The 55,092-nt window shown below is 39.2% G+C and carries 68 protein-coding genes (1 of these 68 only partly in view); 29 read left to right on the top strand and 39 right to left on the bottom strand.

Annotated elements, in window-relative coordinates; genetic code table 11:
* The 9 genes in view from CVT18_RS08040 to CVT18_RS08000 are tightly spaced (at most 2 nt apart) and all read right to left on the bottom strand, a layout consistent with a single transcriptional unit that may run on beyond the window.
* Positions 1 to 411, bottom strand: the 5' portion of a protein-coding gene (locus CVT18_RS08040; protein WP_107824424.1) for a phage tail protein. The gene continues 144 nt to the left of window position 1, outside the view; 411 of the gene's 555 nt are visible here — the first part of the coding sequence; its start codon is at positions 409 to 411; its stop codon lies beyond the left edge, outside the window.
* Positions 408 to 1,490 (bottom strand): baseplate J/gp47 family protein, encoded by a 1,083-nt coding sequence (locus CVT18_RS08035; RefSeq protein ID WP_107824423.1) that lies wholly within the window; start codon positions 1,488 to 1,490, stop codon positions 408 to 410. Before CVT18_RS08035 ends, CVT18_RS08040 begins: the two co-directional genes overlap by 4 nt.
* Positions 1,487 to 1,771, bottom strand: a complete 285-nt coding sequence (locus tag CVT18_RS08030; RefSeq protein WP_087586299.1) for a GPW/gp25 family protein — start codon at positions 1,769 to 1,771, stop codon at positions 1,487 to 1,489. Before CVT18_RS08030 ends, CVT18_RS08035 begins: the two co-directional genes overlap by 4 nt.
* Positions 1,772 to 1,773: 2 nt before the next feature.
* On the bottom strand, positions 1,774 to 2,400 hold the full coding sequence (locus tag CVT18_RS08025; RefSeq protein ID WP_107824448.1) for a phage baseplate assembly protein V: 627 nt from the start codon (positions 2,398 to 2,400) through the stop codon (positions 1,774 to 1,776).
* Positions 2,393 to 2,776: a hypothetical protein gene (locus CVT18_RS08020; RefSeq protein WP_107824422.1), complete on the bottom strand. Its 384-nt coding sequence runs from the start codon at positions 2,774 to 2,776 to the stop codon at positions 2,393 to 2,395. The genes CVT18_RS08025 and CVT18_RS08020 overlap by 8 nt, the downstream gene beginning before the upstream one ends.
* A gap of 1 nt (position 2,777) precedes the next feature.
* Complete coding sequence (locus CVT18_RS08015; protein WP_107824421.1) at positions 2,778 to 3,014, bottom strand: hypothetical protein; 237 nt, start codon at positions 3,012 to 3,014, stop codon at positions 2,778 to 2,780.
* Positions 3,007 to 3,369 carry a hypothetical protein gene (locus CVT18_RS08010; RefSeq protein WP_021083911.1) on the bottom strand — a complete coding sequence of 121 codons (363 nt, stop codon included), beginning with the start codon at positions 3,367 to 3,369 and terminating at the stop codon, positions 3,007 to 3,009. The genes CVT18_RS08015 and CVT18_RS08010 overlap by 8 nt, the downstream gene beginning before the upstream one ends.
* A complete protein-coding gene (locus CVT18_RS08005; RefSeq protein WP_107824420.1) occupies positions 3,369 to 3,785 on the bottom strand; it encodes a DUF5675 family protein in 417 nt (138 codons plus the stop codon). The genes CVT18_RS08010 and CVT18_RS08005 overlap by 1 nt, the downstream gene beginning before the upstream one ends.
* Positions 3,782 to 4,216: a glycoside hydrolase family protein gene (locus CVT18_RS08000; protein WP_107824419.1), complete on the bottom strand. Its 435-nt coding sequence runs from the start codon at positions 4,214 to 4,216 to the stop codon at positions 3,782 to 3,784. Before CVT18_RS08000 ends, CVT18_RS08005 begins: the two co-directional genes overlap by 4 nt.
* A 150-nt stretch (positions 4,217 to 4,366) precedes the next feature.
* Between CVT18_RS08000 and CVT18_RS07995 the strand changes: the two genes are divergently transcribed.
* The 11 genes from CVT18_RS07995 (at position 4,367) to CVT18_RS07950 (ending at position 12,884) form a co-directional block, all read left to right on the top strand.
* Positions 4,367 to 4,819 carry a hypothetical protein gene (locus CVT18_RS07995; RefSeq protein ID WP_107824418.1) on the top strand — a complete coding sequence of 151 codons (453 nt, stop codon included), beginning with the start codon at positions 4,367 to 4,369 and terminating at the stop codon, positions 4,817 to 4,819.
* A complete protein-coding gene (locus CVT18_RS07990) occupies positions 4,810 to 5,658 on the top strand; it encodes a phage protease (RefSeq protein ID WP_107824417.1) in 849 nt (282 codons plus the stop codon). Before CVT18_RS07995 ends, CVT18_RS07990 begins: the two co-directional genes overlap by 10 nt.
* Before the next feature lies 1 nt (position 5,659).
* Positions 5,660 to 5,986: a hypothetical protein gene (locus CVT18_RS07985; protein ID WP_107824416.1), complete on the top strand. Its 327-nt coding sequence runs from the start codon at positions 5,660 to 5,662 to the stop codon at positions 5,984 to 5,986.
* Positions 5,987 to 5,996: 10 nt separating this feature from the next.
* Positions 5,997 to 6,965, top strand: coding sequence for a major capsid protein (locus tag CVT18_RS07980; protein WP_107824415.1), 969 nt, complete (start codon positions 5,997 to 5,999; stop codon positions 6,963 to 6,965).
* 152 nt (positions 6,966 to 7,117) lie between these two features.
* Positions 7,118 to 7,516 carry a phage protein Gp36 family protein gene (locus CVT18_RS07975; protein ID WP_107824414.1) on the top strand — a complete coding sequence of 133 codons (399 nt, stop codon included), beginning with the start codon at positions 7,118 to 7,120 and terminating at the stop codon, positions 7,514 to 7,516.
* Positions 7,509 to 7,994: a DUF1804 family protein gene (locus CVT18_RS07970; RefSeq protein WP_021088424.1), complete on the top strand. Its 486-nt coding sequence runs from the start codon at positions 7,509 to 7,511 to the stop codon at positions 7,992 to 7,994. Before CVT18_RS07975 ends, CVT18_RS07970 begins: the two co-directional genes overlap by 8 nt.
* A gap of 9 nt (positions 7,995 to 8,003) precedes the next feature.
* Entirely contained in the window at positions 8,004 to 9,647 is a 1,644-nt protein-coding gene (terL, locus tag CVT18_RS07965; RefSeq protein ID WP_107824413.1) for a phage terminase large subunit, read from the top strand.
* Positions 9,644 to 10,492, top strand: a complete 849-nt coding sequence (locus CVT18_RS10540; protein ID WP_234410314.1) for a DUF935 family protein — start codon at positions 9,644 to 9,646, stop codon at positions 10,490 to 10,492. Before terL ends, CVT18_RS10540 begins: the two co-directional genes overlap by 4 nt.
* Positions 10,404 to 11,039, top strand: a complete 636-nt coding sequence (locus tag CVT18_RS10535; RefSeq protein WP_320205070.1) for a DUF935 family protein — start codon at positions 10,404 to 10,406, stop codon at positions 11,037 to 11,039. The genes CVT18_RS10540 and CVT18_RS10535 overlap by 89 nt, the downstream gene beginning before the upstream one ends.
* Positions 11,029 to 12,276 (top strand): phage minor head protein, encoded by a 1,248-nt coding sequence (locus CVT18_RS07955; RefSeq protein ID WP_107824412.1) that lies wholly within the window; start codon positions 11,029 to 11,031, stop codon positions 12,274 to 12,276. Before CVT18_RS10535 ends, CVT18_RS07955 begins: the two co-directional genes overlap by 11 nt.
* Before the next feature lie 122 nt (positions 12,277 to 12,398).
* Entirely contained in the window at positions 12,399 to 12,884 is a 486-nt protein-coding gene (locus CVT18_RS07950; protein WP_107824411.1) for a phage virion morphogenesis protein, read from the top strand.
* A gap of 17 nt (positions 12,885 to 12,901) precedes the next feature.
* Here CVT18_RS07950 and CVT18_RS07945 read toward each other — a convergent pair whose 3' ends face one another.
* The 12 genes from CVT18_RS07945 to CVT18_RS07895 form a co-directional block, all read right to left on the bottom strand.
* On the bottom strand, positions 12,902 to 13,813 hold the full coding sequence (locus tag CVT18_RS07945; protein WP_103559470.1) for a hypothetical protein: 912 nt from the start codon (positions 13,811 to 13,813) through the stop codon (positions 12,902 to 12,904).
* A gap of 93 nt (positions 13,814 to 13,906) precedes the next feature.
* The gene (locus tag CVT18_RS07940; protein WP_103559471.1) at positions 13,907 to 14,185 is read right to left on the bottom strand and encodes a hypothetical protein; all 279 of its coding nucleotides are present in this window, start codon (positions 14,183 to 14,185) and stop codon (positions 13,907 to 13,909) included.
* Positions 14,182 to 14,682 (bottom strand): phage protein GemA/Gp16 family protein, encoded by a 501-nt coding sequence (locus CVT18_RS07935; protein ID WP_107824410.1) that lies wholly within the window; start codon positions 14,680 to 14,682, stop codon positions 14,182 to 14,184. Before CVT18_RS07935 ends, CVT18_RS07940 begins: the two co-directional genes overlap by 4 nt.
* Before the next feature lies 1 nt (position 14,683).
* The gene (locus CVT18_RS07930) at positions 14,684 to 15,646 is read right to left on the bottom strand and encodes an AAA family ATPase (RefSeq protein ID WP_103624400.1); all 963 of its coding nucleotides are present in this window, start codon (positions 15,644 to 15,646) and stop codon (positions 14,684 to 14,686) included.
* On the bottom strand, positions 15,646 to 15,795 hold the full coding sequence (locus tag CVT18_RS07925) for a hypothetical protein (protein ID WP_021084047.1): 150 nt from the start codon (positions 15,793 to 15,795) through the stop codon (positions 15,646 to 15,648). Before CVT18_RS07925 ends, CVT18_RS07930 begins: the two co-directional genes overlap by 1 nt.
* Positions 15,796 to 15,916: 121 nt before the next feature.
* Positions 15,917 to 16,045: a hypothetical protein gene (locus tag CVT18_RS10670; RefSeq protein WP_265094536.1), complete on the bottom strand. Its 129-nt coding sequence runs from the start codon at positions 16,043 to 16,045 to the stop codon at positions 15,917 to 15,919.
* Positions 16,042 to 16,530 carry a host-nuclease inhibitor Gam family protein gene (locus tag CVT18_RS07920; RefSeq protein ID WP_107824409.1) on the bottom strand — a complete coding sequence of 163 codons (489 nt, stop codon included), beginning with the start codon at positions 16,528 to 16,530 and terminating at the stop codon, positions 16,042 to 16,044. Before CVT18_RS07920 ends, CVT18_RS10670 begins: the two co-directional genes overlap by 4 nt.
* A 35-nt stretch (positions 16,531 to 16,565) precedes the next feature.
* Entirely contained in the window at positions 16,566 to 16,907 is a 342-nt protein-coding gene (locus CVT18_RS07915) for a hypothetical protein (protein WP_107824408.1), read from the bottom strand.
* A 63-nt stretch (positions 16,908 to 16,970) separates the two neighbouring features.
* On the bottom strand, positions 16,971 to 17,228 hold the full coding sequence (locus CVT18_RS07910) for a hypothetical protein (protein ID WP_107824407.1): 258 nt from the start codon (positions 17,226 to 17,228) through the stop codon (positions 16,971 to 16,973).
* 34 nt (positions 17,229 to 17,262) lie between these two features.
* Positions 17,263 to 18,192: an AAA family ATPase gene (locus CVT18_RS07905; RefSeq protein WP_103624404.1), complete on the bottom strand. Its 930-nt coding sequence runs from the start codon at positions 18,190 to 18,192 to the stop codon at positions 17,263 to 17,265.
* Positions 18,193 to 18,266: 74 nt separating this feature from the next.
* Positions 18,267 to 20,303, bottom strand: coding sequence for a DDE-type integrase/transposase/recombinase (locus tag CVT18_RS07900; protein ID WP_107824406.1), 2,037 nt, complete (start codon positions 20,301 to 20,303; stop codon positions 18,267 to 18,269).
* Positions 20,303 to 20,521 (bottom strand): hypothetical protein, encoded by a 219-nt coding sequence (locus CVT18_RS07895; protein WP_103624406.1) that lies wholly within the window; start codon positions 20,519 to 20,521, stop codon positions 20,303 to 20,305. The genes CVT18_RS07900 and CVT18_RS07895 overlap by 1 nt, the downstream gene beginning before the upstream one ends.
* 111 nt (positions 20,522 to 20,632) lie before the next feature.
* Between CVT18_RS07895 and CVT18_RS07890 the strand changes: the two genes are divergently transcribed.
* On the top strand, positions 20,633 to 21,202 hold the full coding sequence (locus CVT18_RS07890) for a hypothetical protein (RefSeq protein ID WP_107824405.1): 570 nt from the start codon (positions 20,633 to 20,635) through the stop codon (positions 21,200 to 21,202).
* On the opposite strand, the gene CVT18_RS07885 is transcribed toward CVT18_RS07890, so the two are convergent.
* On the bottom strand, positions 21,191 to 21,565 hold the full coding sequence (locus tag CVT18_RS07885; protein WP_103624408.1) for a hypothetical protein: 375 nt from the start codon (positions 21,563 to 21,565) through the stop codon (positions 21,191 to 21,193). The two genes, CVT18_RS07890 and CVT18_RS07885, sit on opposite strands and share 12 nt — an antisense overlap.
* Before the next feature lie 176 nt (positions 21,566 to 21,741).
* On the opposite strand from CVT18_RS07885, the gene CVT18_RS07880 reads away from it, so the two are divergent.
* Complete coding sequence (locus tag CVT18_RS07880) at positions 21,742 to 22,383, top strand: S24 family peptidase (RefSeq protein ID WP_103624409.1); 642 nt, start codon at positions 21,742 to 21,744, stop codon at positions 22,381 to 22,383.
* 708 nt (positions 22,384 to 23,091) lie between these two features.
* Here CVT18_RS07880 and CVT18_RS07875 read toward each other — a convergent pair.
* Genes CVT18_RS07875 through alaS form a run of 5 tightly spaced genes read right to left on the bottom strand, consistent with a single transcriptional unit; the run spans position 23,092 to position 28,908 of the window.
* On the bottom strand, positions 23,092 to 23,379 hold the full coding sequence (locus CVT18_RS07875; RefSeq protein WP_103628685.1) for a ComEA family DNA-binding protein: 288 nt from the start codon (positions 23,377 to 23,379) through the stop codon (positions 23,092 to 23,094).
* Positions 23,380 to 23,388: 9 nt separating this feature from the next.
* Positions 23,389 to 25,317: a transglycosylase domain-containing protein gene (locus CVT18_RS07870; protein ID WP_103628684.1), complete on the bottom strand. Its 1,929-nt coding sequence runs from the start codon at positions 25,315 to 25,317 to the stop codon at positions 23,389 to 23,391.
* A complete protein-coding gene (gene maf / locus CVT18_RS07865; RefSeq protein ID WP_103628683.1) occupies positions 25,314 to 25,856 on the bottom strand; it encodes a septum formation inhibitor Maf in 543 nt (180 codons plus the stop codon). The genes CVT18_RS07870 and maf overlap by 4 nt, the downstream gene beginning before the upstream one ends.
* Positions 25,853 to 26,353: a 3-isopropylmalate dehydratase gene (locus CVT18_RS07860; protein ID WP_103628682.1), complete on the bottom strand. Its 501-nt coding sequence runs from the start codon at positions 26,351 to 26,353 to the stop codon at positions 25,853 to 25,855. Before CVT18_RS07860 ends, maf begins: the two co-directional genes overlap by 4 nt.
* Positions 26,350 to 28,908 carry an alanine--tRNA ligase gene (gene alaS / locus CVT18_RS07855; RefSeq protein WP_103628681.1) on the bottom strand — a complete coding sequence of 853 codons (2,559 nt, stop codon included), beginning with the start codon at positions 28,906 to 28,908 and terminating at the stop codon, positions 26,350 to 26,352. The genes CVT18_RS07860 and alaS overlap by 4 nt, the downstream gene beginning before the upstream one ends.
* Before the next feature lie 167 nt (positions 28,909 to 29,075).
* Between alaS and CVT18_RS07850 the strand changes: the two genes are divergently transcribed.
* The 3 genes from CVT18_RS07850 to CVT18_RS07840 are packed head-to-tail and all read left to right on the top strand — an operon-like array spanning position 29,076 to position 31,410.
* Positions 29,076 to 29,945: a Gfo/Idh/MocA family protein gene (locus tag CVT18_RS07850; protein WP_103628680.1), complete on the top strand. Its 870-nt coding sequence runs from the start codon at positions 29,076 to 29,078 to the stop codon at positions 29,943 to 29,945.
* Positions 29,945 to 30,898, top strand: coding sequence for a ferrochelatase (hemH, locus tag CVT18_RS07845; protein WP_103628679.1), 954 nt, complete (start codon positions 29,945 to 29,947; stop codon positions 30,896 to 30,898). Before CVT18_RS07850 ends, hemH begins: the two co-directional genes overlap by 1 nt.
* A gap of 50 nt (positions 30,899 to 30,948) precedes the next feature.
* Positions 30,949 to 31,410, top strand: a complete 462-nt coding sequence (locus CVT18_RS07840) for a response regulator (protein WP_103628678.1) — start codon at positions 30,949 to 30,951, stop codon at positions 31,408 to 31,410.
* A 53-nt stretch (positions 31,411 to 31,463) separates the two neighbouring features.
* Here the strand turns inward: CVT18_RS07840 and CVT18_RS07835 are convergent, their stop codons facing one another.
* From CVT18_RS07835 to CVT18_RS07820, 4 genes are read right to left on the bottom strand one after another with little or no spacing between them, the layout of a single operon-like run.
* Positions 31,464 to 31,931 carry a phosphatidylglycerophosphatase A gene (locus CVT18_RS07835; protein ID WP_103628677.1) on the bottom strand — a complete coding sequence of 156 codons (468 nt, stop codon included), beginning with the start codon at positions 31,929 to 31,931 and terminating at the stop codon, positions 31,464 to 31,466.
* Positions 31,932 to 31,939: 8 nt separating this feature from the next.
* Entirely contained in the window at positions 31,940 to 33,121 is a 1,182-nt protein-coding gene (locus CVT18_RS07830) for a sulfate adenylyltransferase (RefSeq protein ID WP_103628676.1), read from the bottom strand.
* Positions 33,099 to 33,989, bottom strand: coding sequence for a response regulator (locus CVT18_RS07825; RefSeq protein WP_103628675.1), 891 nt, complete (start codon positions 33,987 to 33,989; stop codon positions 33,099 to 33,101). The genes CVT18_RS07830 and CVT18_RS07825 overlap by 23 nt, the downstream gene beginning before the upstream one ends.
* On the bottom strand, positions 33,986 to 35,104 hold the full coding sequence (locus tag CVT18_RS07820; RefSeq protein ID WP_103628674.1) for a bifunctional 2-C-methyl-D-erythritol 4-phosphate cytidylyltransferase/2-C-methyl-D-erythritol 2,4-cyclodiphosphate synthase: 1,119 nt from the start codon (positions 35,102 to 35,104) through the stop codon (positions 33,986 to 33,988). The genes CVT18_RS07825 and CVT18_RS07820 overlap by 4 nt, the downstream gene beginning before the upstream one ends.
* A 151-nt stretch (positions 35,105 to 35,255) precedes the next feature.
* Between CVT18_RS07820 and thiC the strand changes: the two genes are divergently transcribed.
* The 6 genes from thiC to CVT18_RS07790 all read left to right on the top strand — a co-directional run bounded on the left by thiC (position 35,256) and on the right by CVT18_RS07790 (position 40,807).
* Complete coding sequence (gene thiC, locus CVT18_RS07815) at positions 35,256 to 36,554, top strand: phosphomethylpyrimidine synthase ThiC (RefSeq protein ID WP_103628673.1); 1,299 nt, start codon at positions 35,256 to 35,258, stop codon at positions 36,552 to 36,554.
* Entirely contained in the window at positions 36,548 to 37,648 is a 1,101-nt protein-coding gene (locus tag CVT18_RS07810; protein ID WP_087577746.1) for an Mrp/NBP35 family ATP-binding protein, read from the top strand. Before thiC ends, CVT18_RS07810 begins: the two co-directional genes overlap by 7 nt.
* A gap of 127 nt (positions 37,649 to 37,775) precedes the next feature.
* Entirely contained in the window at positions 37,776 to 38,042 is a 267-nt protein-coding gene (locus tag CVT18_RS07805) for an ACT domain-containing protein (protein WP_103628672.1), read from the top strand.
* A 9-nt stretch (positions 38,043 to 38,051) separates the two neighbouring features.
* Entirely contained in the window at positions 38,052 to 39,389 is a 1,338-nt protein-coding gene (locus tag CVT18_RS07800) for a PFL family protein (protein WP_103628671.1), read from the top strand.
* Positions 39,390 to 39,493: 104 nt separating this feature from the next.
* Entirely contained in the window at positions 39,494 to 40,183 is a 690-nt protein-coding gene (locus tag CVT18_RS07795; protein WP_103628670.1) for a cytochrome-c oxidase, read from the top strand.
* 171 nt (positions 40,184 to 40,354) lie between these two features.
* Complete coding sequence (locus CVT18_RS07790; RefSeq protein WP_103628669.1) at positions 40,355 to 40,807, top strand: hypothetical protein; 453 nt, start codon at positions 40,355 to 40,357, stop codon at positions 40,805 to 40,807.
* An 84-nt stretch (positions 40,808 to 40,891) separates the two neighbouring features.
* On the opposite strand, the gene CVT18_RS07785 is transcribed toward CVT18_RS07790, so the two are convergent.
* Positions 40,892 to 41,494: a YagU family protein gene (locus CVT18_RS07785; protein WP_103628668.1), complete on the bottom strand. Its 603-nt coding sequence runs from the start codon at positions 41,492 to 41,494 to the stop codon at positions 40,892 to 40,894.
* Positions 41,495 to 41,657: 163 nt separating this feature from the next.
* Between CVT18_RS07785 and CVT18_RS07780 the strand changes: the two genes are divergently transcribed.
* On the top strand, positions 41,658 to 42,857 hold the full coding sequence (locus CVT18_RS07780) for a 2,3,4,5-tetrahydropyridine-2,6-carboxylate N-succinyltransferase (RefSeq protein ID WP_054196847.1): 1,200 nt from the start codon (positions 41,658 to 41,660) through the stop codon (positions 42,855 to 42,857).
* Positions 42,858 to 42,868: 11 nt separating this feature from the next.
* Entirely contained in the window at positions 42,869 to 43,363 is a 495-nt protein-coding gene (locus CVT18_RS07775) for a hypothetical protein (RefSeq protein WP_021091536.1), read from the top strand.
* 179 nt (positions 43,364 to 43,542) lie between these two features.
* Here the strand turns inward: CVT18_RS07775 and CVT18_RS10825 are convergent, their stop codons facing one another.
* From CVT18_RS10825 to CVT18_RS07745, 7 genes are all read right to left on the bottom strand, one after another.
* Positions 43,543 to 43,647 (bottom strand): Fic family protein, encoded by a 105-nt coding sequence (locus tag CVT18_RS10825; protein WP_103559757.1) that lies wholly within the window; start codon positions 43,645 to 43,647, stop codon positions 43,543 to 43,545.
* Between the two features lie 88 nt (positions 43,648 to 43,735).
* Positions 43,736 to 43,933: a hypothetical protein gene (locus CVT18_RS10200; protein ID WP_141081831.1), complete on the bottom strand. Its 198-nt coding sequence runs from the start codon at positions 43,931 to 43,933 to the stop codon at positions 43,736 to 43,738.
* Between the two features lie 81 nt (positions 43,934 to 44,014).
* Entirely contained in the window at positions 44,015 to 44,236 is a 222-nt protein-coding gene (locus CVT18_RS10820) for a DUF4172 domain-containing protein (RefSeq protein ID WP_223154482.1), read from the bottom strand.
* A gap of 142 nt (positions 44,237 to 44,378) precedes the next feature.
* The gene (locus CVT18_RS07760) at positions 44,379 to 44,801 is read right to left on the bottom strand and encodes a gamma-glutamyl phosphate reductase (RefSeq protein ID WP_084041528.1); all 423 of its coding nucleotides are present in this window, start codon (positions 44,799 to 44,801) and stop codon (positions 44,379 to 44,381) included.
* 1 nt (position 44,802) lies between these two features.
* Complete coding sequence (locus CVT18_RS10530; RefSeq protein ID WP_234410313.1) at positions 44,803 to 45,294, bottom strand: hypothetical protein; 492 nt, start codon at positions 45,292 to 45,294, stop codon at positions 44,803 to 44,805.
* A 443-nt stretch (positions 45,295 to 45,737) separates the two neighbouring features.
* Positions 45,738 to 47,549: a glutamine--fructose-6-phosphate transaminase (isomerizing) gene (gene glmS / locus CVT18_RS07750; RefSeq protein ID WP_103628666.1), complete on the bottom strand. Its 1,812-nt coding sequence runs from the start codon at positions 47,547 to 47,549 to the stop codon at positions 45,738 to 45,740.
* A gap of 3 nt (positions 47,550 to 47,552) precedes the next feature.
* A complete protein-coding gene (locus CVT18_RS07745; protein WP_103628665.1) occupies positions 47,553 to 50,048 on the bottom strand; it encodes an HD domain-containing protein in 2,496 nt (831 codons plus the stop codon).
* Between the two features lie 110 nt (positions 50,049 to 50,158).
* Between CVT18_RS07745 and mqnE the strand changes: the two genes are divergently transcribed.
* From mqnE to CVT18_RS07720, 5 genes are read left to right on the top strand one after another with little or no spacing between them, the layout of a single operon-like run.
* Positions 50,159 to 51,223, top strand: a complete 1,065-nt coding sequence (gene mqnE, locus CVT18_RS07740) for an aminofutalosine synthase MqnE (RefSeq protein ID WP_103628664.1) — start codon at positions 50,159 to 50,161, stop codon at positions 51,221 to 51,223.
* 12 nt (positions 51,224 to 51,235) lie between these two features.
* A complete protein-coding gene (locus tag CVT18_RS07735; protein WP_087578927.1) occupies positions 51,236 to 52,528 on the top strand; it encodes an NCS2 family permease in 1,293 nt (430 codons plus the stop codon).
* 12 nt (positions 52,529 to 52,540) lie between these two features.
* Positions 52,541 to 52,981, top strand: coding sequence for a phosphoribosyltransferase (locus tag CVT18_RS07730; protein WP_103600568.1), 441 nt, complete (start codon positions 52,541 to 52,543; stop codon positions 52,979 to 52,981).
* 9 nt (positions 52,982 to 52,990) lie between these two features.
* Positions 52,991 to 54,208, top strand: coding sequence for a glycosyltransferase family 39 protein (locus CVT18_RS07725; RefSeq protein ID WP_103628662.1), 1,218 nt, complete (start codon positions 52,991 to 52,993; stop codon positions 54,206 to 54,208).
* Complete coding sequence (locus tag CVT18_RS07720) at positions 54,209 to 54,910, top strand: Tfp pilus assembly protein FimT/FimU (protein ID WP_103628661.1); 702 nt, start codon at positions 54,209 to 54,211, stop codon at positions 54,908 to 54,910.
* Positions 54,911 to 55,092: the final 182 nt, after the last annotated feature.

Here is a 55,092-nt window from a genome sequence, read left to right as displayed (position 1 = left end):
TTTTTGCTTTGAAAGGGGGATGCTAGCTATGATGCTATACTCCGCCCAGTGCGTGTTGCTACCATAAAGCCTGCTTTTATCATGCCTTATGGATCCGTCATATTTTTGACTTAGATTGCCCTCGATGATGATTGCACCACTATCTACGCTTTGCACCGCTTTTTTCACAGCATAAAACGAACCGCTGTAAAAGTGAATTTTAAAGGCGTTTTTTATGAGCCATCTAGCATTCGTTTCATTGAGCCCGTCTATATCTACATCAAAGCTGGCTGCTAAAATCGGCAGCAAAGAGGCAGGACAAGAATCGGCAAGTGTATTGATTACTCCAATGTCAAGACCACCCAATCTAAGCCCGAATAGCTCATCAAGTAGCTTATCAAATTTGCTTTTGTGATTTGGTAGCAGGCTCATAGCTCGGCCTTTTTGTAGCTTAGATTAAAATTTAGCCTTATAAAGCTATCATTATTTACTTTTGTGTCGGTAGCGGGAACTTTTAAATTTACCCTATAAACGCCATCTTGATGAAGTAGCTTGTAGATATAGCTTAAATTTAGATCCTCGCCTAAGCTTAGGCTGCTCCTACTTGTCTTTATCGTTTTATCGATCTCATCTTGTAAAAACATATCCGTTAGTTCAAGCTGCGCACTAATTGTTATATCTTTGATAGTCGCGTTTTTGACGTTCACTGTATCGGTGAGCGGTCTAACCTTTTCGCCGCCTAGATGATCCTCTACGCTTTGACGCGTAGCCTCGCTCATATCAGAGGTTTTTAGATAGACATTCACGATACCGGGCCCGCCGTTTAGCACGCTTACTTCCTCAACCTTTGCATTTGCAGATAATGCTTGATAAATATATGCTTTTGCACTTCCAGCGGTTGAAAATCTCTCTAGCGAAAGCACAGCTCGCTCGCGCAACCTCTCATCACTTTCTTTGTCCGCTCCACCGGTGAAATTTGATGTTTGTTTGGCTTTGAGCACAAAAGGTAGCGGAGTTTGAATGAGTTCGCATTTGACCGTGCTTTCCTTAATAAACTCATCAAGAACTATTTTACCGGTGGCTTTTAGCTCGCCGCGTTTGATGACTACGCTATCTTTGAGGATGGCGATACCCCCTTTTTCGCTTCTAAATACGCTCTTTGCAGGCACGATGGTATCGCTATCTTTTACGATAGATAAAGTTAGTTCGATGTCGGCCATTGGCTTTTCGCCCTGAAGCCTTTCGATACCATAGATCGCTACCACGTTGTCAAGATCGCTGCCTGAGGCATAAGGTAAAAGCATACTTTTTACGCTCTCATTTATCCTAGCCCTTAGCAAAAGCTCACGATATGCAAGCGTTTCAAGAAGCGCGGAGAAACGATCGCTTTCAAGCAAAGAAATTTCGTCATCGTTTAGATAGCCTTTAAAGAGCTCTTTAATGCCCTTTAAAAGCTTGTTAAAATTTAGCTCTTCGATAACGGTTGGATATGGTAAATTTTCTAGCTTCATATTTCAATTCCTATCTCATTACCACTCGTTAAAACGATCTTAAAATTTAGCTTATGATCTTTTAGACCTACAAGACGAACTTCATCGATCTTTACTCTCTTTTCCCATTTCTCAACCGCCTCTATCACAAAACACGCCAGATCAGCACGAAATTCATCATCTACCTTGCGATCTATTAGCTCATAAATTCTGCTGCCATACTCAGGTAGCATCACCCTTGAGCCAAGCGGAGTTAGAAGTATGTCTTTGATAGAGTTTTCTATATCAATGAGATATTTCATCATTAATCCCTCGCAAGTCCGTTATTTGTATGATCTGTTAGGTTGCCACGCGCATCACTTACGCTACCACCAAAGTTTGCATTGCCACCTGCTGTGATTGAGCCAGTGATCCTTACATCTCCGTTTATTTCAAAGCTACCACTACCACCACCACTTCCTGCTGTATTTATCGCCCCTTGTATCAAAGTGTTGCCAAGTAGCTTTATGCTCGGGCTTTTTACGACGGTGTCGTTTGCCGTTACGGTTACGTTTCTGGCGTTCAAATTTGCGTTTTCGCAGGTTATATTTATCGATTTTGGACTTTTGATTTCAAGAGTCGATGCGGCCGTATCGTAGCTCATGCTTACGCCGTCTTCAAAGCTTACGTGTACCTTTTTATCTGTCGGCTCCTCTTTGTGCGCGCTTTGGTAGAGTCCGCGAAGTATAACGCCGCTATTTAGATCGCCTCTAACAGGCAAGACTAAAACCTGTTCGCCCGCTCTAATGGGCGAAAAGCTTACGGCAAAGGAGTTTGAGAAGCTTTGAAATACCGGCAAAAAATCGGTAACCATCGAGCCTACGGCTACTCTTGCCTTGTCGCCGCGAACCTCGCTAATCGTTGCGACTTCTATAAAATATTCCCTACTCATCGCCAATATGCTCACTAAATTTATTATTTTTAATAGGTCGCCTTCGTCTCACGTTTTGTTTTATCTCTTTTACGTCTTCGTGAATTTCGTTTAGTTTTTGGCGGTTCGCGCCGTTTTCGGTGCGTAGCGTTTCCACTAGCTCTCTGGTAGCGGTCGTGTTGTTATTTATAGCTTCGTTACTTCTTACGGAAATATCCACCAAAATTTCGGCGTTTTTGTTCGCGGTTTTATTTAGCAGCCAAAAGATCACTACAAATACTATAAAGCCGAAAATTACCATAAAGACTAAAAATTCATTCGCTCCCCAAGCTCCGGCGGAGTTTATAAGTCCCGTAGCCTCTTTGATCTCGTCGCTAAAATTTAGGCTATTTTCCATTTTATTCCTTTATTCCCAGGCATTGTTTCAGCTTTTTTTCGCAATTGCGGTAATAGATCATCTTTGCCTTATGCGTCTCAAATTTGCCGTCGTCTTTTGGTTTATCGGGCATCTTTGCATTGCATTTTACGGGCACGTATTTTTCTTGATAAACTATGTGCGGCTCGCTCGTTTGAGGTTTGGCTGCGCAGCCCGTAAATATCAAAGCAAACAGACAAAAAATCCAAATCCTAATCACGAAATAGCTCCTTATATGCAGCTAGTTCAGCCTCGCAGCTTTTATCTTTGACGTAGATTTTCTTTATTCTCTCGGCCTCTTTTGACGGAGTGTCGTCGATCTCTACCGCGGCGGCCTTTATAGCTTCGTTTTGCAAAGAAAGAGACACGTTGCAGGCGTTTAGGTTATTTTTGGCCGTAGCGTAGTCCTTAGTCAGTCGCTCGTTTTTCTCTTTTGCGCTTTCAAGGTCTTTAAGCAAGACGGAATTTTCGCCCTCTAGCCTTGATTTTTCGAGAAACAAATTTACGCAAGCAAAACCCAAAAGCGCAGCCAAGGCAAAACCTACAATAGAAAGTTTAGTTGTTGAAAAGCCCATCAAACACCCTTGTTTATGATTTCTACGGTTAGCGGCTTATTTTTGGCTCGCTCCATAAAGGCTTCAAGCGTCTTTTTGCTATCGTAAACCCCTCTTTCGTCCGCTTTCGCGCCTAGCAAAACGCAGCCTAGCGTATCTTTGGGGTAGTTTCCCGCGTGAATGAGTATACGGCGGTTTTTGCTTACCTTTTCGTTAAAAAGCGTCGCTAGAACCCGTCCAAAGCGCGGGCTATACTCCCACGCCGCCTCGTATACTCCTTGCGGCACGCGCAGATCTCGCCCTGGTGTTACACAGTCTTCGCCTGCGGGTTCAAGGGTGTAGCCTGAAAGTAGTGGCTTTTCGTCCGCTTCGCACAGTTCAAACTTTCCTATCGTACCGTCACTTATATTTTTAAAGCGCGTTATCGTTAGCTTCACAATAAGCCTCCTAGTACCTTTTTTGCTCTGTTTGGAGTTTGTTTCGCCCAAAGAGAATTCATGCCACTTTGATAGGCGGCTTCGTATTCGCCTGTTCTTATATGGTGCATCGTGGTTACGAATTTTTTCACCTTTGAAATGCCTAACTGATAGGCCATTTCTATCACTACTTCTTGGACGTTTTGCGGTTTTTCCTTTAACCAATCAAACGTCGCGAATACTGCGGCGGTTAGTTTTTCAAGCTTGAGCTCTAAAATTTTATCGGCCGTCTCTTTGCTCATGGGTTCGTATTTGCCGCCGTTTAGCGCTAGCTCGTCGGCCGTAAGCGCGGCAAGCAAAAAGCCGTAGCCCACGGTTGCTCTTCCCAGGCTATCCTCGTATCTATGATCTTTAAGACCTTCATTTTCTTTGATTTTTTCTATTAAGGTCATGGCATCCTCCAAACTTTTGCCGCAATATTACGCCATACCCGCCCCAAAATCTATCACAAATTTTTGTCAAAAAACTTTGTCAAAGTTCTGTAATAGATTCTCGGCGCGAAACATTTCATAATTGCGCCAAAAATACACCAAAGGCGGTAAATGCTGGAAGAATTTGAAAAAGAACTTATAAACACGATTAAAGAAGTGACCGAACCAAAAAGCTCGGTAATTAGAGCATATTTGGGCGAGTTTAATAACAAAGAAGAGATGGAGTTATTGATAAAAGGCGGCGAGAGCTTCGTATTCGTGGAGTTCGTGGATGAAAAATACGAAAACGTAGTAGAACGAAGCGTGACGTATAATATCCATATACTAGCCTGCACTTCAAACAAAAATCAAAACTACCGACAAGCCAATAAATTTAAAGCCTACTCTCTATGCGAGGCAATAGACAAAAAGCTAAGAAACTCGAATTTATGTAACGAGTTTAGGATAGAGCCCCAAAGCGCTAAGGCGTCGCTAAACGATATTACCGACTATGGCTACGTCTACGTGCTCACCAGGCAGATACGAACACAACTTTTAGAAAAGGACGAATTCTTATGCTCATAACGAAAGACTTAATCGCGCTAAAGGACGATAAAGAAGGAGTTTTAAGCGAAATTTGCCTGGCTGTAACTGGCATTTGGCAAGGACACGCTGGAGGAACATTTAGTATAGACGCCGCCGATATCGAAAAGATGAAACTAAATTTCGACAAACGCAGCCTAGACATAGTGATCGACTACGAGCACCAAACTTTAAGCGGGGAGATAGCGCCTGCCGCGGGCTGGATAAAAGAGCTTTTTATAAAAGACGGCGCGCTTTACGGGCGCGTAAGTTGGACGGCCAAAGCAAAAGAATTTATCAAAAACGGCGAATATAAATATCTTAGCCCGGTTTACGACTTTATGGGTGTAGACGAAAAAACCGGAGCTTGGCAGGGGTGCACGTTGCACTCGGCGGCACTAACTAATAAGCCGTTTCTTGACGAGCTGGGCGAAGTGAGAGCAAATAAAAATTTTACTAAGGAGACAAACATGGATGATACTAAAAATCCAAAAGGCGAGCCGCAGGCTCAGGTTGCTACGCAAAACGGCGCAAACTACGAGACCCAGATAGTCGAGCTTAAAAATCAGCTTGACGCCTCTAAACAAGAGGTTGCTACACTAAAAGAACAACTAGCTCAAAGCGCGGTAGACACAGCTATTATCGCAAATAAGCTGCAAGAAAGCCAAAAGCAGTGGGCACTCAGTTACGCAAAAGCCGATTTAAACGGCTTTAAAGAGTTTTTAAAAGGCGTTATACCGACGCAACAAAAAACGAGCGCGCCCGGTAACGATATGTTTGCCAACAAAAACCAATCGGACGTGGAAATAGACGTCGTTAAATTTGCATTAGGAGGAGAATAAAATGCCTAACGAACAAAAAAAGCCAAAGACTATCGGGGATGTGGTCGTAAGCAAGGTGCTCGGAGTTAACGCCAAGGTAGAGACTACAAAGGCTCTAAAATGCGGAGCCGTGCTATTTAGCATTAACGGCGGCGAGAGTTTTGCGGCCGTAACTAGCGACAACCAAACTACAACCATTGCAAACGCCCAAGCAGTATTCGGGGTGCTATGCGACAACGTAGAAACCACCAAAGAAGCAGACGTACTGGTTCTTGGCGAGGTAATACTGGAAAACGCTGCTGCGGAGCTAAAAACCGCACTATTCAAACAAAAAATTATAGTGAGATAAGGAGATAAAAATGGATGAACTTTTAAAAAAATTTACGGTCGAGGCGATGACTGAGATCATAAATCAGACTAAGGCCGATCAAAGTTTTATAACGGATACGTTTTTTAAAAAATGGACTCCGACGCTTTCCAATACCCATAACATTATCATCGAAAAAGGTGCAGGCATAATCCTTGAAAGCGTTAGCGAAAACGGAGAGCACTTGGTGACAAAAAACCCTGACCAAACTATCATCTCTGTACCGCTTCCTCGCTTCCCGCAGTACGATACTCTCCCGGCTAGCGAGATGAATTTACTAAGAACGCTCAATACCCAAAGCGAGCAGCTTAAATCATTGTCTGCTGCTATCGGCAAAAAACTAGCTAGCCAAAAGAGTAAGATCACCAACACCGTAGAATATATGGCCATAGGCGCTATTTTCGGTAAGGTAATGGACGGCAAAGGAAAGGTGCTGTTTGAGCTTAGTGCAAATAGAAAAGAGATAACTATCACGAATGCGACTAAGTTATTGGAATTATTGAGCGATATCGAAGCAGCTCAAAAAGAGGTATTAGGCGTTGCAAAGCCGTATATCGCGCTAGTAACTAGAGAGCTTTTTGGCGAGCTGCTTAAACTAGCCGAAGCCCAGGAGATTCTAAAGCTAAAATCCTGCGAAGTCATTGACAGTAACGGCGTTTTAACTCTTAAACTTTTTGGCAAGACCTTTATGCCTTACGATGCCTCGTATAAAAACACGAAGGGCAAAGATACGAGCTACATGAGCGGAAAAAAAGGCGTAGTAGTGCCTTTGATGGATGACATCTTTGAGGTAGTTTATACGAGAGCAAACCATACGTCTGCCATCGGAAAGGCTCCGACAAAATTTTTCGCTGCGGCTCCAGAGGTGCTTGACAAAGGTATGGGCTGGGGAATTGTTAGCGAAAGCAGACCGCTTCCGATCTGCAATAGGCTTGACGCAATCATCGAGCTAAAAATGTAGCAAATCGATTTAAAAGGGCTTCACGTCCTTTTAAATCAAAAACGACTAAAACTACGAGAAAAATATTTTAAACGTTTTAACGCGCTTTTAACGCTCGCTAAAGGCTAATAACGAATACGGTCAAAAGGTTTAAAATATTTGGAGACAAAATAATGGTTTTAACAAACGAGGATCTACTAAAAGAAGTTTCTACTAGAGAGCTACAAGAGCTCAGCGACTTTGAAGGAAGCGGCGCCGTTAATCAAGGCGTCATAGACGATAGCGTAAACGATGCCTTGGCTTATATCTCCTCTTTCATCAAACTTCCACAAAACCCTACGCCGCTGTTAAAAGACATCGGCGTAAATTTGACTATTATCGAGCTCAAAAAGCGCAACAACTTTCCCAAAGAGGCGCTGAATGAGCAGATAGAAAAGATGGATGCCCTACTTTTGAAGATGGCTAATAAGAAGCTTCCGAGCCAAATAGAAGACGATAGTGCACCCAGGCTCGGTATAAGAGCATTTAGGCACAGCGAGAAAAAAATGGACTTAAAGGATTTAAATGGCTGAGAAACCGAATATCAAAGAGCTAGCAAAAGAGCTATATTTAAAAGGCTTCAGCCTTGAGCGCATAGCTGAAATTTTAAACAAGACCGTAAAAACCATAAAAAATTACAAATCTCAAAACGGCGACTGGGACGAACTAAAAGCCGCAAGCTATCTAAACAAAAGTGGCGAAGATAAGCAAAACATCTATCAAAACTTTATCGAAGAGATGCGCCTGGCGGTCAAAGATATAAGAGAAAGTGAACTGCCCGCGGGTAAAAAGGCCGAGGCGCTTTCAAAGATAGGCGACAGCTTCGTTAAGATGACCAAAGTTGCAAGCTACGAAAATCCGGCGGCATACCGTCTAAGCATCGCCAAAAAGGTCATTATGCTGGTAGTCGATAAATTTAAAGACGACGAGAACAAAGAGTGTATCAAAAAACTCGTAGAACTCATCGAGAGCGAAAAATTCGTCAAAGCTATCGAAGAGCTTGACGTTTAGGGAGAATACATGCTTTTTTCAAGAGATGAGCTAGACAGCTTCCTGGAAGACAGCAGAGAAACGCACAAGCAAGCCGGCGCCGTAGAACCCGAGCTTAGCAAGCTCACGCGCAAAGACTTTTATGGCTGGCTGGAGGAGCTTAGCGGTGAGCTAAAAGAGCAGATACACCTAAATAGCCCTCTATCCCCCAAAGATAGGGCCGCAAGAGTAAAACGCGCCGAGCACGATTTTATGTTTTTTGCAAGGACTTATTTCCCACACTATTTTAGTATTAGCAGCTCTTGCGCGCTTCACGAAGATCTAGCGCAGATTTTTGAAGCTATGACGCAAAACGCAAGCGGAGACAAATACGCCCGTGCCGCGCCGCGCGGACATGCAAAGACCACGTACTGCTCGCAGCTTCTTCCGCTTTGGTGCATTTGTTTTGGCAAGAAGCGATTCATAGTCGAAATTTCAGATGCGGTGGAGCTCGTTGAGGGGTGTCTTGAAGCCATCAAAGCCGAACTTGAGGACAACGCAAATTTAAAAATGGACTTCCCGCACGTTTGCGGCGCAAGCAAAAATTGGAAGATAGGCGAGTTCGTATCCAAAAACGGAGTCAAGCTTAAGGCGTTTGGCTCTGGCAAAAGACTGCGCGGCGTAAAATTCGGCGTTTATCGCCCAGATCTTGTAATTCTAGATGACCTGGAAAACGATACCAATGTACGCAGCAAAGAGCAACGCGACAAGCTTGAGGAGTGGCTAGACGAAGCGGTTTTAAATTTAGGCAGCGTAGACGGAAGTCTGGATGTGCTTTATATTGGCACCGTACTTCACGCAGATAGCGTTTTAGCTAGGAAGCTCAAGCTTAAATTTTGGAATGCCAAAAAGTACCAAAGTATAGTAAATTTCCCAAAGCGTATGGATTTATGGGAGAGATGGAGCGAACTTTACAAAAATGTTTCAAAAGAGGCTAGCGAAACGTTTTATCTAAAAAACAAAACTCTTATGGACGAGGAGGCGCGGGTACTTTGGGAGGATGCACTACCGATTTTAAAACTCATGCAAAAGCGCGCCGAAAACTTGAAATCTTTTAACAAAGAGCAGCAAAACGATCCGCGTATCGAAACTCAAATTTTTACCAAAGAGAGTATGCATTTTTACCGCGAGCTTCCGAGGTGCGATTACTTCGTTATGTATATCGACCCCGCAGGCGAAAAGAAAAAGAGCGACTACACGGCTATAACAGTGTTAGGAGTAAGCAAGGTAGAAGCCAAGATATATGTAGCAGAAAGCATAGTAGAGGTCATGAAGACCAAAAAGACCATTAAAGAGATCATTAGGCTTAATCAGCTCTATAAATGCCGCGTTTGCGCGATAGAGAGCAACGGCGGGCAGGAGTTTTTTAGAGGCTGGATCAGAGAAAAGGCCTTCGAGATAGGCGTTAAACTACCTTTAAAAGGCGTGAATAATACCGCAAGCAAAGGGCAAAGAATAGAGGAGCTTGAAGTGCCTATAGAGGACGGCGAAATACTCTTCCATCAAAGCCAAAGCCTGCTTATCGAGCAGCTTACCGAGTATCCCGAAGCCAAGCACGACGACGCGCCCGACAGCTTGGCGGGCGCATACGACTTAACGAAACTAAAAAAGAAAGTAAAAAGGCGCAATAGATGAGTAAGAAAAAATCAAATTTCAAACGATTAAAATTAAACAACAAAAACGAAAGCCAATCTCAGACGATACCCATAAAGCGCAAAACGGCAGCTCCCATCCCCCAAAACGGTACTCTGATAGATTTGCTGATAAATACAGGAGTTTCTAGCGTAGGCAACGACGATATGGATATGATACTAGCCGATCTTACCGTTACGCAGTGCGACGTGAGTCGCAAGTCCGTGACCGAGAAAAAAGAGATCCAAATCGTTTGCGACGATGAAAAAATTAAGGACGAATTTAAAAAGATTTTTAATCCCGACGTCGTCAGCCAAATTTTAGAGACCTATCTTTACGGGCTAAACGTATTTGAAGTCAACTACAAAGAAAAAGAAGGGCTTGTATACCCAAGACTCGTGCAGCGTGATTTTAGGCAATTTAAATTTAACGACGCAGGCGAGTTCGTGTTTAATGCCGGCGGAAGCGAGCAGAGTATTCCGCCTTTAAAAGTTATATACGCATTAAACAGAGCGAATTTTAGAAAGGTATACGGAGACGGGCTGCTTAAAAAGCTGTATTTCCCCGTCAAGATGAAAAACGCCAGCTTAAAGTTTTGGTTTAGGTTTTTAGAAAAATTCGGATCGCCTTGGGCGATAGCAAAAACTAGCTACGAGCCCGACGAAATGGTTGCGGAAGTGCAAGCTATGCTTAGTGGCGATAGCGCGGTCATAGATACAGACGAGGAAATCACATTGGTGCAGCCTACATCAAACGTAGATTTTACGAGACTTCCCGCATACCTCGACAATCAAATCAGCAAGGCTATCTTGGGGGGCAAATTTAACCAGCGACGTAAAAGAAGGTAGCTATGCCGCGGCAAAGACGCATAATGAAATCAGAGAGGATTTGGCCGCAAACGATGCTAAAATTTTAATCTTCGTGATGAACAAGGCCATAAGCTTTTTTAAGGAGATCAACGGCTATAACGGCGAGCTTTACGCCAAACTATTCGATGAAGACGCTCCTAATACCGAGCGCGCTACAAGAGACAAGACACTATACGATATGGGCTTTGCTCCGACCAAAAAATATATAACCTCGACTTACAATATCGAGATCGACGAAAATGTCGGGGCGCAAGAGAAAAATTTAAAAGCTAACAAAGCGAATTTAGCAGCCTTAAAAGGCTCTTTAAAGGCTTTAGATAGATTTGATAAAGCCACGGACGAGATGGATGTAGAAGACGGCGAGATAGAAGCGGCTTTAAACAAACTAATCGCAAGCAGCGAGACTTACGAAGAGGCCTTCGATAAGCTTTATGAGCTTTATGATTTGCCATTTGAGAGGCTTGAATCACTAATGTTTAGAGCTGTAGCAAATGCCCAGATGCTAGGATATCTAGATGAATTTTAGTTTTTTCGAGGAGCCTACGGCGGTTTATGAATATTTAAAGAGCAAAAAGCCAGAAGCACACTTTGATTACGACGAGATCATGCACGACGCCCATAAAAAGGCTTTTACTGTCGCAAAGATGATGAATTTAGATCTTTTAAAGGATACGCAGGCTTCGCTCGCCAAAGCCTTTAAAGAGGGCGTTGGGTTTGACGAGTGGAAAAAGAGCGTAAAGCCTATGCTTGCAAAGAAAGGCTGGCTAGGAAATATCAAGGTAAAAGACCCAAAGACCGGCGAAGAAAAAGAAATTTACGTAGGCAATAGGCGGCTAAGGACTATATTTAATACCAACATGAGAACGGCCTACGCCAAGGCTAGGTATGAAAGCCAGATGCAAAGCCTAGGCGAATACTTCCGCTATACCGCCGTGCTAGACGGCAGGACCAGAGAAGCCCACAGGAAGCTTCACGGCAAGACCCTGCCCAAGACGGATAAATTTTGGGATACCAATTATCCGCCAAACGGTTGGGGGTGCCGCTGCAAGGTGCAGGTGCTTACAGAGGCCGAATGCGTAGCTAGGGGCATCGTGCCGCTTGCAGATGGCTCTTTTTTGCCACAAGCTGCAGAAAAAGATTTTAGATACAACCCAGGTAAAATCGATAAGACAGACGAAATTTTAAAAGATAAGCAAAATAAGACCTTGGGCGCCATTACTTCAACTCTTGCAAAGAAAAATTTAAAGCAGACATTAGAAAACTTCGAGCACGAAAGAGATATTTATGTTTGGCAAAAAAGCTTAGATGATATGGTAAATGCCGTAATTGGCGGTAAAATTATCAAAGATAAAATTTATCAGGTGGCTCAAGTAGGGGAGTTAAAGCAAAGTATCAAGAAAAATCTAAAAATCATCGACGTAGAGCCCAAAGCATCCAGTATAGCCGTTTATCAAAACACTATCTCGCACATCACGAGAGATAGCAAGCCGAAGGGAAAAGAGCCCAATATCGATGAAATAAAAGCCGTAGTAGGCGTATTTGACGAAGCTAAACGCGTATTTTACGATAAAAAGGACAATGTTTTACTATATTTTTATAATAGCCTACAAAACGATAACATGGTAAATTACGCCGTCATCCGCCTAGACTATACGCTTAAAAAATTTAAAACCGATAATTTTATAGCGACTATTACGAGGATACCCGTAGAAAATTATAAAGCTATTTTGAAAGATAAAAAAAGATATATAAAGATAAAGTAGATAAGGCCGGGCATCGAACCCAAGTCATATACAGCTTGCTTTTGCAACTGGAACCCTGCCAAATCTGGGCCATCTCTTATCTACTTTGTGTAATTATACCACATTTCAAGGGGACAAACGCAATGATAGAAGTTAAAGGCCTAGAAGAGCTGCAAACGAAGCTAAAATCTCTGCAAAATATCGACAAAAAAACCAAGCCGCTAATGCAAACGTTAGGCAATATCTTACAAAACGAAATAGAAGCTAGTTTTGAGAACGAGAGCAGTCCGTTCGGACAAAAATGGCAGGCCTTGAAACCTAGTACGATTAGGCAAAAACAAAAACTAGGAAAGTCATCTAATATTTTAAGATCGGACGGAAATTTGGCGGATAAATGGATAGTTAAAGCAGACAATAAAAAAGCCACGGTATCTAATAATACGAATAAAAACGGCTTTGCTTACGGGTTAGTTCATCAATTCGGCACCAATAAGGCGGGACAAAGTAAAAACGTAAGAATCGCGGCTCGCCCGTTCTTGCCGGTAGATAAAAGTGGACATTTGCCAAATAGGACGAAGCAGGCTATCGAAGATGCAACGATAGAATTTATGGTAGAGAAGTTGAAATAAAAAAACTAAGCTGTAGCTTAGTTTTTTGTCGATGAAGTTGCTGGTGTTTGTATAACATCAAGGATAGTTACTTCTGTTATTTTGTTATATTCCTTTACAGTTCTTATCCTTAATTTTATGCTATCCCCACGCTCAATAGCCATAGCTAGCCTTATGCGATCATCAGCACTTATTAGATTTGCACTTACTTGTCGTATAGTGCCATGCACGCTCATTTTGAATTTTCTATCACCTCCGAGAGTTTTTTCGTAACCTAGTATTACAAATTCATCAATAGTATCTTGAGTCGTCGTAGTGTCTATGATTTCTCTGAAATTATAATCCTGCTTGTTTGAATTTGTGATCACCTGTTCTTGGGCATTAAATTTGGCACTCTCATCGTCTTTTAAGATGCTAGCGGTAGTTATTTTTGGCGCATTAACAGCTTTTTGCATATCTTGATTTGACGCCAATCTTGCTATTATTTGGCGATTTTCTCTCTCAGCTTCTGTATTATTTATATCTCTAAGGTATGAAATATATGTTGCAAATGAAGCACCCAACAATATAGCAATTATTATTGCAACAAGAACTTGTTTTTTATCTTTGCTTTCCATGTTTTTCATTGCCTCTAACATATTTTTAACAAAATCACCAATCAAATCCAAGCTACCTCTTTCGAGTTTAAATTTGATTAATTGATTTTTGTCTATGTCTTTAATGTCAAAATCTTTCTCTAAAATAGAGACGATTTTATAAAAACTATCTTGATATGATAATACAATTTTTGCTATATCAGCATTGATATAGTTTATATCATAATCGCTAAATCTACCACCACTTAATTTTATAGTATGTGTTATATTACCAACATTTCTAATTTCTACATTTTCACCATTAAACAACATTTGTTCTAATTGCATTATATCATCGATAGTATTTATATCCACCAATATTCCTTTGATAGCCAAGGCTGAAGTCAATTTGTTATTTTACCAAAAATCACATTAAATCATCAACTTATGCTACTTCTTATGGCTATATTAAAACAAACTAGGCTCTCTTAACTCTTTGGTTATGGCACAAACGCTGTTATAGCTTAGGTTATGTTTTGCGGCGATCTCGCGAATGACGGCCGGGCTTGGTTTGCCTAGCTTAATACCTTCTTCGTATTCTTTGAGTATATCGTAATTCCTAAACGTACCTTTGTAGCTGGGTACGTAGATATTGGCTCCGCCGTATTCTTTGATGATGTCGGCCATGTTTTCGCTCTCTTTGACGCGGTTGTAAAACTCGGCGAATAGATCAAAGCTATTTATCATTTGTATTTGTCTTTCATTTGAATAAGGGCTTGCACGACGTCGGCAGCATCAGTCCTTGACAAAAATTTAAGATGCAAAGGCCTGATTTTAACTATCCTAAAAATGAACTCTCTTAGAGCCATACCCGTTTTTACGTTGGCTATCTCTTCCCAGATACCGGCAATAGTTTCAAGTTGTTTTTTAGTGGCGTATAGGCTTCCTTTAGCGGGCATTAGATCTTCGCCGGCTACAAAAGAATGATTAGACGTTTTGTGTGCTTTGGTTTTGCGGGTTGCTTTGGTTTTTCGCGCAGGTCTTTTAAAATTTGCGCCTTTATAGGGTTTATAACCCACGACTTCTAGCACGCTTCTAAGCTCTTCAACGCTTAGTTGCGTCAAGCTATCTTTGCCGAATTGCGCTTGTAAATACACCTTCCTGCACTCGTCGTCCACGAAATAGTTGTGCTTTAACGTTTGTATTATCTTGATATAGTACTTTTTAAGCTCGCTCGTATTCATTCTAAACCGCCAAATTTAAGGTATTTTCTCTCATAGTTGTAATAGTTGTATCGGTTGTAGTCTCTGATTTACAACTATATATCACGCTCTTGCCCATTTTACGGCTAAACCATAGCTTGCCGTCGAATTTATCGAGGCAATCCCTAGCCGTTCTATCGTCTTTTTCGTAATTCATAGCGTTTAGCAGCTCGGTCTTGTTTGCCTCGCCGCCGGCTAGTATCTTTTGCGCTAGAGTGGTAAAATTTAGCTCGTATTCACTCATTCTAGCTACTTCCACGTCAAGCTCGTTTAGTTCTAAATTTAGCGTTTTTACACAAAAACCGCTATCTTTTACTCCGGCTCTTTCTTTGGCTACTTCAAGTAAGAAATTTAACTCGTTTTCCTTGCTAGGGCGTTTTAATAGATGATACATAATGTCGAGAGAATTTCTTATATGGTTGCTGCCTTGATAGTTTTTACCGTCTTTGTTAGAGTGGTGCAGGATGATCACGGTAGCTCCCGCTTCGCGTAAATTCTTAAGCGCACCAAATAGTCTATTTATACGGTTATCATTGTTGATGTCTACGAAATCACGCAAACTATCTAGTATAAAAACGCAATCTTTATAAGCTTTACCTACGGCGTTTTCTTCTAGCTTTAGAACAAGTTCAAATCCGCAAAGCTCCAAAGTAGAGCGCTGGATATAATTCATATTCTCGTAGCTTTCTATAAGTAGCCTATCTACGCCGCGCTGTTTTAGTACGCCTACGGGGTTGTCGTAGTCTATAAAAAACACCCTTTGACCCTCTTTGCAAAGTTTTTTAGCTAGAGCAAAGGCCATATAGCTTTTGCCCGTGCCGCCGTCCGCGTAGATCAGTGTGATTAGCTGCTTTACTAAAAAGCCCTCTATCAAAAACTCGACCTTTTCGTTGAAACTATCCTTGGTTAGGCTAGAACTTTTTAAAAACTCGAAAATTTCGCTCATTATAATCCTTTTTTCCACAGCTCTTTTTCTAAAAATCCACGGCTTAAACCACTACACCTAGCTAGTTTTGACACGTTTAGCTTTCCGTTTTTAAAGCGGTAAAAACTAAGATCGTAGCTTAGGACATTATTAAGTCTAGCTTGATACAATGATCTCTTTTTTGCGTGTAGATTATTGAGGTGAATTTTTTGCTTAGTTGTCAAACCATCTTTCCTTAAAATTAAACCTTTTAAAGAGCGTTAAAGTGGTTTAGAACGCTCTTTAAAGGGCTTAAAGCCCTTTAACGCGAATTCTTAGCTTCGCTCGTCTTACGAATCTAGGCAAAAGCCTATTTTTGTCGTCTTTTAACCTTTTAAAGTCGCACCAATAAATTTGAAAATCGCTCTTTATCTCGTTCATTTTCCTACCTCCAAGCTCTCTATTTTAGGCACTATCCTAAAATTATCTTTTACCACCCTTTTAAGACCGAGCTTTACCAAATCCTCGTCTTTTAGCTCTGCAAGCGCTTCTTTGTTAGGCTTTTCCTCGTATATAATGCACTCTTTACCTAGCCCAAACGCCTTTATGGAGTTTAGCAAACTCTCAAGCTTGGCTTTTACGCTAGGTACTCTTACGCTTTTGCTTATGCGGTAGCCGATCTCGCCAAAAGTAAATTCTTTTGAGCGTTTTTCGGCAAACTGGGCCTTATTATCCTCGCAAAAAAGCGTTATTTGCTGCTCTATGTAGCTTTTTTCGCTTTCTAGCCTTTCGACTTCGCTTTTTCTAGCTTCTTTTATGCGGTTGCACTCAAGCGTTACTTCTCCGTTTATCTTCTCTATCCCTACGCTTACCTCACAAAGCCTTTTTAAGGCAACATCAACATCGCTAAAACTATTTATTTGCATCTTTTACTCCTCATTAAAAATTTTTATTAGCCCTATTACTCAAACAAACTAAATTTAAGCTCGCTTAGGCCGTATTCTTTGGCCCACGCCGTCTCTTGTGCCACACCATCGCTTTTATCGTTCCACTTGCATGGATAGCGATAGTAGTAGCTACACACTCTAAGCAGTTCTTCACAGTTTTTCATTACTCTTTCACGCTCAAGCTCGCTATATACATCCATCCACGCAAGCACGGGTGAGATAGGCTCGTAGCCGTTTTGCCTAACGATAGCGCAAGCCTGCTGCGCTATTTGCTTTGCATAATAGTTTCTGTCTTTATCTTTGCACTCGATGCTAGCATAAGGCGTAGAAACAAAGACGAGTCTTGCTGTTTTCATCTGTTCTCCTTTCTTAAAATTTAACTTTATAGGAAGCTCCGTAGAGCTCCCGAAAAACCAAATTTAAGCTGCCGTATCGATTACTTTACCGTCGGCGGTTCTTATGATATATTTACCTACTAACTTAAACATGCTCTTTGAGTAGTCTGCTTTTTGACCCTTTATCATGTTTCCGCGCCTTATGCCCCATAGTTCACCTTTAGCACTTACTCTCATTTCAAATCCTTTTTCTTCAAATTCTCTTACCAGTCTAACTAGCCCAGCCGCCTGAGTTCGTTCCGCCGCGCGATTTTCAAGATAATCCATCGTTACGTTCATCATTTTTTACTCCTTACAACTATTACAACCGTTACAACTATAAAAGCAGCATCTTCGTAGCCTCTTTGACTACGTCTTCATTTATAGGGGTCTTTGCGTATTCGCTTAGCATCTTCGCCCTTCTTAGCAGCTTTTCGGTCTTTCTAAAATTTCCTTTAGCTAGCGTTTCTATTAGATCGATGCATGGTTTTTGCGTTACGCCGAAGTTTTTACAAACAGCTTCTAGATCGTCTCTTATCTTTTTCTTGTCTTCGTCTACGTAGGAAAGTCCGCCTAGTATCCATTTATTTCCGACTCTCGAGCTTAGCTGTTCTAGCTCGTTTCCGCTCTTTGAAGCGGTTAAATTTATTAGTAGCTTGTTCGTACCCACAAGCACCAGAGTAGCGCGGCTAAAATCGTGCATCCTGCGCAAGCTTTCAAGCGCGCGGTAAGGCAAATGCTCGGCCTCGTCTATGATTATGGTCTTGCTGACTTTCTTTAGGACTTCGCCGCTTTGACGCACCAGATCATCGATACTGCCTTTATCGTTTATTCCAAGCTCATGAGCTAAAATTTTAAATAGGCTCTTTGCCGAAGTATTGATCGTAGCTTCTATCAAGATGCTATCAGGATGAGTTTTTACGTATTCTTTTATAGCTCTTGTTTTACCGCTTCCTGCTACTCCCGAGATCATCGCCATATCTCTATCTCTGACCGCCCAATTGATGACCGCATGTATGCTTTTGGCGTCTTTTGTCCTTATAAAAGGCAGCTCGTCTTGAATTACATCCACTTTTTTGATAAAATTGTTGATGTAATTTTTTGCTGGCTCTTCTACCTTGTCTGCATACTTGTAGTTAGAGCCTTTCTTCAAATATCCTGAAATATACGCGGGGTTGATCCCCAAAGCCGCAGCAAATCTATTCTGACTCATGCCGTCTTTTTCGTTGGCTTTTATAAATTCGCTTATTTTGTTTGCTAATTCCATAATTAGCTCCTTTCTTTAAAATTTAAAATCTTTTAAATACGTTTAAAGCGCTGTTAAAACGCATTTAAAAGGCTTTATTCACCGCTGGCCTTATCTATCGCCATGTCAAGAACGCTCCTTTTGGCATTTCTCTTTACTTCGCCTGTTATCTCAATTTTAGAGTAATCAAATTTTGCGCTTGTTATCTCACTAACAGCCTCTTGCTGCGCTATGGCTTCTTTAATACTATCGATATTTGAGTTTTCAACAATCTTATTTTCTTTTTTGAGCGCTTCTTGATGAGCTGTTTGCATTTGAGCCAGATCATAATCCACATTTAGTTTTGTGAATTCGCTCAGTTTTGCTTGACTTACCCCTTTTCTTACTGCTTTTAACCTGTCATTGAATAGTCTATTGGCAATCTTAAATTCATCCGCTCTAAGCTGCATCAAGCTACTATCTGTGGCTTTACAGATGAACTCTCCATCAAGCGTATATATGAATGCCTCGCTCACGTTGTCTATATTCACGCTTACTCTAACCTCTGTCCTGACATCAGGCAGCATGCGCGATACATAGGTTATCTTATCGATCGTTATGCCTTTTTTGCTGACTTTATGGATGCCTTTACTACCGGCAAAGAGTAAAAATCTCTCATATTCAATAGTTTTTAGCGGTGTATCGTCGCTATTCCATCTTTGTATAGGAGAATTCTTTTTGCGTTTTACGGCAGTTATATCCCACTCAAGCACAGCCGTTTCAAATCGCTTCCTCATGTCATCATACGTTAGTAGATGTTTTTGATTGGTCTTTTTTATCCAACCATATTCGTCTTTTGCATGTCGTTCTTTTTTAGGGGTTTGCTGCTCTATGTTCTCGCGCTTTGCAACACTTCCGCCTATATAGCCCGGAGTATGGGCCATCTTGCTTCGCTGAATCGTGCCAAAATGTCTTTCGACAAAGGCTTTGTCTTTGCCATGATAGGCTCTTGAAGCGTCATAGTCTATACCAAGACCTTCAAGCAGGTCTTGAAATTCTTTACTTATGTAGTCTTTACCGTTATCGCCTTTTATACACTCAGGCTTGCCCAAAAGCTCAATAGCTCTCCAAAGTAAGCGAGTTATGCCTAATGCGTTTGAGGTCTCAGCCAAAGTTGCCACGCATCTACCGCTGAATACGTCTATGATAGAAAGGATATTTGGTCTTACCTGCACTCCACCTTTGCCGTCTCGCACGATGACATCGAGCTTTGAGCTGTCTATCTGCCAGCACTGATTTCGTCTAGTCACGAATATGCCTTGTGTGCCGTGAGCCGGGTCAAGGTAGCTTATGGTTTTATCTATGCCTTTGGTTGAGACGATGGTGTCTAGTATGTTCTTGGCTTTATATTCTTTTAAAAACCTACTGATCACGCCAGTATCGAATAGTGGCGTTACCTTGCCTTGAAGAAAGTCAGGTGCACTGAATTTACCTGTTCGCTTACCATATTCGAAATGAAGCTCTTTCCAAAGCTGTGTGATGTTTAGATCACCAGCCCCGTAAGCTCTAAATTTAGTGAGTATAAAATCCTTCATCCACTCTTCAAGCTTATGTGAGCCCTTCTTTTTGCCGCGCCTATCAAGCAGACCGCGTAAATTTTGCTCCTTATAGGCTTTTTGCCATCTAAAAAGGTTTGCCTCGCTAATGCCTTCGCTTTCACAAAACTTTTTAGAGGACAGATCGCTCGTCTCATATCTTTTTATGATGTCTCGTTTCCTTCTTGCTTCGACAATCTCTTCCTCGCTAGCTTCAAGATATATGTCGCCTTCATCTTGCTTGTTGCTGTCATTATTATTTACTTTGACCTTCTTGATCTCGCTAAATTTCATCATTTTTAGTCCGTTTTTACTTTGCGCACCATTATCAGGCACATAAATTTCAATATCGCTGCTTAGCTTTTTGGCTCTTACAAGAGAGCTGATGTCAGCGATCTCTACTTCAAAGAGTAGCTTTACACCACCGCGACTTCTGATGCCAGCTTCTTGCAAGCGGAGGAAGGGGTATTTGGTGGAATTACGTTGGGTGGCTAGTCTTAGACCTCTCTCACAAACACCAAAGACTAGTGAAGCAACCTGCGTTTCAACATAAAGCATTAACTAGCCTTCTCTTCTTTCAAATTTTCAGGTAGCTCATCAATGATACCCTCAGCTACCAATGCTTCAAATACCATTTTTGCTTTGCCTCTTGAATTGTTTTTGCTTCCCGTGATCTCGCCGTTTATCACATAATACGTGGTGCGCTCATCAAGGTTATGTTTCTTAGCCCACTGACGGATACTGATGCAGTTTTCGATGAAATATCGCTTTATCATTTTTGCTCCTTTCTTTATTTATCATTGTTAATAAGACTCATAGTATTTTTAAAGCCCTTGTATGTAAAATTTGATTTGCAAACTTCAAAATTCAAAACAAGGACTTGAAAAATGCTATATTTTTGCTATAAAACTCATGGACTTAGATTTAACGAACATCGAGCGATAGATTTAAAAGACAATCTTAAAACGATGAAACATTTTAGACCTGATCTGGTAGATGCTTACGAGTATATACATGAGGGCATCATTAATCTAAACGCTTACGCTTCTTGTTTTCAAAAAATGCACAAAGTGGCTCTCAACTATCATCCCAAATATCAGCTAGTATCAGACTCTACCGATTACGTCGGTATATTAGCTCACAGTAAAGACGGCGACATCGCATCGCAGCTATCTTTATCCATAGAGATAAAAACCAAAGTGCTGCTAATACCTTTTTTAAATGAGGATTTTTTCTTTATTCCTAAAATTCTCAAAAATAAAAAGATAAAGATAGAAAACAAAAATAGCTTTCTATCTAGCCCAGATAGTTCGCCGTTCCCAAAAAAGAGCGTTCAAAACAGACTGTTTTTCCCTTTATTTAAAGAGATAGATAGCCTTAATTCAAAGCTGGACGAACTGGAAAAATCAGGAAAAGCGCCCATGCTTTACGATGAGCGCCGTAGACTATCTTTTTGATAGAGTTATAGCTTCCTGATAAAAGGCTCGCCTTTCGATTTCTCGTTTTTTGAGCTTTTTTGCTTTATCTTTTAAGATGGCATTAATGAACTTCTTAGGGACTTTTGCACTTTTTAGATCTTGCTTTATCTCTATAAGCTTATTTTCAACGGCTCTTTCTATACGGTCAAAATCATGTCCGTCAAATTTGAAGTAATTGCATCCGATGAAGCAAAAATCATTTAAGTCGCTAAGGCGCGCAGTCTTTATCTCAAGTCTTATGCGAGCCAACTCTCTTTCAAACTCCTTTGCAATATCCTTGCAAACTACCTTAGGCTGGCATTTCGCAATCTTTGGGTGAGTTTCTTGCTTGTTGCATTTCATAGTGTTTCCTTTTGGATAAGTCTTATTAACAATGATAAATAAAAGAACTATTGTTTCAAACCTTTGAAAAATTTAATCTTTTTTAAGCTATAATTTCAAAAGATTGAAAGAATTGTATCACAACTTGTGAATAAAGTCAATACGTTTTGTGTATATTTTTGAAAGGAACTCACAATATGGATAAGATAGATACTATTTTGGGAAGAATTTACAAAAAGCTAGACATTAAAAACGATGCTGATTTTTGTAAAAGATATGACATAAGGCCAAATACATTAAGCAATTGGAAAAGTAGAAATACTATTGCTCTTGAGAAAATACTTGATATAGCCAGAAAAGAAAAAATATCTATAGATTATATTTTGCTAGGCAAGGATAATGAAAAAAATACACATAACGTGAATAATGATGGGTATCATATTAGGGTTTTAAGCCACAATGTAAGTGCTGGAACGTCTTCAGACATAGATGGTATTGATGTTTTCGATACAAAGCAAAAAATTTTTATCCCAAGGGATCTCTTTAAATTTCCAGTTAAAGAGGATAAGCTTAGGATGACACAAGTTGTTGGCGATAGCATGTTGCCAAAATTGCACCCTGGCGACTGGGTGATACTTGATATTACCGAAAATTTTGTGGGCGATGGACTCTATGTCATCAACTATAACAATATTTTAATGGTAAAAATGCTTCAAGTGGGTCAAAATGGCAATATGTGTATAAGAAGTCTAAACCCAGAGTATAGTAGCTACGAGCTCAAAAGTGATACACAAGAAATTTTTTATGTGCTAGGTCGTGTAATCAAGAGTATAACATAAATTAAAACTTAAAATGTTCCTTAATCAGTTATTGATATTTTTTTAAGTTTTATCAAGTATTTGGTATTTAAAATTATTGTGTTCCTTAATCGTAAAGCGCTATTCTCTGTGTGTTAATAACACTAAGGAACATTAAGCTTAATTAAGGAACATTTTTATAAAAATTCTGTTCCTTAATCGCCATTTTTCTTGCTTTTTACAACCAAATTTTCTGAGAACCTTAAGCCAAAATCGTCAAAATTTAGTAAGCAATAGGATTTTTTGGGATGAATTTTGGGACGTTTTAAACACTCTTTAAAGTGCGTTTATTTGGGCTTTATATACACTTGTAGTGTTTAAAAATTTCCTTAAATTTGGGACAAAACGGACGATTTGGGATTATAGGGATTTTTCTTTTAGCTGAATTCTTGCGTTACAACTGAGAGTGAATCTTTTTAAAGTACCTATTTTACGCGCTTTCAAAAATATCGCGCTAAAATTTCTCACTCTCATTTTCTATACCCCCTCACAATATGATAGCTATTGCAACTATAGAAAATGAGATAATTTTTGCTCTTGATTTAAGCTCATTAAATGCCAACAAAAACTAAGATAAAAATAATTGCAAATATAAGAAAAAGAGTATAAAAAAAGAGTGGATTATTTTATAAAAAGCCATAATAATAGGACTCAAATGTAAATGGCTAGAAATTTCAAATAAAAATAAGATTATTTTTTCTTGCCTTTGGAGTTTTTTGCTTCAGTTTTTTTGACTTTCGCATTCTCTTTTATGCTAAGTTTTTCTTTAACTTTTTGCATATCGTTAAAGCCAATACCTTGGACTCTTTCAAGCTCATCGATACTTTTAAATTTATGGGCTTTTCTGTATTTTATAATATTTAACGCCTGGCCTTTACTTAGCCCAAGCTCCATTAGCTCGTTTTTACTGGCTGTATTTAGGTTGGCGCCATATACAATGCTTGCGACTACTAAACAAAGTAAAATTTTAATCCTCATCTTATCTTCCTAAAATAATAATCCATCGTTTTCTTGATCTTGTATGATGTCATTTGCCGGTATATTTTGAGGTAGTGGCGAGTCGTTTGTGTAGTATTCGTCACTGCCTCCATAATAGCCTTTATAAACACCATCTGGCTGCTCAAATACACGTCTTAAAGTAGGATAAAGCTTAATGTAGCCTTCCATAAATTTCTTAAACACAGGTGCGGCTGTTCTACCACCACCCTCAATCTTTTTCATAGGGCTGTTGTCGTCATTTCCGTACCAGATTATCGCTTCGATATCAGGCGAGTAGCCACAAAACCAAGCATCGATGTTATTGTTTGTTGTGCCGGTTTTGCCTGCTATTTGGATACCGTTTATTTTAGCGTTGCGTCCAGTGCCGTTATTTACGACATTTTGAAGAAGTGTCGTCATCAAAAATGCTTGTTCTGGTTTTAGTACCTGTTTTCTTTGTGGTTCATAGTCCATCGAAGCCCCAAAGCTATTTTCTATATGCCTAATAAGTGTTGGCTCAACCATCTCGCCCTCATTTGGGAACATCGAGTAAAATTTCGCAAAATCAAGTGGTGAAATCCCAAAACTTCCAAGTGCGATAGATAAATTTTCTGGGATATCGTTAAAGCCCATATCCGTAAGCTGTTTTCTAACTGAGCTAAGACCAAGATCGTTTAGCAAATTTATGGTTGCGAGGTTACGCGACTGGGTTATGGCTGATTTTATAGTGATATATCCTTGAAAACCGCCGCTATAGTTCTTTGGCGTCCACTCTTTGCCATTGCCCATGTCAAATGTCCTGGCGATATCAGCCACTTGAGAAACGACTGAGTAGCCACTATCAAGTGCTATTTGATAGATAAATGGCTTAAAGCTAGATCCTGGCTGGCGCTTGCTTTGAGTGGCGCGGTTATAGCTGCTTTTTGCGTAGTCGATACCGCCAATTAGTGCCAAAATTTGACCGCTTTGTGGATGAGTGACTACTATAGCTCCATTTAGGATTTCTGCATTTGCTTTTTTATCGCGCTTTAAAATTTCATTGTAGCCATAGACTAGAGCTTCTTGAGCGATCTTTTGAACGTTTAGATCAACTGTGCTTTGTATCTTATAGCCGCCAGTTTTTATATCGTCAAATTTCTTTGAAGCCTCTTTTATTATCTCATCGACTACGTAAGGGGCTTTGTTTCTTGTGAGAGTATCGTCAAAGACTGCTGGCTCTTCAAGCACGCCTTTACGGTACTCGTCCTCGTTTATCCAGCCGATGCTATACATTCTCTCAAGCACTCTATTTGCACGGCTAAGTGATAGGTCAAGGTGCTTTGTAGGATCATAGGTGCTTGGCGCTTTTGGCAAGCCAACTAGCATGGCAACCTCTTTTATGCTTAGCTCATTTAGCTCTTTTCTAAAATATCCCTCAGCTGCTGTTTTTATGCCGTAGTAGCCATGCCCAAAATAGACGTGATTTAGGTATCTTTCGATGATATCTTCTTTGCTAAGCTCGCTTTCAAGCTTCATGGCAAGCACGATTTCTTTTATCTTTCTTGTAAATTTCTTCTCACGGCTTAGAGCCAAATTTTTAATGAGCTGTTGTGTTAGTGTTGAAGCTCCCTCTACTAGCTTTCTAGCTTTAATATCTTTTATGGCAGCCCTTGCCATGGCTTCTACGTTTATGCCACCATGCTCAAAGTAGCTCGTATCCTCGATAGCCACGAGTGCTTCTATGACACGCGGTGGGATGTCGTTATATTTTACGTAAATTCTATTTTCTTCAAAGATATTTGCGATGAGTTCGTTGTTTCTATCAAAAATTTGAGTTGTAAGCTTTGGTTTATAATCAATAATAGCGTAAGCATCAAATCTAACTTGCGAATAAAAATATAAAAATGCTCCGCCAAGCGAAATGGCAACTATAAAGATAAATGCCAAGATATATTTCATAAAAATGCCTTTAATATTTTTAAATTTAGCCCCATGGCCGTGCTAGTTTCGCCGTGTTGGGAGATGATATATTTTTTATTAAAATTTTCTATCGTCATGGCTCCAGCCTTGCCTTGCCACTCATTATTTTTTATGTATTCATTAAGGTCATGCTCGTCAAATTTTTTAAATTTATATGTAGTCCTACTTACGTTTATAAGCTCAAATTCGCCTAAAAATATCATCGCCGTATAGACGCTGCATTCGTTGCCACTTTGTAAATTTAGCATGGCAATCACTTCTTTTTCATCCTTTGCTTTACCTAAAATTTTATCTCCACACGCTACACAGCTATCCGCAAAGAGTAAATTTTTAAGACCTATATTTTCTTTTAAAAATTGTTCTTTTTTAGCTTTTACGACGTTTTGGACATAAATTTCAGGCTTTACATTTTTTTCTATCTTGCTCTCGTCAAACTGGAAAGAAATTTGAGTGAAATTTATGCCAGCATCTTTTAATAAATTTGCCCTTGTTGGTGAGCTTGAAGCGAGTATTATCATAAAAATACCTTATAGCTTATGCCAAGATAAATGGCTGCTAGTGAAGCTAATAAATTTAGCGGTGTGAAGTAATAAATTATAACGATCAAACTTTCGTTTAGCTCGATCATTTCATGCGATCTTAGTGCTTTTAAGGCCTTTTTGTATCTATAAAATATATAGCTTAAATTTAATAGCAAAAATAGTTCTATTGCGCATTTTGTTGCTACCATTGCACTTGCCATAGGATTTGTCAAATTTGCATCATAAAATCCAAAAATTATAACCACACTTGTCGCTATCACGAAAAGGATTAGTATGAAAATCGCAATGCCAAAGCGTCTTATAATGTGAAGTAAGATGTGATAGCGTTCCTTGTCTTCAAATTTATTTTTTATAAAGTAACTTCCAACAAGCACAAGACCGGCTTGTAGCCCCACAAAAAGAGCTACAAAGCATACATGCAAAAATAGTACTACTTGGTCAAATTTTATAAAAGCTATATCGTAATGACTCATTTTTCTAAAGCTTGCCTTGCGTACTCAAGTGAGTCTTTTATCGCATCTTCTATCATTGATGCATCTTTGCCACCGGCTGTTGCAAAGTCATCTTTGCCACCGCCATTGCCACCTAGGATTTGCGCTGCAAATTTTACCCAAGCACCTGCTTTTAAAGGAGCATTTTTAACGCCAGCTGCAAGAGAAATTTTACCCTCTTCATCTGTTTGGATCAGTAAAATAGCAGCACTTTCATGCTCATTTTTAAACTCATCTATCAAGGTTTTTATATCTCCACCATCTACGCTTGTGACGCAAAGTTTGGTTTTATTTATATCTAAATAGACTAGCTCATGAGAATTTTTAGCATTTTTTAGTTTATCTTTTAAAACTCTTAATTCATTTTTTAGCTTTTTGACCGCATTTAGTGGCTCGGTACTTTTTAGCTCATCTTTTAGCTCATCAATCTCAGCTCTAAATGATCTTGCTAAATTTAGCGCAGCCCTTGAGCAAACAGCCTCGATACGCCTAACGCCAGCACTTACGCCACTCTCTTTTGTGATGAAAAATGATCCTATCTCATCTATATTTTTTACGTGTGTGCCACCGCAAAGCTCTTTGCTGACGTCGCCAAAGCTAACGACTCTTACATCATCAGCGTATTTTTCATTAAATAGTGCGATAGCTCCACTATTTTTAGCATCTTCAAGCTTCATAAGTTCTGTTTTTGAGTTAGCGCCATTTAGTATCCACTCATTTACAAGGTTTTCGACCTTTGAAATTTCTTCGCTAGTAAGTGCCTTTGGATGTGAGAAGTCAAACCTTAGCCTATCTGCCTCGACATTTGAGCCAGCTTGAGCGATATGCGTGCCAAGCACGTTTCTAAGGGCTGCGTGAAGTAAGTGTGTGGCGCTGTGATGTCGCGCGATCTGGGCTCTATCGCTGCCAACTTCAAGCTCTACCTCATCGCCAACTTTTAGCGCCGCGCTAGTTTTTACTAAAGATAAATTTAGCCCATGAAATTTTTGCGTATCAAGCACATTTGCTTTACCCACTATCTTACCGCTATCGCCGCACTGACCGCCACTTTGAGCGTAAAATGGAGTGACATCAAACATCACCCAGCCCTCTTTACCAGCGTCTAGACTATCTACATTTTTAAATTCTTCATCAAGCAGGGCTAAAATTTTGCTTTTGCTCTTAAGCTCTTCGTAGCCTATAAATTTATTCTCACCAAATTTTTCAAGTAGCTCTTTAAAGTCGCCCTTTGCGCTCTTATCGCCACTGCCTTTCCAAGCAGCTTTTGCACGTGCTTTTTGCTCGCTCATAAGCTCATCAAACCTTGCCTCATCGACTTTTAAGCCTTTTTCTCTAAGCATATCAGCTGTTAGGTCAAGTGGGAAGCCAAATGTGTCATAAAGCTTAAACGCAGCCTCTCCGCTAAAAATTTCTTTTGTATTTTTAAGCTCGCTCTCAAATAGCTCCAAGCCACTAGCGATTGTCGCCAAAAATCTCTCTTCTTCAAGCTTGATCTGCTCTTTTACAGCCGCTTTTTTCTCATTTAAATAGGTGTAGTGCTCGCCCATAAGCTCGCAAACTTTATCGACAAGCTTATACATAAATGGCTCTTTTATGCCTAGCAAGTATCCATGGCGGATCGCACGACGTAATATGCGGCGAAGCACGTAGCCACGGCCTTCTTTATCAAATGTCGTACCTTGAGCTAGCAAAAATGTGACTGAGCGGATGTGATCGCTTATGACGCGGTAGCTAGCACCACTTTCATAGACGTATGGCTTGCCACAAAGCTTTGCTACTTCGCTAATTAGTGGCATAAAAAGTGTGCTATCGTAGTTGCTAAATTTACCTTGTAAGATAGCAGTAACGCGCTCAAGTCCCATGCCAGTGTCAATGCTTGGCTTTGGTAGTGGGCTTAGTTTGCCATCGGCGCTTCTTTCATACTGCATGAAAACAAGATTCCAAATCTCTAAAAATCTATCACCGTCGCCGCCCATGTAATCTTCAGGCGTATTGAAGTGTTCAGCCCCTTGATCGTAAAAAATTTCGCTGCAAGGGCCGCATGGTCCAGTATCACCCATCTGCCAGAAGTTATCGTGATCGCCAAAGCGGTAAATTCTCTCTTTTGCGATGTGAGTGCTCCAAATTTCAAATGCTTCATCATCACTTTCGTGAACGGTTACATAAAGCTTATCTTTTGGTAGTTTTAGCACCTCTGTGACAAATTCCCACGCATAAGCGATCGCCTCTTTTTTGAAGTATTCGCCAAAGCTAAAGTTGCCAAGCATCTCAAAAAATGTGTGGTGGCGTGCTGTGTAGCCAACATTATCAAGGTCATTGTGCTTGCCACCAGCTCTTATGCAGGTCTGACAGCTAGTGCGAATAGGTGGTGTTGGGCGTGGCACTTCGCCTGTGAAAATGCTCTTAAATGGCACCATGCCAGCATTTGTGAAAAGTAGTGTTGCATCGTTTGGCACGAGTGGCGCAGAAGCTACTACTTCGTGACCTTTTGATTTAAAAAAATCAAGATATGCCTTTCTTATATCTAAATTTTGCATTTTTATCCTCGTTAGTTTTAAATTTTGCTCGATTTTAGCTAAAAATCGTTTGTAAATTTATAAAAAAATACAAAATTAATTTTTGCTTAATATATTTTATAAATTTATTTGTTTAAAAGCGATTTGCAATTAAAATAGCCTAAAAATTTATAACTAAAAGGTCTTTAGTGAAACTCAAAATTGGCATTGTTGGATACAATCTGGTTGGCAAGCAGCACTATATGGAGCTGAGGCGTTCTGACAAATTTGAAGTTTGTGGAGTTTTTGATAAAGAAAATAGAGATGATGCTTGCAGAGCTCCGTTTTTTGATGAGTTTAAAAAATTTATAGAAGTAGCCCAACCACAAGCTGTCGTACTTTGTTTGCCTCAACATGAGATCGTAGAGGCCTTTTGTCAGTGTGCAAAATATTGCCAAAATATCTTGATTTCAAGGCCAATATTTAAAAGTGTGAGCGAACTAAAAGAGATAAAATATGCGTCGGTAGTAAATAAAGTAAGAGTTTGCACTGGCGTAGATGAGCGCTTTAACCCAACTATCGTTTCATTAAAAAAGGCACTTTTAAAAGAAGAAGAAATTTATAGCATTTCAATTGCGCATTTTAGACCACTTTGTGAGGGAAATATTATAAATGAGCTTTCACTTTGCGATATAGACCTTGCGAAAAATTTAGTAGATAGTGAAATTTGCAGCTTTTTTTATACTCAGGCAAATAAAACAAATACCAAAATATGCGACAATGTTGGAATAAACATTAAAATGAAAAATCAAATTTTGGTGAGTATTACTGATTCTTTTTGTGGTTCATTAGAACGTTTTAAAATAGAAGTAAATGCCAAAGAAGGTGTTTATTTTGGCGATCTTATTGATTACAAACTTCACAGAGTAAATGAAAATGGTCAGATGAATTTAAAAACCGATCCCATAAATAATGAGATAAAAGCCCAATATGATGCCTTTTATGATCTTTGTCAAAGTGGCGAAAGTAGCGAGCTTTCAAGCATTGATGATGCGATAAAAATCAAAGAGCTATTTTGATGAAAAAGGCACTTTTGCTTTTGAATATGGGTGGGGCAAATAGCCTTGCTGATGTAGAAATTTTTCTAAAAAATATGTTTAATGACCCGTATATTTTGGGTATAAAGAATAAATTTTTAAGAAAATTTGTAGCTTTTATGATCACAAAAGGTAGGCTAAAAACGGCTAAGCATAACTACGAACAAATAGGTGGAAAATCGCCTATTTGCGAGCTTACAGCTAAGCTTTGCGATAAAATTTCAAGCTTACAAAATGAGTTTGATGCAGTTGATTTTGCGATGAACTATACTTCACCGTTTGTAAAAGATGTGCTTAAAAAATACGAAAATTTTGATGAGATAGTGCTTTTGCCACTTTATCCTCATCATTCGCAAACTACAATAACTTCGAGTTTAGATGACTTTAAAAAAGCAAAAGATGAGCTAGAGATAAAGGCTAAAATTTTGCTTTGCGGACCATTTTATGATGATGAAATTTACAACAAAATCATAATCTCGCACATAAATGAAGCCATAAACAATATAGATATAAGCGATGTGGAGCTTATCTTTTCGGCTCATTCGTTGCCTCAAAAAATTATCGATAAAGGTGATGTCTACGAAAAACATATAAATGAGCATGTGCAAATTCTAAGCAAAATGATAAAAGATAGTGGACTAAACTTCAAAGAGATAAATTTAGCATACCAGTCGCGTCTCGGGCCTGTAAAATGGCTAGAGCCATCACTAAATGAAATTTTGGCAAAGTGTAAGAGTAAAAAGGCTCTTATCTATCCGCTCTCTTTTTGTATAGATAACTCTGAGACCATTTTTGAGCTAGTTATTGAGTATGCAAAGATCGCAAAAGAGCTAAATTTTAGCTTCTACAAGGTTGTTTGGTGCCCAAATTTTAGTGATGAGTTTGCTAGTTTTATCTTACAAAAAGCAAAAACAGCCAAAGAGATTAACTTTTAGGAATAAATCTTGCTTATAAAATATATCTCAATACAGTAAAAAGGAGATATATGAAGGTACAAAATAACGACATAATCGATTATTTATTGCAATCAGGCTCAAACAAAACTAAGGATAAAAAAAATAGTTTTGATGAAATTTTAAGCCTTGCTATGGATAAGATCGCAAGCGATGCAAAAATTTCAGACAAGATTGAACAGTTTAAAAAAAGACTTACTGAAATTGGCGCAGTTGGTTTTATAAGCGAGCTAAATTCTAACAAGATAGAAGAAAAAATAGCCCAAAAGAAAAAGGAGCTAACAGAACTTCTAGGCATAGATGATCCCGCAAAAACACAGGATCAAAAAAATGAGCTGCTTAAAATAATGGATAAAATTTTGAGCGATTACCGCAAAGAGCTAAATGTTGCACTTGCTAATCAAGCTTTACTAGAGAAGCAAAAAAATCTTAATAGCAAGAATAGTAGCTCGGTTAATTTAAGTTCTGTTTTAAATGAGCTAGGACTTGCTTAAAATTTATATAAAAGATATTTAAGCCTATATAACTTTGCCAAAAGTCTATATTTTTACGGCAAAGTTATGCCAAATTTTATGGCAGCCCCGTATATTATTGCGCTAATTATTCCAGCAAAAAAACCAGCCGCCATATCATCGCCCATTACGCCAAGTCCGCCCTTTACATTGCGGTCGATCCTACCGATGATGGAAGGCTTTTTAATATCAAGCACTCTAAAAAGCACAAGCGAGAGTATGAGTTGAGAGATCGTAGCTCCACTAATGGCAATAGCAAGCCAAACTCCAGCAACTTCGTCTATAACAATAAAACTTTCATCGTGAGAATTTACCTTTTTTTCAAAATCATCTATAACGCTAATGCTTACCAAAAATAGCAAAATGCTAGCTAGAAAAAGCGTGGTTGATGATAAAAAATAAAGCACAAAATAAGCTACCACAGCGCCAGCGATAGAGCCCCAAGTGCCAGGTGCTTTTGGTAAAAGTCCAAATCCAAAAAAAGTTAAAAATAGTTTTTGCATAAATTTCCTTAAGTCATCGATGATGTTTGATAAAGCTTCATAAGCTCTTCGTAAAAGTCACGGTCAGTTTTGTTTTCAAGCAGTCCTGAATTTACAAAAAGATCATCACAAAGCTTTTGCACGTCTTTGAAGCGATTTGTAAAGAGTTTGCTTAAAACTAGTGCAGAAATTTCTGGCCTCACAAGAATGGCTGGTGGCATAATGCCGTTAAATAGCAGCTCCTTGATAACATCTGGATGATATTTGATCTGATGGTGTTGTCCGTGCGGGCAACTTTTGGTACTAACTAGCGTCTTGCATTTGTTGCAATAAACTAGCTCTGGCAGTACGATTACCTCTAAATTTAGGTCGTTTTTATAAATATCAAGAATCGTATGAGCTTCATTGTGATCAAAAAACATTCCAATTCCTGAGTGGTTTTGTCCAATCACTAGCTTATTTGCTCCAAATCTTGAAGCAGCGATACACTCAAGTGTAGGATTTGCGTGCGAGCTAAAAAGAGTCGTGTTTTTTAGAGCAAAGACAAAGACCTTTTTTATTGGTAAATAATTTTGTATAAAATAATCTAGCACTTGCTTTCTAATCTCGTAATCAACGTGCTTTTCTTCACGTGTTCGTATTAAAAAAATGATTACTAAATCAGCCTTATCAATAGTCATTCTAACAAGGCGCTCGTGAGCTCTATTAAATGGATCAGCCGTTAAGAAGACCGCCGTTATCTTTTTAGCGCCATCTTCTTTTATTAGATCGTTTAGTGCATTTTTGCTTATTTGCATACTTTCATCATAAAGCTCAAATTCGCCACTAATGCCGTATTTGCCTAAATTTAGCTCTTTATCATTGCTAGCTTCATTTGCTAAAAATATATTTTTAGCCCTCATACTCTCGTCAAATTTAAAGACCTTAGCAACATTGATGTGTCCAACGATCTTGCCATCAAGACTTAGATTTACCTTTTGTCCAGAAGTAAGCTTGCTAGCAATATTTTGATTTAGCTCGCCAAATGGAGCAAATCCAAAAGAATACGGCATCGGCTCGCCATTAAAATAGCCTTTTTTACTCACCTCTTTTATCTGTTCATCGTCCATCAGAGAGTCATAATCTGAGAGAATTTTATTTTTTATTAGCTCCAAAGCACCAAAAACTTCGGTATTTATAGAAATTTCACTATTTTTTCTTGCTGACGTCATATTTCTTTCTCTTTTCCCAAAGTGATTTTCTAGAAATTCCAAGCTTCTTGCTAAGTTCTGTATCAGGGAATTTATCTTGATAATTAACGATTATGTATTTTATATATTCATCGATCGTAACGATCTCATCGATATTGAAATTTTTATCGCGTCCTGAAAGTTCAAGCTCTTCAAATGGTGCTTTTTGTGCAAAATTGCTAGTTGAGATCGCGACTTTTTTCTTTTTACAAATTTCTAAAATTTTCTCTTTTTCTTCTTGTTTTAGCTCTTCTAAATTTGTCATATAGATTAGCTCATCACCATTTTTGGACAATGCCTTTTCAAGCTCAGAGAAACAGGCTTTGCCTAAAAATAAAAATGGTAATTTGCAAGCTTTTACGTAGCTAAATATAAATTTATCGCTGTATCCGCTTTTGCTTGATTTTAAAAGCAGTGGAAATTTTATCTTTTTTGCCTCAAAGCTAGAAATTTCGTACTCTTTTAAAGCGTAATTTACGTAGCTTTCATAGTTTTTGATCTCGTTTTTGAAATTTCTAAATTCCTCAAAATGCTTTATCTTTCTAACTAGCTCTTCTATCATAAATGGCTTTTGGATGTAATCAACCGCTCCTGCTTGGATTGGTTTTAGCACAGTGTCACTATTGATATAAGCGATTAGTAAAATAATGATAGAATTTTTAAATTTTTCGATAACAGGGTAAAAATCCTGCCCTGGGAGTGTGGTAGAAAGTAACACTACATCAAAATTTTCAAACTTCAATGACTCTTTAACGCTCTTGGCAATCTCACAGTCGTAGCCAAAATCAGCTAGCTTACTAGCCATCGAGCCAGCTAGGTAAATTTCATTTTCTACTATTAAAATTTTCATATTTGCTTCCAGTTATAAAATTTAAGGCTAGCACTTGCCATTACAGCGATCCCTTCGCATCTGCCGACAAAGCCAAGCCCTTCAGTAGTCGTTGCCTTTACATTTATGCGACTCTGGTTTAAATTTAGAGCTTTTGCGATATTTGCCTCCATTTTTGACTTTAGTTTTGAAATTTTTGGTTTTTGTGCCATTATCGTGATATCAGCGTTTGTTAACACAAAGCCCACACTTTGCGCCCTTTTGTAAGCTTCCTCAAGCAAGTAAATGGAGCTAATATCTTTAAATTTAGCGTCAGTATCAGGAAAAAGCTCACCTATATCGCCAAGTCCAGCAGCTCCCAAAATGGCATCCGTCAGTGCATGAAGTGCCACGTCGCCGTCGCTGTGTGCTTTTAGCCCAAACTCATAGTCGATCTTCTCGCCACAAAGAATCAAAGGACGGCCCTTTTCAAACTCATGCACATCAAAGCCATTTCCCACAAAAACTTCATTTTCGGGCTCTTTTAAAGCAGAAATTTTGGCAAGATCCTCTTTGTAAGTGATCTTTCTTGCCATTTCATCACCTAAAATTTGCCAAACGCTTGCGCCAATGGCTCTCATAGCTGAGCTATCATCTGTGTAAATTTCACCGCTACTGAGAGCTTTTTTAAGAAGTGCTGTGCGCGAGAGCTGCGGTGTTTGGATAAGTTTTACCTTATCTCTATCAACCACATTTTCGCCAAGATAAGCGGTGTCTGCGATCTTTAGCGCTGGAGCTACACAATCAGCCTGAGACGCAGCTTCGATGATTTTGTGAAAAAGCTCGCTTGAGATACAAGGGCGAGCGATGTCGCTAACTAGGACAAATTCGCTATTTACTAATTCAAGCGCGTTTTTTAAGCTATCTTGTCTGGTTTCACCGCCATCAACAAATTTATAATTTGGAGCAAATTTTGACATATATTTGCACTCTTTGCTAACGACAATGATCTCTTTAAATGTGTAAAAGTTACTCAAATTTTTAGTGGCAAATAGCCAAAGTGGATCGCTTCCTATTCGAAGCCATTGCTTCTTTACTGGTAGCTCAAAACGGCTAGAATTTCCTGCTCCAAGCATTATAAGTGATATATCAAGCAAGGTAGCTCCTTGTTAAAAATTGTTACAGAATTATACATCTCAAAACTTCAAAATTTCTTTTTAAAAAAAGTAAATTTTTAAAAGCTTATTTATTTAGTTTAAATCAAAAAAGGACTAAAATGAGGTTTTTAAAAATCAAAAAAGGCCTTATATGAGAGATAAGACGCAGATGTATTATGCTAGGCGCGGCGAGATAACGCAAGAAATGAGCTATGTGGCAAGGATCGAGGGGTTTAGTGAAAATTTGGTGATGGATGAGGTGGCAAAAGGTAGCATCATCATCCCAGCAAATATAAATCATAAAAATTTAAAGCCAATGGGTATAGGTAGAAAGCTAAGGACAAAGGTCAATGCAAATATCGGCAACTCAAGCTTAAGTAGCGATATTTGCGCTGAGCTTAGAAAGCTTGAAATTTGCCTCGAATTTGGCGCTGATACGGTTATGGATCTAAGTACAGATGGCGATTTGGATGCCATTAGAAGTGCGATCATCGAGCATTCAAGCGTGCCAGTTGGCACAGTGCCTATGTATGAAATTTTAAAAGAGGCAAAAGAGGTTACCAATATCACAAATGAGCTCATTTTAGAGGTACTTGAAAAGCAAGCGAAGCAAGGAGTTAGTTACTTTACGATACACGCTGGATTTTTGCGTGAGTTTTTGCCGCTTGTTAAAAAGCGTAAAATGGGCATAGTAAGCCGTGGAGGTAGCCTAAGTGCAAGCTACATGTCAAAGTTAAATAGACAAAATCCTTTCTATGAAATTTTTAATGAAATTTTAGAAATTTGCGCTAAATATGACGTCTCGCTCTCGCTTGGTGACGGACTTCGACCAGGATGTCTTTTTGATGCGACAGATGAGGCACAGCTTAGCGAGCTAAAGGTGCTTGGAGAGCTTACACTTCGTGCGTGGGAAAAAGATGTGCAAGTGATGATCGAGGGCCCTGGTCATGTGCCATTAAATCAAATTGAGTATAATATGAAAATCGAACAAGAGCTCTGCCATGATGCCCCATTTTACGTGCTTGGGCCGCTTGTCTCAGACATAGGTGCAGGATACGATCATATCACGTCAGCCATAGGTGGCACGATGGCAGCATATCACGGCGCTAGCATGCTTTGCTACGTGACGCAAAAAGAGCACCTTGGCTTGCCAAATGAAAATGACGTAAGAGAGGGTATCGTAGCTCACAAGATAGCAGCTCACGCCGCTGACGTCGCACTTGGCAAAGCTGGAGCTATCGAAAAAGATCATGCGATGAGTGATGCAAGATACGCATTTGACTGGAATAAGCAGTTTGAACTTAGCTTTGATCCAAAAAAGGCTAGAGAACTTCACGATGAAAGCTTGCCAGAAGATGCGTTTAAGAGCGCTCATTTTTGTTCGATGTGCGGACCAAAATTTTGTGCATATAAAATTTCAAAAGATCTAGAAAAAGGAGAAAAATGTTAAATAAAGAAGAGGTCTTAAATAGACTAAAAGGTGTTATATATCCTGGTTTTGAAAAAGATATAGTTAGCTTTGGCTTTGTAAAAAATGTAGAAATCGGCGATAAAATTTTAATCGAAGTCGAGATCGTCAGCTCAAGCCCAGAAGTGGCAAACGAGCTAAAAACGGACATCAAACGTGTCATGGGCTCAAATGAGTATGTGCTAAATTTGATCCAGCCAAAGATACCTGAGGAGAAAAGTAACACTCAAAGTGGCAAAAATATCGCGCCTCAAGTTAAAAATTTCGTAATGGTAAGCTCAGGAAAAGGTGGCGTTGGTAAATCAACTACAACTCTAAATTTAGCCATCTCAATGGCAAAACTAGGCAAAAAAGTGGGAATTTTAGACGCTGACATCTACGGACCAAACATCCCAAGAATGCTTGGCGAAGTAAATACTCAGCCACAAGTTGTTGGTAACAAGCTAAAACCGATACTTAGCCACGGAGTTGAGATGATGAGTATGGGCGTTTTGATGGAAGAGGGTATGAGCCTTATCTGGCGTGGTTCAATGATAATGAAAGCGATCGAGCAGCTACTAAAAGATGTACTTTGGAGTGAGCTTGATGTATTGTTTCTTGATATGCCTCCAGGAACGGGAGACGCGCAGCTAACTCTAGCTCAAAGTGTGCCAGTAACGGCAGGTGTCTGCGTCACAACGCCACAAGTGGTAGCGCTTGACGATAGCAAACGTGCGCTTGATATGTTTGAGAAACTTCACATCCCAATCGCTGGCGTCATCGAAAATATGAGTGGTTTCATCTGCCCAGATAATGGCAAAGAGTACGATATTTTTGGCAAAGGTACGACTGAAGAAGTGGCAAAAGCTTATAACACTCAAATTTTAGCTGAAATCCCTATCGAACCAGCTGTTCGCGTGGGTGGCGATAATGGCAAGCCAGTCAGCTTCTACGAGCCAAACTCAGTTACTGCAAAGCGCTACGAAAGTGCGGCTGCTAGACTTTGGGAAGTGATAGAAAATATAAATAGTGATGGCGGAGCTGATAACTCAGCGATCCAGCCAGTAAATGACGGCAAGAGTGCTTGCTCGAAGTAAAATTTACAAAAGATAAAATTTAGAGCAAATTTTAATTAAATTTGGCTACCAAAATTTAGCTTTGCTTGATACTTGGCTTAAATTTTGGAGCCAAAATACAATCATTTAAAATTTAACAGGAGGAAACATGAAAGCGATCGTAACCGTAGTCGGAAAAGATAGAGTTGGCATCGTTGCTGGCGTTTCAGCAAAGCTTAGCGAGCTAGGGCTAAACATAGATGATATCTCACAGACTATTTTAGATGAGTTTTTTACGATGATGGCAGTGGTTTCAAGTGATGAAAATAAAGACTTTACGGCCTTAAGAGCAGAACTTAACGAGTTTGGAGAGAGCCTAAAAGTAAAGATAAATATCCAAAGTTCTGCTATCTTTGATGCGATGCATACAATCTAAGGAAAAACAATGGACATCAAAAACGTAACCGAAACGATCTCGATGATCGAAGAGCAAAATTTTGACATCAGAACGATCACGATGGGCATTAGTTTGCTTGACTGCATCGATCCTGACATCAACAAAGCTTGCGACAAAATTTACGCAAAAATCACCACTAAAGCCAAAGACCTAGTCAAAGTGGGCAACGAAATTTCTGCTGAGCTAGGCATACCAATCGTCAATAAAAGAGTGAGCGTGACGCCTATCTCGATAATCGGCGCCGCAACGGACGCAAAAGACTACGTAATGATCGCAAAGACGCTTGACAGGGCGGCTATTGAGGTTGGTATTGATTTTATAGGTGGTTTTTCAGCTTTAGTTCAAAAGGGATATCAAAAGGGTGATGAAATTTTGATAAATTCTATCCCTCAAGCACTTTCCCAGACTTCAAAAGTATGTGCAAGTGTTAATGTTGGCTCAACTAAAACTGGCATAAATATGAGTGCTGTGCGTGACATGGGACGTATCATAAAAGAGACAGCGGCAGCATCTGATATGGGTTGCGCTAAGCTCGTCGTTTTTGCAAACGCAGTCGAGGATAATCCTTTCATGGCTGGTGCATTTCACGGCGTGGGCGAGGCTGATGTGGTGATAAATGTTGGCGTTTCAGGCCCTGGCGTGGTAAAAAGAGCCCTTGAAAAGGTGCGTGGCGAGAGCTTTGACGTGGTGGCTGAGACCGTTAAAAAAACGGCGTTTAAGATCACGCGTATCGGCCAGCTAGTTGGCCAGATGGCGAGCGAGCGCCTTGGGATTAAATTTGGTATCGTCGATCTCTCTCTTGCTCCGACACCAGCTGTGGGCGACTCGGTGGCTCGCGTGCTTGAAGAGATGGGGCTTGAGGCTGTTGGTACGCATGGCACGACTGCGGCACTTGCTTTGCTAAATGACGCGGTCAAAAAAGGTGGCGTCATGGCGTGCAATCAAGTTGGCGGCTTAAGCGGCGCATTTATCCCAGTTTCAGAAGATGAGGGTATGATAGCGGCGGTGCGCGCTGGCTCACTAAATTTAGAAAAACTTGAAGCGATGACCGCGATATGCTCTGTGGGGCTTGATATGATCGCCATACCTGCGGATACTCCAAGCGAGAGTATAGCTGCGATGATCGCTGATGAGGCGGCTATCGGCGTTATAAATCAAAAAACAACGGCCGTTCGTATCATACCTCTTGGCCGTGAGGGCGATATGATCGAGTTTGGAGGCCTTTTAGGAAGAGCGCCTGTGATGAAGATAAACAAAGCCTCAAGTGCCGACTTCATCGCTCGTGGCGGACAAATTCCAGCACCTATCCATAGTTTTAAAAACTAATCTTCAAAGTCCGCTTTTAATTTGCGGACTTTTTCTTAAATTTATCCTAATCTTTTCAACTGCTTTTAGTTAAAATAATAAAAATTTTAAGCCAAGGAGCTAAAATGAAAATTTTATCACTGCTTACGGTGCTACTTTTTGGAGCGGTATGTGGCTTTGCAAATGATGGCAAAGTAAGAAGTATCGACATCTACGTCACGCCATACTACTCAGCAAATGCTGGCAAGGTGGAGTACGTCAAGGTCTATGACAAGATAGATGAGCTTTTAAAAAGTGGCAAAGAAGAGGACTTTAAAAAGGCTGAAAAGATCGTGCAAGACGCCCCACAAATGGTCTCTCCGATAACTCTTTTTGTCCTTTCAGCTCGCGCATACGATCTTGGACTTCGCGATGATGCGGTATTTTGGTTTTATGCGGCAAAAAATCGCGCGATCTTGCTAAGAGGCGTTATAGACATGGAAGGCGAGAAATTTACTGACGTGGTGGCCGCGATAGGGGCGTTTATGAAGCTTGTTGGCGACGTGGTCAATCCTTATGCATTTTGCGATATCAAAAAACAACAAGAGATCGCTGATAAAGCGCTTGAATGGACTAAGAAAAATGCCTATGAAGCGATGTTCTCGCCAGAATTTAGCTCGCCTCACGAAGATAGAAAAGCAGCCCTTGCAAAAGGCATAGAAAAGCTAGAAGCTCGCAATAAAAAAGAAAAAGATTACTTTTTAGATAAAGATAATCTTGCTAACTTTAAAGCTATGCGCAAGCAAAATGGCACTGATGAGAAATTTTGCTTCTAAGTAGCGAGAAAAACTGAAAATTTGCTTGTAAATTTGGCTTTTGCTTTATGCTAAAAGGGTAAATTTACAAGCTATCTCTATTTTAGATGATAAATTTTAGCTCACTACAAATCTGCTTAAATTTCGCTCTTTTTCGTAAGAGTAGCAAAACCACAAAAATGAGAATAAAAAATGACTTTAAAATTTGGCGAACTTGAAAAAGTTGCAACAGATGATGGCTTTATCTGGTATGGGGAGACGTGGCTAAAAAGTGAAATTTTTGATCAGGTGCCATTTTGCCTTGTTAGCACAGATGGGGCAGACGTGGATAATGAGACTACTTTGCTAGCAGAGCGCATCGCCGGCGATATCGATCGGTACATAAAAGAGGCGCTTGCCTTTTTAAAAGATGAGCTTAGGCGAGGGCGCTTTTTGAGCAAGGATGAGCTTAGAGCGCTTGATGTGCCAGCTTGCGAACTGCCCTTTAGCTTGCCACAATGCACCTTTTATGCGCATGATAAGCAGTGGCTGATGAGGTTTGCCGATGGTGCGCTTGATATTTGCGAGCCTTTTGGTATTGGGGTGATTTTTGAAGGTGAAAAGCCACTTCGTTTAGAAAATTTAGAGCTTAGCCAGGAGTGCTAATCGTGGATAAATTTTGCTTTTAAACGGTGAGATAAATTTGGTTGCTGTTTTAGGTTTTTAGCCCAAAACAGCAGAAATTTGCACTTATGCGTTGCAGCAACAATAATCACTCGGATCTTTTTCTTTTGTGATCCTACCTCTTAAGTCGTGACGGATGATCTCTATCGACCAGAACCATATCATGTGGCCGACAAATTCAGATACATGCTCGTACCAAGGAAGTGTCCAAAGTGGTGGAGTAAGCCCCAAAATAGGTAGTGTGATCACGTGAACAGCGATATTTACGATAACGCCAACTAGTAAGCCTTGCCATATTGTAATCTTTGGAAATTTCTCAGCCAAAACACAATAAGCAACCGCAAAAACGATCGAAAATAATATATGCGTCATCATTACGTAGTTAAACGCATGCCCTGCAAACTCGTAAATAGCAGCATTTGGATCGGCTACGCCCAAATAATCTCTTAAAAATACATAAGGCGGATTTAAGAAATTTCTAGAGCAATCGATCGCATCGGCTGCTCTAATGGCACTCTCTGGTCCGCAAGTAGCGTTAAACATATCCATCGGACTTCTTGGAGGAAGTGGAAATTCTGCTCCCCATTTGACAAAGGCTGAGATAACGCCAGCGACAAGGCCGATCAATGCAGCCAGAGCAAATCTAGGTTTTGTTACCAAATTTGACATTTAAACTCCTTCTTTAAATTTGCAAAATCTTATTGCAATTTATTTTATGATAAGATTAATCATTATTAAAAATATAAAAATATTTAAAAATTTTAATGGACTTAAAATCATAAAATTTTTAGCCATTTTTGGCTAGACTAAGAAAAAATTTAAAGGAGAATAGATGTCTAAAGAGTTTAAAGATGCAAATGAATTTAAGGAATTTTTTGAAGAATTTAGAAAAAAAGATGGCTACAAAGATCCGCTTGCTTTTGGTATCGCTAGGATCGATCGTGGACAAAAAAATACAGATAAAATTTTGCAAGCGACATTCGCTGTTGTAAATTACAAAGAGAGCTTTTTAAGCGCAGCCGCTTATATCTATGCCTTGCAAAAATGTGATGTTAAGGTTGATTTTAACGGTTCTGAATTTGTAGCTGATCTTACTCCAAAAGTGGTAAAAAAAGCTAGCAAGCTCTTTAGCGTCTTTGAAAAAGAGATAAGCTCTCATAAAAATGTACAAAATTTGCATGCCGTAAAAATGGCATTTGATGACGATCTTGAACTAAATGAGAATAAATTTAAGCTTGTGTTTTTGTTTGATGATGCAAAACCACTTAGCGTGGAGGCTGTATATCTCAAGCTTTACTTGATATCGCTTGGCAAAGTCGCACCTAGGACGATCGTGCTTGATGGAGCTTTTGGTGTGTTACCAAATGTTGCATGGACTAGCCAAAATACGCCAATCGAGCTTGAATGGTTAAGAGAAAATGAAATTTCTCTAAAGATGTTTGGCGAATATCCAGCGATCGTTAGCGTCGATAAATTCCCAAGATTTTTAAGCCACATCATCCCAGCTGATAACACGAGAATTTTAGACTCAGCTAAGGTTCGCATGGGCGCTGCCGTGTATCCTGGCACAGTCGTTATGCCTGGTGCTGCTTACATCAACTTTAACGCAGGTACAACTGGTGGCGTAATGGTTGAAGGCAGAGTCAGCAGCTCTGTCGTAGTTGGCGAGGGTAGCGACGTAGGTGGCGGAGCTAGCATACTTGGCGTGCTAAGTGGCACAAACGGGAACCCTGTAAGTATTGGCAAACACTGCTTGCTTGGTGCAAACTCAGTCACAGGTGTGCCTCTTGGTGATAACTGCATCGTAGATGCTGGTATAGCAGTGCTTGAGGGCACAAAGGTCTATATCTCTGCCAGCGAGCGCGAAAAGTTAGCTAAGCTAAATCCAGAGTTTAAATTTGAAGCTGAAATTTATAAGGCACTTGAGCTTGGCGGACTAAACGGACTTCATTTTAGACAAAATAGCCAAACAGGCCAGATCACTGCAAGTGCGAGCAAAAGGGCGATCAAGCTAAATGAGGCACTTCATTAAAAGGAGCTAGCATGAAAGTTGGCATTTTGATGTTTGACAAGCTAAATCTACTAAGCTTTGCCAAAATTTATGATTTTTTACATAAATTTGAGGATTTTAATATCAAGACTTACGCACTAAAGCCTGAGATAATCGATGAATTTGGCGTCAGGCTTCATCCAGAAATTTACGCTGAGAGCCTTTATGGTGTGGATATTTTGGTCGTGCCAGATGGCGTTGGAGCACTTGGATTAAGATACGATGAGATATTTTTAAGCTGGGTTAAAAGCTCAGCGAGTGCGAAATTTAAGATAGGTTTTGACCTTGGCGTGCTTATCCTTGGTGGTGCTGGATTTTTAGAAGACAGAGAGGCTTGCATAAGGGGCGGATACAAAAACGCACTTAGCGACTACTGTGATGTTAATGATGCTAAGATGTGCGAAAGTAGGGGTGTCATAAGCGTTAGTGAATTTGATGATAGAATCAAAGAACAGCTGACAACGATACTAGGTAAAGATAAAATTTAATGGCTTTGACTCTTAAATTACGATAGAAATTTTATATTTTTAGTAAGCTTATAGCTTGTTTATAGCGCTATTTACCGCTTGTAGGTGTGCTACATTATCCACTCTGTGAAATCAAAATTTAAATTATTTCCAAGCTTTGTTATCTGCTCTAAAATTTCATAATAATTTTTTCTATTTGCTTAAATAATGCTAGAGATAGAAAATGGCTTAACACCATCTTCTCTTAAAAAGTAGTGCGCCAAAGCCCTTGTTATGCGTCCATTACCGTCATCATAAGGATGGATAAAAAACTAAAGATGTGCAATAAAACTTTTTAGATATGCGTTTTCAAGGCTTTTGTTGATAAAATTTTAAAAGTTCTCATCTCATCTTCTATACCTCTACTGGCAAGGCTTCATAGTGGATTTGCACATTTTCTGGAGAGCCTGAGACGACGCTCATCTCATCATCTCTAAACTTGGCTCGTTTTATCTTGTAAGTTTTGCTTTGGATATATTCAAACAAGGTATTGTGCCAGCCATGTAGCCGCTCGAGGTTCATATAGTCTTTGTTTAAATTTACTTCAAACATTAGCGAGACTAGATTAACACTGTGTCTAGTCGCATGAGTATCATCTAGCCAGTCAAAATTTTCATCTAGCCTCTTTTTTATCTACGAGCGAATGCTTGATCTTTTAAGCCTTTCGCCCCCTATGAGAGATGAACTTATTATTTCATCTTCAAGTGCACTAATTTGCACCTTTAAAAGATCGTCTCTGCTGATATTGCTTGTTAGCTCTTTTAAATTTTTATGGTCTTGCTCTAGCTTATTTGTAAGGGTGTCTATTACTCTTTTGTCGAAAGAAAAATTTGGGTAGTTGGGATGTTGTCGTATCCACAGGTTTTGTAATTTTTAATCAATGCACTGAACTTATTTATAGCAGTAAAATTTGGTATATGTATTGTTTTTGATTTGCTATTTGTAGAAGTCGTTTTTTTGTTAGAAAAGAGCCAGTTAAAGTTAAGGCTAGATAAGATTATCTACCTAGCCTATAGTCTCTTCTAGCATCCTTATAACCACGTCTATATCCACGCTCAAAACCATCATCATAGTCGTCATCGTTATAGTAGCCTCCGCGGTAACCACGCTGAAATCTATCATATCTTTCGTACTCATTTCGATAGTATGGGCGGTAGTTAGGCGGATATGGCGCATAGTTTGGATCAACAGGATAGTAGCCATTTGCACGGCAACTATCCTCGTCAAATTTTTCTATTCCGTTGCGAAATTTGTAGCTTTCTATTTTTTTGTCAAAGCTATCAATGCTTCTTATATCGCCATAAATTTTAGCCATTTCTCTTTGATTTATAAGACCACAAAGCCTAGCTTCAACTTTTTTTTCATAACTCATAGCAAACAAAAAAGTCAATGAACAAAATAAAATGGCTAAAAATTTCATGTTATTCTCCTACTTTTAGACTTCCGCCTTTTCCAAGACCACCTTTTACGGTTTGTGCTTTGTAATCTTTTAGGGCAATAACTAATTGATTCATCGAATCAAGAAAAGCATTTACAAGTGTTTTTCCCTCAGGTGTTCTTGAATATACGCCAAGTCCCGCGCCAAGAGAAGCGCCAGCACCGCCGCCCATGCCAAAGAAGTCAGTGCTAGAAGCTGAGCCAATAGCTGCCGCTAATTGAACACCTGAACGATTTTCTATAAGAACCAATGTGGTTTGTGTCTCTTTTGTTGAAAAACCACCAGCTATAGCACCTGCTACACTACCAAAAAGTGCTTCAACAAGAGCACCTGCACCGCCCGTATCTTCGTTGCTAAAGAAAATTTCAGGGCGAATAGTATAATCAGCTGCTACCATTTTACCTTTACCAAAGCCGGAACCACCACGTAGTTCGCCTGATCTATCAAGTGCACGCTCTTGCATCATATTATCCATCATAGCGCCACGTTCAACTATAACAAAACAACCAGTTTGTTGTGCAAGAAGGCGTAAAACTGGAATAGTTGATGTGAGCTTGTAGTTGTGTGTTAAATATGAATACCAGTCAGAATTTTGGTCTTCATAAAACGCAAGTGTTCCAAGAGTGCTACTGCATTTTTCTATTTTTGTGTTAGCATTATTGTTATTGCTTCCAGCAGCACTGCCAGTTACACCATGCTATTGCCAGTTGCACAACCGCTTAAAAGTAAAACTCCAAGGCCTATGCTTAGTAAAGATGAACTTAACTTCATTTTTATCCTTAATATTTAAGTTGGTTTTTTAATATTATATATAAGCAAATATTATAAAAATATTAATATAAGATTTATGTTTAGTAGCATAATGCAAAACTACTTTTATAAAAATTTAAGTAGCCAGCAAGATGCCAGCCACACGAGTTATTCGACAGTTACGCTTTTTGCGAGGTTCCTTGGCATATCGACGTTGTTGCCAAGTCTAACAGAAATTTCAAGAGCAAGTAGCTGAAGTACAAGCATCATCTCGAAAAATTCGCTCATATAGTGATCTTGCGCGCTTGTTTTTACGTAGTCATCGCTTAGCTCAAACTCAAGTGGACTTATAGCTAGGATGTAAGCATCTCTTGCGGCAAGCTCTTCTACATTGCTCTTTGTCTTTTCATAGAGTAAATTTTGAGGCATAAGCGCTATGGTAAATAGCTTCTCATCTGCAAGTGCGATAGGGCCGTGCTTCATCTCGCCTGATGGATAGCCCTCGGCGTGAAGATATGAAATCTCTTTAAGCTTTAGCGCACCTTCAAGTGCTAGCGGATAGAAGATATCTCTACCGATAAAGAAGAAGCCATGACCGTGCAAATAATGCTTGCTTAGGCGATGAAGCTTCTCTTGAAGAGAGTTATTGATATTTAAAATTTGTGGGATGTGAAGAAGCGTTTTGATCTCGTGATCAAGCTCTTTTTTGCTGACAGACTCTTTTGCTGCCGCCATTTGAAGCACAAGCATCCAAAGCACGATGATTTGCGTTGCGAAAGCTTTTGTGCTCGCCACACCTTTTTCGATGCCAGCACGAGTTAGAAGCGTATTGTCAGCTAGTCTAACGATAGATGAGTTATCGACGTTGCAAATCGCAAGCGTTCTAAGCCCAGCCTCTTTAGCTATCCTAAGTGCTTCAAGAGTGTCGGCTGTCTCGCCACTTTGCGAGATGACGATGAAGAGTGAGTTTTTGTTTAGATAAGGCTTTCTATATCTAAATTCGCTTGCTACTTCAACCTTTGTTCTAACTTTGGCAAGCCTTTCAAAGAGATAGCTTGCGGTTAGCGCTGCATGGTAGCTCGTACCGCACGCACAAAGCACGACATCATCGATGCCTTTTAGATATTCATCGTCTAAATTTTCAAGGGTGACTTTGTGGTTTTTAACTCTACCCATGATGGTTTCAGACACGACTGCGCCTTGCTCGTAAATTTCTTTCTCCATAAAAAATGTATAACCCTCTTTTTGGGCATAGCTCTTATCTTTCGGCAGTGCGTTAAATGTTATGCTAGCTTTTTTGCCGTGTTTAAAAACAGCTATCTCATCTAAGCTCACGTAGCCGTAGTTGTTATCATCTAAGTAGGCAACTTCGGTTGCGTTACCGATAAGTGGGGCATCTGATGAGGCAAAATATAGCTCTTTTTTGTCGCTTTTGCCTATCGCCATAGGAGCGGCATCTTTTGCGAAAAATATCTTATCAGGTGCAGTTTTAGTGATAAGTAGCGTCGCATATGCGCCTCTTAGCTTTGCGATAGTCGCCTCGTAAGCTTTAAATGGGTCTTTTTTCTCTTTTAAAATTTCTTCAAAAAGATGCACGATCACCTCAGTATCGGTTTGGCTGACAAATTTCACGCCCTTTGCTTCAAGCTCATCTTTAAGCTCTTTGTAGTTTTCGATGATGCCATTGTGAACGACAAATGAGTGCTCGCCAAGGTGCGGGTGAGCGTTTATCTCAGTTGGTTTGCCATGCGTCGCCCAGCGTGTGTGACCTATCGCCACACCAAAGCCAGTTGATGTAAAGTCCTTTGTCTTTAGGGCTAAATTTTCAAGCTTGCCGACCGCCTTAAAAAAGTCGATCTTGCCATCACTCATCACAGCCATGCCAGCGCTGTCGTATCCGCGATACTCAAGCTCTTTTAGACCGCTTAAAATGACCTCTTTTTTCTCTTTATCTCCGATGTATCCTACGATTCCACACATGTTTTACTCGCTTATTAATAAATTTAATATCTCTTCGCCTTTGCTCTCAAGTCGCTCGTTTTTCTCGATCAAAAAGAGATTTCTCGTTCTATTTTTAACCGTCTGAATTCTAGCACTCGTGACTTGAAAATGAAGCCTGTCAAAAACACTCATCACATAAGCCATTAGCCCGCGCTGATCTTTTGCGTTGATACTAAGTTTGGCGTAATCTTTTGAGTGATTTAGCTCGAAGTTTATCTCATCTTTGTTAATGTTTGGTTTCAAAGGCTCTTTTAAAACCTCGCTATTTAAGGATTTTAGAGCTAAATTTTTAGTAATTTCAAGCTCCTCTTTTTTAACATTTTGGTTAAAATCAAGCCTGATATAAAATTTCTTCTCAAATAGCTCAAAAATTTCCATGTATGCAAGGTCAAATTTGGCAAATTCATAGAGCAGGGCGCTTAAATTTAGGCTCTTGTTTGTATAAATTTGAATGCTTAAATTTTTAGTATTGTTTATGAAAATTTCGGTTTCGTTTAGGCTATCAGCCACTTTGCTTAAATTTATGATCTCGCTCGCGCTATATTTTATAAAGACAAGATTTGATGTGATTTTAAAAATTTTCTCTTGCAGGCTTGATTCAAGCGCCAAAAACTCACTATTTCGTTTTATAGACTGCTCTTTTTTTACGCGCCTTGTCGCTTCATCAAGTAAATTTTCATCGCTAAATGCACTAAGAGAAATTTCATAAAGTTCCCTTAAAAGCTTTGCAGTATAGGCGTTATAAAGTCTCTCATTTGTCGCGTTTATCACGCAGTAGCTAAGGATGTAAAGTAGTTTTAAAACCTGCTTGTCGCCAAGCTTTGAGATAAAAGCAAATATAACGCGTTGCGAATAAATGTCCTCTCTGTTTGAGACGTTGCTCATTAGGGTGTGGTATTTTACGAGCGTAACACCAATATTTACGGCTTTTTGGCTTAAATTTAGCTTGTTTGCATAGGCTCTAAAGATATTTGCGCCGATATTTGCGTGGTCTTTACCAAGCCCCTTGCCAACGTCGTGCATTAAGGTCACAATCTTTAGCATCGTCTTGCCCTCCAAGCAAAGCTCGGTGTAGAGATTTTTTATGAATTTATCTTTTATATTTTCAAGAAATTTTACACTTAAAATACTATGCTCATCAACCGTAAATTCGTGATAGCCGTCATACTGAGCTAGCTGGCTGATGTGCTCCATGGGTTTTATCAAAATTTGTATCATCTGCGCATCGAGTAAGGACTTTAAAATAGCGTAGGAATTTTCTCTTAAAAATATCTTCTTAAACTCGCTTATAGCGTGCTCTAAGCCACTTTTTGTGATGATGGCTCGCTTGATGTAAAAGATAGCACTTATATCAAATTTATAGTCCACATCTTTTAGCTCTAAAAGCTCTTTTATGAGATCTTCGATAAGGGCTGGCTTTTTGTGAAGTGGCACGTAGATGACGCCATTTACTTCGTAAAAGCCATTTTTTAGCCTAGCAAATTTTCTCTGCTCAAAACTTAGCTCGCTTTTGAAAAATGGCCTGCAAAGAGAAGCGACGATAAACCTTGAATAAATAGCAACATTATTCATCGAGCTTAGCATTTTTTGGCTGATAACGCTCTCGTTGTCTTGGAGTTTTTTGGACTTTGTCTGCATGAAATTTGTCGTGATTTCAACGCTTGAAGCGCTAAAAGTATCAGAATTTTGCGTTAAATTTAAGGTGGTTAGTAGGCTTAGTAAAAAGTCCACATTTAGGTTAAAACTAGCGATCTCTTTTTCATTCATCACTTTTAGGGCTTGTGATCTAACCGAAACGTCGCTATCTAGGCAGTTTAGTATGCAGTTTAGGTGATAAATTTCATCTATCCCGCCAAAGCCACTTTTTAAATTTGGCTCTTGTGCCAAGTAGCTTATACTAGAAAATGGCAAAAACGCCTTTAAATGGTAGTTTAAAAAGGCTTTTTTATCAAATTCTTTTAATTTTACGATCTCGCTTTTTACTAAGCGGTAGAGACTTTTTGAACCACAGATATATCGGACTTGCGATGTTTCGCTTTTAAATTTGAGATCGTCTTTGTAATTTGTAAAAATTTCATCTATTTCAACACTTTTTATATAAAAATTTATTCCAGAGCTACTTAAAATTTCGCTAAATTCTTTTAAGAAATTCTTTATGTTATAGCCCTTTAAATTTTTATAAACTAGCAAAATTTCAAGCTCACTATTTGCACTAAGTAACGTTTGAGCGTATTTGCCAGTGGCTAGAACGCTAAAAGCAAAGCTGTCATTTTGTGGCACAAACTCATCAAAAAATTCTCGCATAGTTTCATTTAAATAAGATTTTATAAAATCATCATACTCTTTGGCTAAGAAATTTGTGAAATTTCTGCCTTGATTTTTTTGAAAATGTTTTGGCAAATTTGCCTTAAAATCAAGAAATTTCTCTTTGATTTTTAAATAATTGTTGCTATTTTTGGTACTTTTATCAGACAGCATTTAATGTTTCCATTGTTAAAAATATCTTGGCAAATGTTACATAATTTTTGCAAAAACAAAGCTTTATTTGCTTATAATAAAGCCTTAAGTTCAGCTTTAGGACGATAAAGATAATGAATCTATTACAAAAACTAGAAAGTGGCGAGAGATTAAGCAAGCAAGAGGCTTTTTCACTTTATGAGCTTGATCTTTTTACCTTGGCTAAATTTGCCGATAAAAAACGTAGAAAACTGCATGGCAACAAGGTCTTTTTTAATGTAAATCGCCATATCAATCCAACAAATATATGTGCTGATATCTGTAAATTTTGCGCATTTTCGGCTCACAGAAAAAATCCAAATCCATACTTAATGAGCCACGAAGAAATTTTAAAGATCGTTGATGAGAGCGTGAGTCACGGAGTAAAAGAGATACACATCGTATCAGCTCACAACGCAAAAAGTGGCTGGCAGTGGTACTTAGAAATTTTTAAAAAGATAAAGGCAGCCCATCCAGAGCTTCATGTAAAAGCGATGACGGCAGCTGAGATCGACTTTTTATCAAGACATTACGGCTTAAGCTATGATGAGGTGATAGAGAAGATGCTCGAATACGGCGTCGATAGCATGCCAGGCGGCGGGGCTGAAATTTTTGATGAAGAGGTCAGGGCTAAAATTTGCAAAGGCAAAGTAAGTAGCGAAAACTGGCTAAAGATCCATAAAATGTGGCACGATAAAGGCAAGCAGAGCAATGCAACGATGCTTTTTGGTCACATAGAAAGCCGCGATAACAGGATCGATCACATGCTAAGGATCAGGGATTTGCAGGATGAAACTGGCGGTTTTAACGCATTTATACCGCTAGTTTATCAAAGAGAAAATAACTACCTAAAAGATGTGAAATTTCTAGGATCAGCTGAAATTTTAAAGACTCTGGCGATCTCACGTCTTGTGCTAGATAATGTTCCACATATCAAAGCTTACTGGGCCACTTCGACGCTAAATTTAGCGATGATCGCTCAGGAATTTGGCGCTGATGATCTTGATGGCACGATAGAAAAAGAGAGCATCCAAAGTGCAGCTGGCGCAAATAGCGCAAATGGCGTTACACTAAAGACATTTTGCGATCTTATTAAAACATCTGGTTTTACGCCGGTTGAGCGTGATAGCTTATATAACGAACTTAAAATTTACTAAAAGGAGCTTGGGGTGAAATTTTTTGACTTAGCACAAAATAAAACAAGTGTGAAGCAGGAATTTGGAGCGGGACTTACGACGTTTTTAGCGATGATGTATATTGTGCCGGTAAATGCGATCATTATGAGCAAAACTGGCATGCCTTATGAGGCACTCATCACTGCAACAGCGCTAATTACCATATTTTCTACTGTATTAAATGGTCTTTGGGCGAACACGCCAGTTGCGATGAGCGTTGGCATGGGGCTTAATGCTTATTTTACATTTGGTCTTTGCATCGGCATGAAAGTACCTTGGCAAACGGCTCTTGGCGTTGTTTTCTTAAGCGGCGTAATATTTGTCGTCTTGTCTTTTACAAATTTTAGAATGTGGATAATAAGATCTATCCCGCTTGATCTAAGAAGAGCGATAAGCGCTGGCATAGGCACCTTTATCAGCTTTGTGGCATTTCAACAAATGGGCTTTATCGTAAATAGCGACGCAGTTTTGGTTGGCATAGGAAATTTCAAAGATCCAAACGTACTTCTTGGTGTTTTGGGATTATTTTTAGTTATTTGCTTTTGGGCGTGGAAGATAAAGGGCGCGTTTATCCTAGCTGTGCTTGCTACTTCAGTGATAGCTTGGGTGCTTGGTATCGCTCCTCATCCAACAGAAATTTTCTCAACTCCGGCTTCTATCTCTCCGATATTTTTAGAGCTTGATATAAAAGGTGCGCTTAGTCTAGCATTGCTTCCAGTTGTTATCACATTTTTTGTGACCGATCTTTTTGACTCTATAGGCACGCTAGCTGGTGTAGGCACGAGGGCTGGAATTTTTGATGAAAACAAAAAAGATGGCGTCGTAAAACTTGAAAAAACTCTTGAAGCCGACGCTATTGCTACGGCGGCTGGCTCACTTGTAGGTGTAAGTACGACTACATCGTTTGTAGAGAGTGCTAGTGGTGTAGAAGAGGGCGGTAGAACCGGTCTAACGGCTGTATTTTGCGGACTTTTGTTTATACTTACACTCTTTATGTTGCCGCTTTTTAAAGCTATCCCTGGCAATGCCATCTATCCGATCCTTGTAATGGTTGGCGTGCTTATGTTTGCTGAGCTTGCTAGTATAAATTTTAAAGATCCAGCCATTGCAGTTGCGACATTTTTTATAGTTGTGCTCATTCCGCTTACTTACTCGATCACAAACGGCCTTGCATTTGGTTTTATGTCATACGTCATAGTTAAACTCATAAAGAGAGAATTTAGCGATATAAATTTAGGCGTAGTCGTGCTAGCGCTCATTAGTTTTATCGTATTTTTAGTGCATTGATAAGGATGAAAGATGATATTTTATAGCTACGATGAATTTGCTGTTGATACTAAAAAGATGGCAAAACAGATAAAAGATGAGTTTGATCCAGATGTGATACTAGCTGTGGCAAGAGGCGGTCTAACGCTTGGCCACTCGCTAGCTGTTGCGCTTAATAATAGAAATTTATTTACCCTAAATTCTATCCATTATGAAGATACAAATAAGCTTGATACGATTAATATCTTTAACGTGCCAGATCTTAGCAAATACACTAAAATTTTGCTCGTCGATGACATCATCGATAGTGGAGAGAGCATGGTCGAGATAAAAAGAGAGCTGCTTAAACGTTATCCAAATTTAGATATAAAAATAGCGACCGTCTTTTATAAAGAGAAGGCTCTGCTTTTGCCAGAATTTAAGGTAAAAGAGGCTCACGATTGGATTGAGTTTTTTTGGGATATACATATTTAAGGAAAATTTTTGCTAGATAAATTTAGAGAATTTGTTGGACATCACGTCGCCTTTAGCGTATTTTTGATATGTTTGATTGATTGTATATTTTTACTTTATACGGCAAATTCTCTTAGCATAAGTTACAGTGAAGCTGAAATTTTTTTTAATAAACAAAATTTTCTTAGCCATGTTTTAAACTTAAGTGTTCAAATTTTTGGTCAAACAGATCTTGCTTTAAGATCCGTGATGATCGCTTTTCATGTAATAAGTGTCGTTTTAATGTATAAGATAAGCAAATTTTACATTAAATTGGAGTTTGATAGACTTATTGCGGTATTGCTTTTTATCTTACTTCCTGGCACTATAGCTTCAGCTCTTATCGTCAATAATGCTGGGCTTTGCGTTATGCTGGCGCTCCTATGTATATACTTTTTTCATATTAAAAATAAAATTTTATTTGTAGCATTTTTTTGCCTTTCTTTTTTTATAGATGGCGATTTTTTGATATTTTACGCAGGATTTTTTATATTTTCACTTTATAAAAGAAGGCCTCCGCTTGCTTGGCTAAGTGCTATTTTGTTTTTGCTAACACTTTACTTTTTTGGTTTTGATACAAATGGTAGGCCAAGTGGGCACTTTATCGATACTTTTGGTATCTTTGCCGCTGTTTTTTCGCCGTTTATTTTTATCTTTTTTGTCTATACGATTTATAGAATTTGGGTAAAAGAGAAAAAAGATCTTTTATGGTTTATTGCGATTTGCTCATTTTGCTTTTGTATGATAGTCTCAGTGCGCCAAAGGCTGGAGCTTGAGCAGTTCTTACCATTTTGCGTGATCGCAACGCCACTTATGGTAAGAGTATTTTTTAATTCGTATCGTGTAAGATTGCCAAAATTTAGAAAAGGCTATAAAATTTGCACGACCTTAGTGATGCTTTTTTTAGCCTTAAACTGGTCGATGATCGTATTTAATCAAATTTTTTACCTATTTTTAGATAACCCAACAAAGCATTTTGTCTATAAATTTGATGTTGTAAAAGAGCTTGCTGCTAAATTAAAAGAAGCGAAAATTAAGGATTTATGCACTGATAATAAAAAGCTTGCATTAAGACTTAAATTTTATGGTATAGATGTAAGAGATGAGTCTAAAAATTTATTAGTAAGCGCCGATCTAGATGGAAAATCAAAATTTTGCATAGAAAAAATGGGAAAAGTAATTGCAAATTTTGACGTAAGAGGCAGGTAGATGCATAAAAATAAGGGTTTTACTGTAATAGAGCTTATATTTGTAATCATTGCCGTTGGCATACTTGCAGCAATGATCATACCAAGGCTAGAAATAAATGGAGCTAGAGAGGCAGCTACACAGATGCTAACGCATATAAGGTACGCCCAGCACCTTGCCATGCAAGATGATAAATTTGTACATTCAGAAAATGAAAAATTTTGGTTTAAAATGAGATGGGGGATAGCTATTAATGACACTAGTTTGCAAGAGTGCTCTGTAGATGAGCCTGGGGTTAAATCTTGGAAGTATAGTATTTTCTATGATAAAAGAGGTAGTGGTAATAAATTTAGTGGTAACTTAAATTCCAAAGAAGAGGTTGCCATCGATACACAAAAATCAAACAAATTCTTAAGTGCGGGCTGGAGAGGCATTCCTCAGTCCTATTGCAATAAAATTAATACAGATTTAAATATCGAGAAAAAATATGGCATAAAATCAGTTAAATTTGTCGGTAGTTGCGGAAAAGGCAAAATGCAAACCATTGATTTTGACGAATTAGGTAGGCCTATGAGAGTGGTAAGTGTTACTAACAATAAAGGAGCAAAAAGGCCTTATTCAAGACTATTGAAAGGCAATTGCAAGATAGTTTTAACAGATAAAAATAACAATGTAGCCTCTATAAATATAGAAAAAAGAAGTGGATACGCATATATAAACTAAACCCTTAAACCTATAATAAAAATACATACTTTAAAATTTTAAAGTGACAAACAAATTTTTCTAAAATTCCCTAAATATTTCAACTATCTTTAAGTATTGCTCGTATATAATTCCAGCTCACGAAACGAGAAACCACCTTTAACTTCATTGGTTAATAAAGCCTTTTCTTTTTATCGTTGTTC

The sequence above is a fragment of the Campylobacter concisus genome (genome assembly GCF_003048405.1).
GTDB classification, from domain to species: domain Bacteria; phylum Campylobacterota; class Campylobacteria; order Campylobacterales; family Campylobacteraceae; genus Campylobacter_A; species Campylobacter_A concisus_Q.
The sequence above is the reverse complement of the archived record's forward strand: the minus strand, read 5'-3'. Positions and strand labels throughout refer to the sequence as shown.

Bases quoted from the DNA above. Each gene is read 5' to 3' on its own strand.
- CVT18_RS08035 (WP_107824423.1), bottom strand. From the start codon at position 1,490: ATGAAGCTAGAAAATTTACCATATCCAACCGTTATCGAAGAGCTAAAT.
- CVT18_RS08030 (WP_087586299.1), bottom strand. From the start codon at position 1,771: ATGAAATATCTCATTGATATAGAAAACTCTATCAAAGACATACTTCTA.
- CVT18_RS08025 (WP_107824448.1), bottom strand. From the start codon at position 2,400: ATGAGTAGGGAATATTTTATAGAAGTCGCAACGATTAGCGAGGTTCGC.
- CVT18_RS08020 (WP_107824422.1), bottom strand. From the start codon at position 2,776: ATGGAAAATAGCCTAAATTTTAGCGACGAGATCAAAGAGGCTACGGGA.
- CVT18_RS08010 (WP_021083911.1), bottom strand. From the start codon at position 3,369: ATGGGCTTTTCAACAACTAAACTTTCTATTGTAGGTTTTGCCTTGGCT.
- CVT18_RS08000 (WP_107824419.1), bottom strand. From the start codon at position 4,216: ATGACCTTAATAGAAAAAATCAAAGAAAATGAAGGTCTTAAAGATCAT.
- CVT18_RS07995 (WP_107824418.1), top strand. From the start codon at position 4,367: ATGCTGGAAGAATTTGAAAAAGAACTTATAAACACGATTAAAGAAGTG.
- CVT18_RS07990 (WP_107824417.1), top strand. From the start codon at position 4,810: ATGCTCATAACGAAAGACTTAATCGCGCTAAAGGACGATAAAGAAGGA.
- CVT18_RS07985 (WP_107824416.1), top strand. From the start codon at position 5,660: ATGCCTAACGAACAAAAAAAGCCAAAGACTATCGGGGATGTGGTCGTA.
- CVT18_RS07980 (WP_107824415.1), top strand. From the start codon at position 5,997: ATGGATGAACTTTTAAAAAAATTTACGGTCGAGGCGATGACTGAGATC.
- CVT18_RS07975 (WP_107824414.1), top strand. From the start codon at position 7,118: ATGGTTTTAACAAACGAGGATCTACTAAAAGAAGTTTCTACTAGAGAG.
- CVT18_RS07970 (WP_021088424.1), top strand. From the start codon at position 7,509: ATGGCTGAGAAACCGAATATCAAAGAGCTAGCAAAAGAGCTATATTTA.
- terL (WP_107824413.1), top strand. From the start codon at position 8,004: ATGCTTTTTTCAAGAGATGAGCTAGACAGCTTCCTGGAAGACAGCAGA.
- CVT18_RS10540 (WP_234410314.1), top strand. From the start codon at position 9,644: ATGAGTAAGAAAAAATCAAATTTCAAACGATTAAAATTAAACAACAAA.
- CVT18_RS07955 (WP_107824412.1), top strand. From the start codon at position 11,029: ATGAATTTTAGTTTTTTCGAGGAGCCTACGGCGGTTTATGAATATTTA.
- CVT18_RS07950 (WP_107824411.1), top strand. From the start codon at position 12,399: ATGATAGAAGTTAAAGGCCTAGAAGAGCTGCAAACGAAGCTAAAATCT.
- CVT18_RS07940 (WP_103559471.1), bottom strand. From the start codon at position 14,185: ATGATAAATAGCTTTGATCTATTCGCCGAGTTTTACAACCGCGTCAAA.
- CVT18_RS07935 (WP_107824410.1), bottom strand. From the start codon at position 14,682: ATGAATACGAGCGAGCTTAAAAAGTACTATATCAAGATAATACAAACG.
- CVT18_RS07930 (WP_103624400.1), bottom strand. From the start codon at position 15,646: ATGAGCGAAATTTTCGAGTTTTTAAAAAGTTCTAGCCTAACCAAGGAT.
- CVT18_RS10670 (WP_265094536.1), bottom strand. From the start codon at position 16,045: ATGAACGAGATAAAGAGCGATTTTCAAATTTATTGGTGCGACTTTAAA.
- CVT18_RS07920 (WP_107824409.1), bottom strand. From the start codon at position 16,530: ATGCAAATAAATAGTTTTAGCGATGTTGATGTTGCCTTAAAAAGGCTT.
- CVT18_RS07915 (WP_107824408.1), bottom strand. From the start codon at position 16,907: ATGAAAACAGCAAGACTCGTCTTTGTTTCTACGCCTTATGCTAGCATC.
- CVT18_RS07910 (WP_107824407.1), bottom strand. From the start codon at position 17,228: ATGATGAACGTAACGATGGATTATCTTGAAAATCGCGCGGCGGAACGA.
- CVT18_RS07905 (WP_103624404.1), bottom strand. From the start codon at position 18,192: ATGGAATTAGCAAACAAAATAAGCGAATTTATAAAAGCCAACGAAAAA.
- CVT18_RS07900 (WP_107824406.1), bottom strand. From the start codon at position 20,303: ATGCTTTATGTTGAAACGCAGGTTGCTTCACTAGTCTTTGGTGTTTGT.
- CVT18_RS07895 (WP_103624406.1), bottom strand. From the start codon at position 20,521: ATGATAAAGCGATATTTCATCGAAAACTGCATCAGTATCCGTCAGTGG.
- CVT18_RS07890 (WP_107824405.1), top strand. From the start codon at position 20,633: ATGCTATATTTTTGCTATAAAACTCATGGACTTAGATTTAACGAACAT.
- CVT18_RS07885 (WP_103624408.1), bottom strand. From the start codon at position 21,565: ATGAAATGCAACAAGCAAGAAACTCACCCAAAGATTGCGAAATGCCAG.
- CVT18_RS07880 (WP_103624409.1), top strand. From the start codon at position 21,742: ATGGATAAGATAGATACTATTTTGGGAAGAATTTACAAAAAGCTAGAC.
- CVT18_RS07875 (WP_103628685.1), bottom strand. From the start codon at position 23,379: ATGAGGATTAAAATTTTACTTTGTTTAGTAGTCGCAAGCATTGTATAT.
- CVT18_RS07870 (WP_103628684.1), bottom strand. From the start codon at position 25,317: ATGAAATATATCTTGGCATTTATCTTTATAGTTGCCATTTCGCTTGGC.
- maf (WP_103628683.1), bottom strand. From the start codon at position 25,856: ATGATAATACTCGCTTCAAGCTCACCAACAAGGGCAAATTTATTAAAA.
- CVT18_RS07860 (WP_103628682.1), bottom strand. From the start codon at position 26,353: ATGAGTCATTACGATATAGCTTTTATAAAATTTGACCAAGTAGTACTA.
- alaS (WP_103628681.1), bottom strand. From the start codon at position 28,908: ATGCAAAATTTAGATATAAGAAAGGCATATCTTGATTTTTTTAAATCA.
- hemH (WP_103628679.1), top strand. From the start codon at position 29,945: ATGAAAAAGGCACTTTTGCTTTTGAATATGGGTGGGGCAAATAGCCTT.
- CVT18_RS07840 (WP_103628678.1), top strand. From the start codon at position 30,949: ATGAAGGTACAAAATAACGACATAATCGATTATTTATTGCAATCAGGC.
- CVT18_RS07835 (WP_103628677.1), bottom strand. From the start codon at position 31,931: ATGCAAAAACTATTTTTAACTTTTTTTGGATTTGGACTTTTACCAAAA.
- CVT18_RS07830 (WP_103628676.1), bottom strand. From the start codon at position 33,121: ATGACGTCAGCAAGAAAAAATAGTGAAATTTCTATAAATACCGAAGTT.
- CVT18_RS07825 (WP_103628675.1), bottom strand. From the start codon at position 33,989: ATGAAAATTTTAATAGTAGAAAATGAAATTTACCTAGCTGGCTCGATG.
- thiC (WP_103628673.1), top strand. From the start codon at position 35,256: ATGAGAGATAAGACGCAGATGTATTATGCTAGGCGCGGCGAGATAACG.
- CVT18_RS07810 (WP_087577746.1), top strand. From the start codon at position 36,548: ATGTTAAATAAAGAAGAGGTCTTAAATAGACTAAAAGGTGTTATATAT.
- CVT18_RS07805 (WP_103628672.1), top strand. From the start codon at position 37,776: ATGAAAGCGATCGTAACCGTAGTCGGAAAAGATAGAGTTGGCATCGTT.
- CVT18_RS07800 (WP_103628671.1), top strand. From the start codon at position 38,052: ATGGACATCAAAAACGTAACCGAAACGATCTCGATGATCGAAGAGCAA.
- CVT18_RS07795 (WP_103628670.1), top strand. From the start codon at position 39,494: ATGAAAATTTTATCACTGCTTACGGTGCTACTTTTTGGAGCGGTATGT.
- CVT18_RS07790 (WP_103628669.1), top strand. From the start codon at position 40,355: ATGACTTTAAAATTTGGCGAACTTGAAAAAGTTGCAACAGATGATGGC.
- CVT18_RS07785 (WP_103628668.1), bottom strand. From the start codon at position 41,494: ATGTCAAATTTGGTAACAAAACCTAGATTTGCTCTGGCTGCATTGATC.
- CVT18_RS07780 (WP_054196847.1), top strand. From the start codon at position 41,658: ATGTCTAAAGAGTTTAAAGATGCAAATGAATTTAAGGAATTTTTTGAA.
- CVT18_RS07775 (WP_021091536.1), top strand. From the start codon at position 42,869: ATGAAAGTTGGCATTTTGATGTTTGACAAGCTAAATCTACTAAGCTTT.
- CVT18_RS10200 (WP_141081831.1), bottom strand. From the start codon at position 43,933: ATGTTTGAAGTAAATTTAAACAAAGACTATATGAACCTCGAGCGGCTA.
- CVT18_RS07760 (WP_084041528.1), bottom strand. From the start codon at position 44,801: ATGAAATTTTTAGCCATTTTATTTTGTTCATTGACTTTTTTGTTTGCT.
- CVT18_RS10530 (WP_234410313.1), bottom strand. From the start codon at position 45,294: ATGGATAATATGATGCAAGAGCGTGCACTTGATAGATCAGGCGAACTA.
- glmS (WP_103628666.1), bottom strand. From the start codon at position 47,549: ATGTGTGGAATCGTAGGATACATCGGAGATAAAGAGAAAAAAGAGGTC.
- CVT18_RS07745 (WP_103628665.1), bottom strand. From the start codon at position 50,048: ATGCTGTCTGATAAAAGTACCAAAAATAGCAACAATTATTTAAAAATC.
- CVT18_RS07730 (WP_103600568.1), top strand. From the start codon at position 52,541: ATGATATTTTATAGCTACGATGAATTTGCTGTTGATACTAAAAAGATG.
- CVT18_RS07720 (WP_103628661.1), top strand. From the start codon at position 54,209: ATGCATAAAAATAAGGGTTTTACTGTAATAGAGCTTATATTTGTAATC.